General features: G+C 37.9%; 44 protein-coding genes (1 of these 44 running past the window's edge). 23 read left to right on the forward strand and 21 right to left on the reverse strand.

Features of this window, described 5'->3' with window-relative positions:
* Positions 1-340 precede the first annotated feature (340 nt).
* Complete coding sequence (locus QOX35_RS13260; protein WP_283687346.1) at positions 341-1486, reverse strand: acyltransferase family protein; 1146 nt, start codon at positions 1484-1486, stop codon at positions 341-343.
* A gap of 210 nt (positions 1487-1696) precedes the next feature.
* Between QOX35_RS13260 and QOX35_RS13265 the strand changes: the two genes are divergently transcribed.
* The 3 genes from QOX35_RS13265 (at position 1697) to QOX35_RS13275 (ending at position 7364) form a co-directional block, all read left to right on the forward strand.
* Positions 1697-3754, forward strand: coding sequence for an acetate--CoA ligase family protein (locus tag QOX35_RS13265; RefSeq protein WP_135106915.1), 2058 nt, complete (start codon positions 1697-1699; stop codon positions 3752-3754).
* A gap of 246 nt (positions 3755-4000) precedes the next feature.
* Positions 4001-5311: a solute carrier family 23 protein gene (locus QOX35_RS13270; RefSeq protein WP_283687347.1), complete on the forward strand. Its 1311-nt coding sequence runs from the start codon at positions 4001-4003 to the stop codon at positions 5309-5311.
* Positions 5312-5504: 193 nt separating this feature from the next.
* Positions 5505-7364, forward strand: coding sequence for a S9 family peptidase (locus QOX35_RS13275; RefSeq protein WP_283687445.1), 1860 nt, complete (start codon positions 5505-5507; stop codon positions 7362-7364).
* 260 nt (positions 7365-7624) lie between these two features.
* Here QOX35_RS13275 and QOX35_RS13280 read toward each other — a convergent pair whose 3' ends face one another.
* The 3 genes from QOX35_RS13280 to QOX35_RS13290 form a co-directional block, all read right to left on the reverse strand.
* A complete protein-coding gene (locus QOX35_RS13280; protein WP_283687348.1) occupies positions 7625-8491 on the reverse strand; it encodes a hypothetical protein in 867 nt (288 codons plus the stop codon).
* A 14-nt stretch (positions 8492-8505) separates the two neighbouring features.
* Positions 8506-9354, reverse strand: coding sequence for a hypothetical protein (locus QOX35_RS13285; RefSeq protein WP_283687349.1), 849 nt, complete (start codon positions 9352-9354; stop codon positions 8506-8508).
* Between the two features lie 90 nt (positions 9355-9444).
* Entirely contained in the window at positions 9445-15012 is a 5568-nt protein-coding gene (locus tag QOX35_RS13290; protein WP_283687350.1) for an alpha-2-macroglobulin family protein, read from the reverse strand.
* A 241-nt stretch (positions 15013-15253) separates the two neighbouring features.
* On the opposite strand from QOX35_RS13290, the gene QOX35_RS13295 reads away from it, so the two are divergent.
* Entirely contained in the window at positions 15254-15700 is a 447-nt protein-coding gene (locus tag QOX35_RS13295; protein ID WP_283687446.1) for a DUF3836 domain-containing protein, read from the forward strand.
* A 58-nt stretch (positions 15701-15758) separates the two neighbouring features.
* On the opposite strand, the gene zupT is transcribed toward QOX35_RS13295, so the two are convergent.
* A complete protein-coding gene (gene zupT / locus QOX35_RS13300; protein ID WP_135106991.1) occupies positions 15759-16556 on the reverse strand; it encodes a zinc transporter ZupT in 798 nt (265 codons plus the stop codon).
* 129 nt (positions 16557-16685) lie between these two features.
* Here zupT and QOX35_RS13305 point away from each other — a divergent pair, with 129 nt between their 5' ends.
* Both QOX35_RS13305 and QOX35_RS13310 read left to right on the forward strand, forming a co-directional pair.
* On the forward strand, positions 16686-17384 hold the full coding sequence (locus tag QOX35_RS13305) for a type 1 glutamine amidotransferase (RefSeq protein WP_283687351.1): 699 nt from the start codon (positions 16686-16688) through the stop codon (positions 17382-17384).
* Complete coding sequence (locus QOX35_RS13310; RefSeq protein ID WP_283687352.1) at positions 17381-18769, forward strand: MFS transporter; 1389 nt, start codon at positions 17381-17383, stop codon at positions 18767-18769. Before QOX35_RS13305 ends, QOX35_RS13310 begins: the two co-directional genes overlap by 4 nt.
* Before the next feature lie 4 nt (positions 18770-18773).
* Here the strand turns inward: QOX35_RS13310 and QOX35_RS13315 are convergent, their stop codons facing one another.
* The 3 genes from QOX35_RS13315 to QOX35_RS13325 are packed head-to-tail and all read right to left on the reverse strand — an operon-like array spanning position 18774 to position 22291.
* Positions 18774-19949, reverse strand: coding sequence for a transporter (locus tag QOX35_RS13315; protein ID WP_283687353.1), 1176 nt, complete (start codon positions 19947-19949; stop codon positions 18774-18776).
* On the reverse strand, positions 19946-20590 hold the full coding sequence (locus tag QOX35_RS13320) for an ATP-binding cassette domain-containing protein (RefSeq protein WP_283687354.1): 645 nt from the start codon (positions 20588-20590) through the stop codon (positions 19946-19948). The genes QOX35_RS13315 and QOX35_RS13320 overlap by 4 nt, the downstream gene beginning before the upstream one ends.
* Before the next feature lie 39 nt (positions 20591-20629).
* Entirely contained in the window at positions 20630-22291 is a 1662-nt protein-coding gene (locus tag QOX35_RS13325) for a DUF4836 family protein (protein WP_283687355.1), read from the reverse strand.
* A gap of 137 nt (positions 22292-22428) precedes the next feature.
* On the opposite strand from QOX35_RS13325, the gene QOX35_RS13330 reads away from it, so the two are divergent.
* From QOX35_RS13330 to QOX35_RS13345, 4 genes are all read left to right on the forward strand, one after another.
* Positions 22429-23712 (forward strand): Nramp family divalent metal transporter, encoded by a 1284-nt coding sequence (locus tag QOX35_RS13330; RefSeq protein WP_283687356.1) that lies wholly within the window; start codon positions 22429-22431, stop codon positions 23710-23712.
* Between the two features lie 147 nt (positions 23713-23859).
* The gene (locus QOX35_RS13335; RefSeq protein ID WP_283687357.1) at positions 23860-24318 is read left to right on the forward strand and encodes a hypothetical protein; all 459 of its coding nucleotides are present in this window, start codon (positions 23860-23862) and stop codon (positions 24316-24318) included.
* Positions 24319-24434: 116 nt separating this feature from the next.
* Positions 24435-24734 carry a Dabb family protein gene (locus tag QOX35_RS13340; RefSeq protein WP_283687358.1) on the forward strand — a complete coding sequence of 100 codons (300 nt, stop codon included), beginning with the start codon at positions 24435-24437 and terminating at the stop codon, positions 24732-24734.
* Positions 24735-25400: a DNA alkylation repair protein gene (locus QOX35_RS13345; RefSeq protein WP_283687359.1), complete on the forward strand. Its 666-nt coding sequence runs from the start codon at positions 24735-24737 to the stop codon at positions 25398-25400. It abuts the gene before it with no gap.
* 358 nt (positions 25401-25758) lie between these two features.
* On the opposite strand, the gene QOX35_RS13350 is transcribed toward QOX35_RS13345, so the two are convergent.
* The 3 genes from QOX35_RS13350 to QOX35_RS13360 all read right to left on the reverse strand — a co-directional run bounded on the left by QOX35_RS13350 (position 25759) and on the right by QOX35_RS13360 (position 31448).
* Positions 25759-27969 (reverse strand): TonB-dependent receptor, encoded by a 2211-nt coding sequence (locus QOX35_RS13350; RefSeq protein ID WP_283687360.1) that lies wholly within the window; start codon positions 27967-27969, stop codon positions 25759-25761.
* A 90-nt stretch (positions 27970-28059) separates the two neighbouring features.
* Positions 28060-28527, reverse strand: a complete 468-nt coding sequence (locus QOX35_RS13355; RefSeq protein WP_283687361.1) for a hypothetical protein — start codon at positions 28525-28527, stop codon at positions 28060-28062.
* Positions 28528-28622: 95 nt separating this feature from the next.
* Complete coding sequence (locus tag QOX35_RS13360) at positions 28623-31448, reverse strand: FAD-binding and (Fe-S)-binding domain-containing protein (RefSeq protein ID WP_283687362.1); 2826 nt, start codon at positions 31446-31448, stop codon at positions 28623-28625.
* A 341-nt stretch (positions 31449-31789) separates the two neighbouring features.
* Here QOX35_RS13360 and eno point away from each other — a divergent pair, with 341 nt between their 5' ends.
* The 3 genes from eno (at position 31790) to pepE (ending at position 35161) form a co-directional block, all read left to right on the forward strand.
* Positions 31790-33079, forward strand: coding sequence for a phosphopyruvate hydratase (eno, locus tag QOX35_RS13365; protein WP_006842055.1), 1290 nt, complete (start codon positions 31790-31792; stop codon positions 33077-33079).
* 203 nt (positions 33080-33282) lie between these two features.
* Complete coding sequence (locus QOX35_RS13370; RefSeq protein ID WP_283687363.1) at positions 33283-34314, forward strand: N-acetylmuramoyl-L-alanine amidase family protein; 1032 nt, start codon at positions 33283-33285, stop codon at positions 34312-34314.
* 136 nt (positions 34315-34450) lie between these two features.
* On the forward strand, positions 34451-35161 hold the full coding sequence (gene pepE, locus QOX35_RS13375; RefSeq protein ID WP_283687364.1) for a dipeptidase PepE: 711 nt from the start codon (positions 34451-34453) through the stop codon (positions 35159-35161).
* On the opposite strand, the gene QOX35_RS13380 is transcribed toward pepE, so the two are convergent.
* The gene (locus QOX35_RS13380) at positions 35162-36004 is read right to left on the reverse strand and encodes a patatin-like phospholipase family protein (protein ID WP_283687365.1); all 843 of its coding nucleotides are present in this window, start codon (positions 36002-36004) and stop codon (positions 35162-35164) included.
* A 112-nt stretch (positions 36005-36116) separates the two neighbouring features.
* Complete coding sequence (locus QOX35_RS13385; RefSeq protein WP_283687367.1) at positions 36117-36566, reverse strand: DUF3836 domain-containing protein; 450 nt, start codon at positions 36564-36566, stop codon at positions 36117-36119.
* A 349-nt stretch (positions 36567-36915) separates the two neighbouring features.
* On the opposite strand from QOX35_RS13385, the gene QOX35_RS13390 reads away from it, so the two are divergent.
* Positions 36916-37404, forward strand: coding sequence for a DinB family protein (locus tag QOX35_RS13390; protein ID WP_283687368.1), 489 nt, complete (start codon positions 36916-36918; stop codon positions 37402-37404).
* Positions 37405-37479: 75 nt separating this feature from the next.
* Here QOX35_RS13390 and proS read toward each other — a convergent pair whose 3' ends face one another.
* The 3 genes from proS to QOX35_RS13405 form a co-directional block, all read right to left on the reverse strand.
* The gene (gene proS / locus QOX35_RS13395) at positions 37480-38961 is read right to left on the reverse strand and encodes a proline--tRNA ligase (RefSeq protein ID WP_135106954.1); all 1482 of its coding nucleotides are present in this window, start codon (positions 38959-38961) and stop codon (positions 37480-37482) included.
* A gap of 78 nt (positions 38962-39039) precedes the next feature.
* Entirely contained in the window at positions 39040-39429 is a 390-nt protein-coding gene (locus QOX35_RS13400; protein ID WP_283687369.1) for a pyridoxamine 5'-phosphate oxidase family protein, read from the reverse strand.
* Between the two features lie 76 nt (positions 39430-39505).
* Positions 39506-40078, reverse strand: a complete 573-nt coding sequence (locus tag QOX35_RS13405; RefSeq protein ID WP_283687370.1) for a Crp/Fnr family transcriptional regulator — start codon at positions 40076-40078, stop codon at positions 39506-39508.
* Between the two features lie 99 nt (positions 40079-40177).
* Between QOX35_RS13405 and QOX35_RS13410 the strand changes: the two genes are divergently transcribed.
* A complete protein-coding gene (locus QOX35_RS13410) occupies positions 40178-40876 on the forward strand; it encodes a YjjG family noncanonical pyrimidine nucleotidase (protein WP_283687371.1) in 699 nt (232 codons plus the stop codon).
* Between the two features lie 69 nt (positions 40877-40945).
* Here QOX35_RS13410 and QOX35_RS13415 read toward each other — a convergent pair whose 3' ends face one another.
* Positions 40946-41440, reverse strand: a complete 495-nt coding sequence (locus tag QOX35_RS13415; RefSeq protein ID WP_006842069.1) for a flavodoxin — start codon at positions 41438-41440, stop codon at positions 40946-40948.
* Positions 41441-41473: 33 nt separating this feature from the next.
* A complete protein-coding gene (locus QOX35_RS13420) occupies positions 41474-42769 on the reverse strand; it encodes an MATE family efflux transporter (protein WP_283687372.1) in 1296 nt (431 codons plus the stop codon).
* Between the two features lie 360 nt (positions 42770-43129).
* Between QOX35_RS13420 and ung the strand changes: the two genes are divergently transcribed.
* The gene (gene ung / locus QOX35_RS13425; protein ID WP_283687373.1) at positions 43130-43792 is read left to right on the forward strand and encodes a uracil-DNA glycosylase; all 663 of its coding nucleotides are present in this window, start codon (positions 43130-43132) and stop codon (positions 43790-43792) included.
* Between the two features lie 91 nt (positions 43793-43883).
* Here the strand turns inward: ung and QOX35_RS13430 are convergent, their stop codons facing one another.
* The 3 genes from QOX35_RS13430 to QOX35_RS13440 form a co-directional block, all read right to left on the reverse strand.
* On the reverse strand, positions 43884-44912 hold the full coding sequence (locus QOX35_RS13430; protein ID WP_135106942.1) for a peptidoglycan DD-metalloendopeptidase family protein: 1029 nt from the start codon (positions 44910-44912) through the stop codon (positions 43884-43886).
* Positions 44913-44921: 9 nt separating this feature from the next.
* Complete coding sequence (gene ndk, locus QOX35_RS13435) at positions 44922-45383, reverse strand: nucleoside-diphosphate kinase (protein WP_135106940.1); 462 nt, start codon at positions 45381-45383, stop codon at positions 44922-44924.
* A 244-nt stretch (positions 45384-45627) separates the two neighbouring features.
* The gene (locus tag QOX35_RS13440; protein WP_135106938.1) at positions 45628-46002 is read right to left on the reverse strand and encodes a DMT family protein; all 375 of its coding nucleotides are present in this window, start codon (positions 46000-46002) and stop codon (positions 45628-45630) included.
* A gap of 114 nt (positions 46003-46116) precedes the next feature.
* On the opposite strand from QOX35_RS13440, the gene fbp reads away from it, so the two are divergent.
* From fbp to QOX35_RS13475, 7 genes are all read left to right on the forward strand, one after another.
* Entirely contained in the window at positions 46117-47148 is a 1032-nt protein-coding gene (fbp, locus tag QOX35_RS13445; protein ID WP_135106936.1) for a class 1 fructose-bisphosphatase, read from the forward strand.
* 64 nt (positions 47149-47212) lie between these two features.
* On the forward strand, positions 47213-47761 hold the full coding sequence (locus QOX35_RS13450; RefSeq protein WP_283687374.1) for a YcxB family protein: 549 nt from the start codon (positions 47213-47215) through the stop codon (positions 47759-47761).
* A 144-nt stretch (positions 47762-47905) separates the two neighbouring features.
* Positions 47906-48916 (forward strand): phosphate acetyltransferase, encoded by a 1011-nt coding sequence (pta, locus tag QOX35_RS13455; RefSeq protein ID WP_283687375.1) that lies wholly within the window; start codon positions 47906-47908, stop codon positions 48914-48916.
* Positions 48917-49025: 109 nt separating this feature from the next.
* A complete protein-coding gene (locus QOX35_RS13460) occupies positions 49026-49991 on the forward strand; it encodes a 3-hydroxyacyl-CoA dehydrogenase family protein (RefSeq protein ID WP_135106931.1) in 966 nt (321 codons plus the stop codon).
* 4 nt (positions 49992-49995) lie between these two features.
* Entirely contained in the window at positions 49996-51195 is a 1200-nt protein-coding gene (locus tag QOX35_RS13465) for an acetate kinase (RefSeq protein ID WP_283687376.1), read from the forward strand.
* A gap of 444 nt (positions 51196-51639) precedes the next feature.
* On the forward strand, positions 51640-52920 hold the full coding sequence (locus QOX35_RS13470) for a tyrosine-type recombinase/integrase (RefSeq protein ID WP_283687377.1): 1281 nt from the start codon (positions 51640-51642) through the stop codon (positions 52918-52920).
* Positions 52921-53374: 454 nt separating this feature from the next.
* Positions 53375-57671, forward strand: the 5' portion of a protein-coding gene (locus QOX35_RS13475) for a DEAD/DEAH box helicase (protein WP_283687378.1). It continues 599 nt past the right edge of the window; only the first 4297 of its 4896 coding nucleotides appear in the window; the start codon lies at positions 53375-53377; its stop codon lies off the right edge, out of view.

The following is a 57671-nucleotide window of genomic DNA, read 5'->3' on the forward strand; positions in this document are numbered from 1 at the left end:
AAACTCGCTCTCGAAAACCCGCCGGCTCTATCGGTAAAGCGGGTGCAAAAGTAATAACCTTTTCATTACACTCCAAATCTTTTACCAATTAATTTTAAAATATTTTTCGGCAGAACTACAAAAATAACACCTATATCCCTTATATGCAAACTGTTGTTAAACATGTTTTTTTAAAACCTTTTTTTGAAATTTGAGGGGGAAATGACACAAGAACTCAATCTGAGTCGACCAATCAAGCAAATAGAAAAAAAGTGAAACGATGAGAAAAGTACCCGCTAAAGAAAAAACAAACTACAGAAATTCTACTTTGCCGATAGAGATAACAAGAACAAATAAAGATTTAGACATTGCTTTTTTGTTTTAGAAATCGATTTGCTAAATATTTCCGAACCGGCGTATCGTAAAATTTCAAACAGATATAAGCTAAAGCAATACTTCCGACAAGAACTCCGGCTGCACCGGGTAATGATTCCTGGAATGTGAGATTCTCATTCTTCACCCAAGCATAATATAAATATATAAAAGGGTAATGAACCATATATAAGGGATAAGAAATATCTCCTAAGAATCGGCATACGCAAATTGTGTATTTATCGGTCGTTTGCCCCGAAGCTCCTAAATAAACAAGTAGCGGAAAAAATACAACGCAACACATGGTATCATATATTCCATTCATCCATAAATGTTCGGCTCCACCAATACGTGGCACAGCTAAAAGGACAACGATAGCAAAACTACATATCCAAAAAGCACCTTTTATATTCTTGGCTGGTTTAAAAATACGAGAAAGCAGCAAGCCTGCAGAGAAAGAAAACAACAATCTGAACGATCCTCCGGCAAACTCTGTTCCGGTTAATGAATATCCGACACATATATCTCCTAAAGGACCTAATATTGCAAATACCGCCAAGCAACACCCGGTAATAAAAACAAGTAGAGTAAGAACCTTAGTCGAAAACTTGCGAATAAATAAAACATAAAGAACATTACCTATATATTCAAAGAATAAAGACCAACTGGGCCCATTGAGAGGAAACATTTCTCCCAATCCTCGAACCTCGGTTGCAGTAGTAGCAGGAATCAATAGTGCATTTAATAATGTAGCGATAAACAAAGCCACAATAGTCACGTTGGATACATCCCATACAGAACAGCCTTGAAAGTAGAACATGATCGCTCCAATAATAGCTCCCATCACAACCATTGGATGCAATCGTATAATTCGGCGTTTAATAAAATCTTTTGCTTTCATTGTTCCCCAGCGACCATCATAAGCATAGCCTATAACAAATCCTGACAGTATAAAGAAAAAATCGACAGCTAAATATCCGTGATTGATACGTTGATCTAAATGACTGGTGGCAAAAGCTTCAAATATATGAAAACATACAACCATAATAGCGGCGACCCCGCGCAGCCCATCCAGTATATTGTAATGTGGTTTTGTGTCTGCAAATGCAGCCATAAAAATTTGCGTTTTCAGCATAACTTAAAATTCTTATATTTCGGTGTATTCTGGTATTTCAAAAAATAAAACTTACAAAGTAAGCACTTTTTACAGATACTTTAATAATCGACTTATTACCAGGAATAATATTTTCGGATAATAAAACATGTTTTATATTATAAAAATAGATTCCTCTGCTATCATATTATTTGATTATTTTTGTGCAAAATAACACTCAAAACCTGTTTTATGTCTTACAATCAATTAATAAACCCCAAAAGCATTGTCATAGTTGGAGCTTCTGATAACATTTTGAAACCGGGAGGGAGTGTTTTGCATAATATTATAAACGGAACATTCGAAAAAGAGCTATATATTGTAAATTCGAAGGGAGGTATCATACAAGGTATTAAAGCCTATACCAAGGTTGAAGATATACCTCAAGCAGATCTTGCCATTATATCTATACCTGCCAACCAATGTATAGAGACTGTAGACTATCTGGCGAATAAAAAGGGAGTAAAAGCTTTTATTGTATTTTCTGCCGGATTTAGCGAAGAGTCTGAAGAGGGTGCTATAAGAGAAAAACAACTTGTAGAAATTGTAAATAAGGCGGGAGCGATTATGATCGGCCCTAATTGTTCTGGATTTTTCAACACAAATCATCAAAGTATTTTCACTCGTCCTATACCGAGCCTCGATACGAATGGAGTAGATATAATTTCCAGTTCGGGAGGAACAATTACTTATATCATAGAATCAGCCATGCGTATTGGACTGAGATTTAACTCAGCGTGGTCAATCGGAAATGCTGCTCAGATAGGAATTGAAGATATATTGGAATATTTAGATAAAGAATTTGATCCGGAAACCAGTCCGAAAATAAAACTTCTCTATTTAGAAAAAATTAGCAACCCGGATAGATTTCTTCTTCATTCATCTTCCCTCATCAACAAAGGTTGTAAAATAGCTGCCATAAAATCGGGCAGTTCCACATCCGGCAGTCGCGCAGCATCTTCTCACACGGGAGCAATAGCGAGTTCCGACTCAGCCGTTGAAGCCCTGTTCAGAAAAGCAGGAATTATACGTTGCTACTCGCGCGAAGAACTTGCGAACGTTGCAGCAGTATTGACATTAAAGAAAATAAACGGACGAAACTTGGCTATAATTACCCAAGCAGGGGGGCCTGCCGTAATATTAACAGACGCTCTATCAAAAGGGAATATCGATGTTCCTGAATTGGATAAAGACTTGGCAGCCGAACTAAAGAAGCACCTCCTTCCGGGAGCCGCAGTATCTAATCCTATAGATATTATAGGAACAGGAACAGGCGAACACATGGCTACATGTATCGATTTTTGCGAAACATACTTTAAAGAAATAAATGGTATAGCCGTTATATACGGAAACCCCGGAGTGAGCAATGTAGCCGAAGCCTATAATATGCTGGATAAAAAAATAAAGACCAGCAAACTACCGATATACCCGATATTACCATCGGTGATAGCTGCGTCGGAAGAAATGGAAACCTTTGTAAAGAAAGGACATGTCAATTTTACAGATGAATATGCTTTAGCAAATGCTCTCTCTAAAGTTGTTTCCTGGACTCCTCCATCGGTAGGCAAAATAGAAGATATATCTGTTGACATACCCCGTATAAGAACTATTATCAGCAACTCTGCTGACGGATATATAGATAGTGAAACGGTTAGGCAATTGTTTGATGCCGCAGGTATTCCACAGGTGCAAGAATTGGTAACAGCCAATAGGGACGAAGCTATCGCTTTTGCCGACAAAATCGGATACCCAATTGTAGCAAAGTGTGTAGGCCCTATTCACAAATCAGATGTGGGAGGGGTTGTATTAAATATACATTCGGCAAACCATTTATCAATCGAATTTGACCGCTTGATGAAAATAGCCGATGCCACAGCCGTCATGGTACAGCCGATGCTATCGGGGCAAGAACTATTTATCGGTGCAAAATATGAACCTACATACGGTCACATTGTTTTATGCGGACTGGGTGGGATTTTTGTAGAAATACTGAAAGACGTAGCATCGGGACTTGCACCTTTGAGTTTTGACGAAGCTTCTTCGATGGTACAATCACTAAAAGCATATAAAATAATAAAGGGTACACGTGGACAAAAAGGCTTAAACGAAAAGTTGTTTGTAGAAATCATTGTACGCTTATCGGTTATGCTCAGGTTTGCACCGGAAATAAAAGAGATGGATATTAATCCGCTTCTGGCTAACGAAGAAAGAGTTATAGCCGTGGATGCAAGAATCAGAATAGAAAAATAGCATTGATTATATATAGCGAAGAAGCAGTATCGGCAAAAGTATATCTTGGCTGGTATTGCTTTTTTTTGAAAAATCTTTTTATGAAGTACTTTATTATATTTCAGAAATATACTACCTTTATTGCCGACAAAATCTATAGGTATGAAAACGAAGAATTTTGAATAAATAGTAAATATAAAATATAAAGCCGGATATTTCGTTCTCGGCTTTTTTTATGTGCAACAGACAAATATCAAACGCTCAAAAATGAAAGAAGAAAAGAAAATTGTTTTAGGTATTTCAGAAAAGCCTAAACCCGCCCAATGGCTATTATTGAGTATTCAACATCTATTTGCCATGTTCGGAGCAACCGTACTTGTTCCTGCACTCACCGGAATGAGCCCTGCTGTAGCTCTTATCTCGAGTGGTATCGGTACATTGGTATTTATAGCCATCACAAAAGGCAAAGTCCCTTCTTATCTGGGATCATCATTTGCTTTTATCAATCCCATCATAGCTGTAAAAGCTTTGGAACTCGATCCTTCGTCGGGTGTAGGTATGGGAAGTTTCCTTGTAGGTAGTTTCCTTGTGGGGGTTACCTATTCAGTAGTTGCACTTATTATAAACAGAGCCGGAACAAAGTGGTTGATGAAGTTGCTTCCTCCGGTAGTAGTAGGACCTGTGATTATGGTTATCGGGCTTGGACTTGCCGCTACAGCCGTTAACATGGCTACTAACAATCCTGCAGGAGATTATGACCTTACGTATGTGCTCATCGGTTTAGTAACTCTTACCATAACAATTCTTACAGCCATTTTTACTCGCGGATTTCTTAGTGTTATTCCTGTATTGGTAGGTATAATTGGCGGGTATGTATTTTCTATTATCTTAGGGGTTGTAGATGTGCAACACGTAGTTGAAGCAAACTGGATCGAAATGCCTTCTTTCTCTATCCCATTTGTTCATTATACACCTTCTTTCACATGGAGAGTATTCTTAATGATGGTTCCTGTTGCTATCGTTCCTATCGCTGAGCATATCGGACATCAGCTTGTTTTGAGTAAAGTAGTTAGCAAAGACCTGATCAAAGATCCGGGACTAGATCGCTCTATGCTGGGCGACGGGGTAGCCACTATGATAGCTGCTACATTAGGAGGACCACCGAATACTACTTATGGTGAAAATATCGGTGTATTAGCTATAACTCGCGCTTTCAGTATTTATCTGTTTGTAGGAGCTGCAATCTTTGCTATTATGTTTGGTTTTTGCGGTAAGATATCAGCTTTATTATCTACCATCCCTACTCCGGTAATGGGTGGCGTTTCTATCCTCTTGTTTGGTATAATAGCCTCCAGCGGGCTACGCATGCTTGTGGAAAACAAAGTAGACTTTAGCCGTAAGCGCAATCTTATTATATCTTCTGTGATACTTGTTATTGGTATCGGAGGCGCAGCAATACATATCGGCAAAGTATTTTCTTTAGAAGGAATGGCTCTGGCTTCTATAATCGGGGTTGTACTTAACCAAGTATTACCGGGCAAGCAGGTTGTAGATTTTGATGAGATGTTTAAAGATTAAATAATTACATATTTTTTGAGGGGTAGTTGGATTTATTCAGCTACCCTTTTTTATTTAAATATTTTTGAGTTCATTCGTATGTTTGGATACTTTATGTGATTATTTTCACCTTATTACGACTAATATATAACAAGAGTTTAAAATTTAATAGATTATGAAAAGGAAATCATTTATCTCAAACATCCTTATGTTGATGTTTTTATTTGCTTCGATGAGCGTTTTTAGTCAAGCTCCCAACATCCCTTTAGAAGATTTTTTCAGAAACCCTGAAAAGTCATCTTATCAGATATCGCCGGATGGAAAATATTTTTCTTTTACAGCGCCTTATGAAGGACGTATGAATATTTTTGTACAAAAAGTAGGTGACAATACTCCTGTAAGATTAACTTCTGAAACAGAAAGAGATATTGCCGGTTACTTTTGGGGAAATAATAATCGCATCTTGTTTCTCAAAGATACAGGAGGCGATGAAAATTTTCAGTTATATGGTGTAAACGCTGATGGAAGTAACCTGCTTACTCTTACCGCTTTTGAGAAGGTACGTACTACTATTATTGACGATCTGCCTGAGATAGAGAGCGAAGTTATTATTGGTCTCAATAAAAGAAATCCACAGGTGTTTGATCCATACAGGCTAAATATCGAGACCGGAGAGCTGACAATGTTAGCTGAGAATCCCGGAAATATTCAGGGCTGGATGACAGACCACGATGGGAAATTGCGTATAGCAATCGCACTTGATGGTGTAAATCAAAGTTTATTGTATCGCGATAAAGAAAGTGATCCATTCAGAACACTTATAACTACAAGTTTTAAAGAAAGCATAAGCCCTTATTACTTTACTCCAGATAATCAGAAGTTGTATGCTACTTCTAACATTGGCAGAGATAAAGAAGCTGTCGTAATATTTGATCCGCAAACGGCTAAAGAAGTCGAAGTTTTGTACGAAAATGATACTTATGATCTGTCAGGGATTTCATATTCTCGAAAATATAAGAAATTACAGGCTGCATCTTATCAGGCTCATGAAGGAGCAAAGCGTCATTTCTTCGATAATGATTTGAAAGCTATTTTCGATAAAGTAACAGCAAAAGTATCAGGAAAACCTATTAGCGTTAGCAGCCAAAATAAAGATGAAGATATGCTGATTGTTCGTACATATAACGATAAAACCCCCGGAGGATATTATCTCTATGATGTAAAGAAAGATGAACTGACTCATATAGCAGATATTTATCCTTGGATCGATGAAAACAATATGGCCGAAATGAATTGTGTGAAATATACTACACGTGATGGTTTAACGATAGAAGGTTACCTGACTCTACCGAAAGGATATACTTTGGAGACAGCAAAAAATCTGCCTGTAGTTGTTAATCCGCATGGTGGCCCGTGGGCACGTGATAGTTGGGGCTTTAATCCGGAGGTACAATTCTTAGCCAATAAAGGATATGCTGTATTCCAAATGAATTTCCGTGGATCTACCGGATTTGGTAAAAATTTCTGGGAAATATCCTTCAAACAGTGGGGGAAAACAATGCAGGATGATATAACCGATGGTGTGGAATGGCTGAAAAAGAAAGGGATAGCAGATCCTGCTAAAATTGCCATCTACGGAGGTAGTTATGGTGGATATGCAACACTTGCTGGACTAACATTTACTCCTGATCTTTACGCTTGTGGAATTGACTATGTTGGTGTATCTAATCTATTTACTTTCCTGAAAACGATTCCTCCATACTGGAAACCAATGTTGGATATGATGCATGAAATGGTTGGAGATCCTGTTGCCGATAAAGAATTACTGGAAAGCGCTTCACCTGTATTCCACGTAGATAAGATTAAAGCACCATTGTTTGTAGCTCAAGGTGCAAATGACCCACGTGTAAATAAAGACGAATCGGATCAGATGGTTGAGGCATTGAAGAAAAGAGGTGTTGAAACCCAATATATGGTAAAAGACAATGAAGGTCACGGTTTCCACAATGAAGAGAATCGTTTCGATTTCTACCGTGCAATGGAAAGCTTCTTGTCAGCGCATATTGGTAAGTAATATTTAATTATATATAGAACTGTTTGGACTGTATAGCTATGTCATTCTGAGTGTAACGAAGAATCTCTTTTTATAATCGAGATATTTCACTTCGTTCAACATGATAAAGAGACGAGGATAATACACTCCAAACAGTTCTTTTATATTTTCTCAACAAAACTCTTTTTGTGACTAATGAGGATATTCCTATAAAAACTTAATAATAATGTAAAATTTAGATTATTTTTGTTTAAGTAGGTAAAGTCTTTTGTTCATAAAGGTTAGATCCTAAATAAATCCTTGAAAAAGTATTTAAACTTCCACCACATTTCGTATAGTTTTCGCAATTGAAAACGGCGATTGTAATGACGCATACTTTTGTAGTAAACATCTCGGCGAGCTTGTATCGGATACTTATCTATGATAGACCAATCCATTACCCCTCCCAAAGGAATCAGTTCGTTTGTTGAGACTGCTTCTATTTTATATTTTTTTGCTAGCATTGAATATATGCTTTGGTCGTGACGGTTCTCTTGAAATCCTTTTAAGTTAGGACTTCTCGAAGGAGCATCTGTAATAAGACTGAAATCATCATCAATAACTTTCACCCATTCGTTGACAAAGGCAGTTGACACAGGTCCCTTTTTAATAAATATGATCCCTGCCTCATATTGGGTTGTTTGCGTTACTTCTGTATTGTCCCTGACGCCAAAGTAATCAAAAATGTCCCCTTTAGTCCATTCATATTCAAATCGTAGACCTTCCGGCATACCGTTATAGTTTTTCTCAAAACTTCTGAAGCCTAACATTCCTGAAGGGCTTTTTTCTACTATTTCATAATATTCGGCTAGTCGTTCCTTCCCATTGTGGTTAAGGTAGCATCCTACATCTGTATAGAGTAAAATGTCTCCATCATTCATCATGTCGAGAGTCTTCTTTATCAAAGGTGGTTTCCAGCACCAGTAGCCATATCCTTTTGAATAAGGATACATATATCGTCCCCATTTTTTACGAAACTCTTTACTTAGATCTTTTTCGGTATATGTATATATTTCGTCGAATACTCCCATCGCTTCGGCATTTTGTACAAACTGAGGAAATCCCGGAGCTAATAATGTATTACCAAATGTACATAATACTTTTTTCATGCAAGGATGTCTAATTATAGTTTATCTTTGAACCAATATTTTACTCTCCACCATCTGCGATAAAGCTTTCTTAACTTAAAGCGATGTTTGTAGTGATATCTGCTTGGGTAATATTTATCTCTGCGAGCTTGTATGGGATATTTTTCGAGAAGATTCCAGTCTCGTTGAAATATTTCGTTTGTGGAAATTTCTGCTATCCCATACTTTTTGGCAAGGATAGAATAAATACTTTGATCGTGCCTGTTTTCTTTAAATCCGGGTAAGTTAGGGATTCGTGACGGTGAATCTGTTGCAAGACTATAATCATCGAGATATGCCTGATACCAGTCTCTGACAAACTGCATCACAACAGGGCTTTTTTTGAAAAAAATAATAGTGGATTCGAATTGAGGAGTATGTGTATAAGCCTTATCGTTATATACACCATAATATTCAAACACATCGCCCTTTGTCCATTCATATTCATAATAAAGAGTTTCGGGCATGCCGTTGTAGCTGACCTCTTGGCTCTTTACTCCAAGTATTCCAGTTGGAGTTTTCTCTACAATATTATAATACTCTAAGAGTCGTTCTTTGCCTTTGGGATTAAAATAACAGCCAATGTCTGAATAGAGAAGTATATCCCCGTCCTCCATTTTCTCTAATATTTTTAGGATGAAATAGGGTTTCCAACACCAATATCCAAAACCTCTGGAGTATGGGATCAGGTATCGTCCCCATTTTTTGTAAAAGTTTGCATCTAAATCTTTTTCACAGACAGTATATATATCATCAAAGATATCCATACTTTCAGCCATGCTTCTGAAGCGGGGAAAGCCTTCTGTTAAGTAATAGCTACCAAATGTACAGATTGCTTTTTTCATTAAGTTTTGCGTTAATAATTGATACAAAAATAGGGCATTTTTCGAATAAAACACCCTATCTTATTTTGATTGTTAGTTAATTACATTACTTTATTGCTTTACTTCTACCCATTGTCCGGTAGTACGTCCATTTATATCAGGGCTATACATAGCCGAACTAGCTACAGCCGGAAGATAGAACTTACCACAATACGCAGCTTGCAATCTGACCTTAAATGATATCGAATATCCTGTACCCAGATTGAAGTAAGTATACACTCTGTCATCTCTGATGTCTTGATAGTTATATGCACCGGCTGTTCTTGTATTGGCTTCGTTGAACAAGCGATTGTTGAATATCTCCCATCCTGAGGCAAATATCTGATCGAGTGTCATATCTGTAAGATATTGTCCCGAAATATTTTGAACAATCACATTTGCATAGAATTCTGTTCCTTGTCGTAGAGAAGAAACATCCAGCTCTTTGCCGTTTTCGTCTATATATTTTACATATAGTTTTACTCCATTCGCTTCGGCAGGATTCTTGTCTGTCAGAGGTTGTGTTTTACCTAACAGACGAACAAATATATCACCCTGTCCCTTATTCTTAATCGATATGTTTACCTTATCGTGAGGTTTTATATTTACTTCTTGGAATACATCGCCCGAGTTATTTACTTTTTGAGGAACTCCATTCAATGACCATTCGTATGAGATAACACCTTTGCCCATTTTTTCAGCCAGTCGAGACATAGCGATCAAACCATAAGCTGCAGTTTGGGTAGTTATATAACTTCCGCTCAGGTATTCAGATACCTTGAATGAGAGTTTTAGCGCTTTTTGTGTCTGTCCTAGCAAGAGGTATGTCTCCATTATCATAGCCATATCACGCTGAGAACTACCAAATGTGTTGTTACTGAATGCATAATGTTCTACCTGATCGCTGGCATTGTTTGTCAGTTGCAGTGCTGCATCTTTCTTACCTGCTAAGGCGTAGGCAGCAGCCAACCTCCAACGAGCCTGTACTGATAAGCCTTGCATTTCTTTCAATCGGTTCATCGCTCCCAGTTCTGGGTCTCCGGCAAGAGCCAAAGTATATAAGCGGTATGCTTGCTGCAAGTCACTCATCGAGTAAGTATAATAAGAACTGTAAAGGTTACTCTTATTCCATGTTTGAGCAGCTTTTTTCTGGAACTGTTTCCACTTGTTGATTACTGATGTTGGAACTTCCCATCCTGCTTTCTGTGCTTCCAGTAAGAAGTGTCCGGCGTAACTGCTTACCCATTCATCCGGATAACGATTGCCCGGCCAGTAAACAATACCACCGTCGCCAAGCTGGCGTGAAACGATTGTCTGAATAGCCCCTTTTACGTTGTCTGTTACAATAACTTCTTTCTCTTTTTCGGTAAGAGGTCTGAATTTCCCTAAGAATAGTAACGGGAACCCTTTAGATGTTACTTGCTCGGTACATCCGTGAGGATAGTAGCGCAAATAAGTTAATGTGTTATTTAGGTTCACTCCCGGCATACGTGATACTTCGAGTTTTGCCCAATCCTCAGCTTTGATATCTTCGAATGATATGGCTAAATGTGCCGTATCGTTTGGCGAAACAAGAGCGTGAGAATTTAACAGAACATTCGGATTTGGATTGCGAATCTCAATATCAATTGTTTCTGTAGCAGATTCTCCTCCTCCTGTCGCTTTAATCACTACTTTCTCATAGCCTGTTTTCTTGCCGACTTTCACTTTAAAGTAAACCATCTTATCGCCTACATTCGTAAATGATACAGATTTAGAAGTTCCTTCTGTAAACTGGAATATACCTTTAGATTCTACTGTCAGATTTACAGTTTTTACTTTCTTGTCCATTGCAAATACATTTATAGGAAGCAAGAACTCTTCCTCAGGACCCGCCACACGTGGTAATGTCGATAATATCATCAGCGGATTTCTTACAGGAACAGTTTTCTCTCCACTTCCGTAAGCACCTTTTTTATTTCCGGCAACAACCATTACACGTACAGAGCCGAAATAAGATGGAAGTTTAATTTTGTGTGTATCCGTTTTACCTCCGCTTATTGTAAATGGACCCATATATTTTACTACAGGTTTAAATCGGCTCATAACATTGTTGGCTGGTTTCAAAGCTTCGTCACCCCCAATACTCAATAGAGGACCAAGCTTGCCCGTTTGTGCACCTACTACCATGTCGAACATATCCCATGTGCGTACACCCAGAGCCTGACGTGCATAAAAATCAGCCCAGGCATTTGGTGTTTTGAATGATGTGAGGTCTAACAACCCTTCATCTACAATAGCGAGGGTATAAGTCATCTCTTTTTTGTTCTTTTCGGATATGGAAACACTGAATTCTTTTTCCGGACGGAGTTCATCCGGCATCGTGATGACAGGATTCAGTTCCGTTTCCTTATTTTCCACATTGATATTCAATATACCATACATACGGATAGGCAGGTCATTGTCTGTTTGCGCATGCGGCTGTAACTGGCTGGCGGCAATGTAGAAGTTAGGTGTCATTTCTTCTGTTACCTTGAAGGTGTGTTTGGTATCTTCTGTCGCACTTGTTTTTACCCATTCGCGCGAAATGATACGTGAGCCATCCTCTATGGTAATCAAGGTGCGACCCTTTGAACTTTTTGGCAAAATTACGGTAACAGTTTCTCCAACTTTGTAAGACTGCTTATCTGTAGAGAACGAAAGCATTGTTAATCCGCTTGGGTCATCTTTTTCCGAGCGTCCTCTCCACGATGGCCAATCCACATAGAATACTCTACCTGTGATATGTCCGCTCTGTTCATCTTTTACCATGATGAGATAACGTCCCCAATCCGGATAGTTCACACGGAACTTGGCTTTCGCTTTTCCTGCCGAAGTTGAAATGTTTTCATTTAAGAGTACTTCGGTAGATGTATTATTCACATAAGAAGCCAAATTATCATTGGTATTCCACCACCAAGACCATTTCAACTTATAAATTTTCACATTTACATTCGAGCGGTTAATCGGTTTTCCTTCGGGGCTAAGAGTAACAATATCAAACATATTGTCCTTGTCTGTCTCCAACCAGCCGTAATCGCTACTTGTTGGCACTTTAACTCCTACATATGCCGAGTATGGAGAGTAAGCTGCAGTTTGAGTATATATACTGGCATCTCCCCCCGACTCAAATACTCGGGAAACGATATTCGCTCGCAACATTCCCGGTGCGCTAGATGCCTGAGGCAGGCTTGTTCTCACCGTTGCATTCCCTTGTGCATCAAGTTTCCCATCAAAAACAGTATAGGTATCGGACGCAAAGTTCGACGTTGGGTTGTTGAATGTATAAGTTTCATATCCTTTGAAAGGATTGGATGCTTTACTTAAAGTCATTTCTACTTTTGCAGCCAGATTTGCTGCAGGAGCACCATGTAGCCACTGCGAAGACAACGGGGCGGAAAATGTGCCGCTGCCTGCATTTATCATTTCACCTGCATCAAGCCGTACTTTTAAACGGTTCGGCTTAACGGTTTCTATTTTCAATGTCTTTGAGAATGTTACTCCTCCCACCTTTACACGTGCCCTCCAGTTGCCTGTGATAGCATTCGGGTCGGTAGCCATACGGAAAGCATAGAATCCATCTTTACCTGTGGTTGATACATAACGTTGAGCCATTTGCCCGCGTGGAGTATATAGTTCGAGCGAAACAGGATGATCTTTTGGTAATGTCTGATGTCTATCTTCGAGAATAAAGGTGACAAATATAGAATCGCCCGGACGCCACACGCCTCGTTCTCCATAGATATACCCTTTCAATCCTTTTTGTATCTCTTGTCCGCTAACATCAAAGTTGCTAAGCGATAAAGAAAGATTTGAAGTAACCTTCAGATATCCTTTTTCTTTACCATGCGACGCAATAACTGCAAACGGAACACCTCCCTTGTATTCTATTTCTGTAAACCCGTCTCCATCTGTTTTGCCTGTACCAATGCGCTGCATCTGATAGTTGTAAATATCAACCGTTGCACCCGAAATAGGGTTTGTAGTTAATATATCTGTAAGGGCTACTGTCATTTTCTTTTCGGAGCCCATCTTTGCAGTGATACCAATGTTGGATGCTAATACAACAACCTCTGATGTTTTGTTCATGTAATATGTCGGGTCGCAAGGATTATTTCTTTCTTGCCAGTTATATTCATCCCAATCCCATTCGTCGGAGTAGTAATAATATCCGGGATTATCCCATTGCTTTTCGTCTTCTTCGTCCATTTCATTCTCGAAACGCTGTAATGCAGCGTCTTTCGGTATCTGAGGAATTATACCGTCGCAAGGATAAAGAGAGTATTCTTTTTTCATGGTGAATTCTACCTTGTATACTGCTCCCGGATCTTGCTTTATCAATTTTGCCATATCCAGAGAGAATGTATTCCATTCATCCAGTTTCATCGTAGGGTCTTCATCCAGTCGGATACGTTTTTTTAGAATCAGACGACCGAAACGTTTTAGCTCGTTGCTTCCTCCAAAATCATTCGACTGTAGATAACCCAATATATTGTTTTCGTATATCTTAATAACTTTCACATCCACCGCCCAAAGGTTGACAGCTTTGAATGGAATGATAAGATTGTCCGAATTGGGTAGTATATTACCCGCATTAGGTACTTCTATTTCGGGTTTGTTCTTTTCAAAATTTACACTGAACGTATAATCTTTCTCAAGAGTCTTGTTTTGTGAGTTTCTCAGCTCTTTGAATATTTTCAGATCGGTACTTGTCCCTCTTGTCGTTTTATCAAGATAGAGTTTCATTATATTTTTCTGAATATCGAAAGAGAAACTTTCTATAATACCCGGTTTTATCAGCCCCTGTATATTTTGATTGAGAGATAGAGGATCACTGAATGTAATGCGAACGCATTCTTGCGGAGAATATTCCATTGATACGTCCAATACCTTAAAATCGGAGATTGCAGGGATAATGATTTTTTGCTCATCATCTCTTTTTGCATTTATGGCACTCCCCTTTATACTCAATGTATATTCTATTTCTTTTGTACCTCTGTAAAGACTGTCTATTGTTAGATTGTATCTACCTTTTATTTCGCTTGGAGTAATCTTTATTTTAGCATCTTTAGATTTATCTCCGCCCGATAAAGAGAACATACTTTTTACATCGTCTGTGTTGGCCTCATCCGCTAAAAGAACTTCGCCTTGTACAGTATTCCATACAAGGTCATTATCTTTCATTTGAGTATAAGGGCGTAGGTTTACATTGAAGTTTTGTTCAGGCACACGGAAAAAAAAGTAGAACTCTTTGAAGTTGCTATCTACTTTCAAAACCTTGTCGAGTTTGAACCAAGCATCATATTCTGTCCCTTGTTTCAACTCTCCGGGCTCAGGTACAAATTTGATAGTACGTGTGCTGGTCCAGTAGGCTTTACCTTTTATCGATGGAGAAAATTCAAATAGCTCCTGCTCAATTTCTTTATTAAGCTCGGCTGTCGGAATATCTTGTGTAAGTTCGATCTGTATTTCCGAAGAGGAAGATATTTTACCATAGGTAAAGGCGGCAATATATTTTGCAAACTCGGAGTTGATCTCTTTACTACCACTTTTTCTACATGAATTTAGACTAAAAAGACATGCTATGACGATCAGGCTAAGGGTGAATAGGTATTTTTTCATAAATTGTGCTATTGATGCAAGTTAGTATAAGTACAAATATATGAGAATATTTTCGATAAAGAGTTTGATTGTATTTACTTTTTATAAAACACATATAAATTGTTCTCTCTGTAAAGATTCTGTTTTCTAGCGCTTTATGTATTTGTTTCAAAAAAAACAGGAAAAAGTTGTAACTATATTCTCCGGATTATCGTCTTATGTATAGAAGCGCTTTTCAAATAATTTGTAAAAAGATTAAGAAATATTTAAAGTAAATACAGTCATGAGAACAACAATATTAACATCACTTTTAGTCGTATTATTATCTGTAGCAAATGTATATGCAGGGAGTCCTAAAACCAGAGTTTATAGCAATAATGACGACAAAACGAAAGAGTACGTAACGGTAGATAAAGAAACCTCGAAGGCGTTGGACAAAACAGTATATAAATATAGTACTGACGGTTCTTTACAAGAAAGAGTACTTTACAAATGGGTAGATAAAGAAGGTTGGGTAGGAGTTCAGAAGTACAGTTATGAATATAACAATAAAGGACAAGTTGTAGATATTGCTTACACAACATGGGATCAGGGTATATCTACATGGTCGTTACAGTCTCAACACTTGCAACACATATATGATGCACAGGGTGAACTGTTGGCAGTAGTGCAGGTGAATGCAAAAGATAATCTGACAGCAATAAAATAGAACTTATATTTATCAACACGGTATTGTGATCCTGCTTCCCGAAAAGAGGCAGGATTTTTTATATAAACAGATATAAGCTGAATGCCATGACCAGCATTCCGGCTACGAGTCCCATGATGGAAATATGATGTTTTCCGTATTTCTCGGCACTAGGTAAAAGTTCGTCTAACGAGATGAACACCATGATGCCCGATACCGCAGCTAGTATAAGCCCATTTATAGCAGGAGTCCAAAACTGTAAAAGGAAAAAATAGGCAATCAGAGCACCGAACGGCTCAGCCAGACCGGATGCAAACGAAAGCCAGAAAGCCTTTTGTCGGCTGCCTGTTGCATGATATATGGGTACAGCTACAGCAATTCCTTCGGGGATATTATGTATTGCTATCGCTATCGTAATCGGTATTGCAACGTCTAAAGACCCGAGAGCCGATGTAAACGTGGCTATCCCTTCGGGGAAATTATGAATTGCTATAGACATGGCCACTACGATACCGGTGCGTTTCAATGCACGTTTTTTTATACCCATGTCTTCTACTCCTTGTATTTCATGAGGGTTTAGAGACTCGGGGATAAGAAAGTCTATGAGGTTGATGAATGCAATTCCTATAAAAAATGCCAGAATAAGATATAGTGTACCCAGTTTTTCTCCATAAGCAGCTATCAGTTCTATTTTTCCTTCGGGTATCATTTCCATAAAAGAAACGTATAACATGATTCCTGCCGAAAATCCGAGAGAAGCACAAAGGAAATTCGTATTTGTATGTCTTGCCAATAACGCAATCAGGCTGCCTATTCCGGTAGATAGACCGGCTATAGCAGTAAGTATAAAAGCTAGTAATATATTATAATCAGACATCCTTAGTCGCGTGTTATGAATGTAAAGGTATGATATAGTTTTCATTTTGAAAACTATATTTTTTATAGATTGTTTTTGATATGAACATTTTTGGTACATTTAAAGTTTAAATCACACAAAAATATAATTATGTCTACATATAAGGTTCATTACATTCAACATGTCCCATACGAAGGCTTGGGATATATCGAAAAATGGGTAAAGGATAACGGTTATAGTCTAACGGTAACCAAAATTTTTGAGGATTATAAGTTTCCTCATCAGGATGACTTTGATATGCTCGTAATTATGGGAGGCCCTATGGGGACTTATGAAGAAGACAGTTATCCTTGGTTGAAAGATGAAAAGCTGTTTGTCCGAAAAGCAATTGATTCAGACAAAGCAGTGCTGGGTATCTGCTTGGGTTCGCAGATAATAGCCAATGCATTGGGAGCCGCAATATATCCAAATAAGGAAAAAGAAATAGGCTGGTTGCCCATATCGTTTATTGACAAAGCATCTCAGGACTTATTCGGAAGTGAAACCGTGTCTCCTATTGTTTTCCAATGGCACGGCGATACATTTGATTTGCCCGCAGGAACCAAACTGCTCGCTTCGAGTGAGGCATGTGTTAATCAGGCTTTTTCGTATAAAGAAAAGGTTATCGGCTTACAGTTCCATTTTGAAGCCACTGAAAAAAGTTGCGCCGATATACTCAACAATAGTGATGAAGAACTTGTTGGAGGAAAATATATTCAATCGGAAGATTATATAAGAAAAAGCACTCAATATATTCCGTCATGCAATAAGATGATAGAAACAATCTTGAATAAACTGATCAGACTATGACGCATCCTGAGAAAAAAGCAAACACAGGAGCTTTGTTATTTATCCTGTGTCTGGCTTCTTCGCTTGTGCCTTTTATAAGCTCGGCTCTAAACCTTGCGCTGCCGTATATCAACAAAGATTTATCGCTCAATGCTGTTATGTCGGGATGGGTGCCGACTTCTTATATGCTATCTACAGCCATTTTGCAAATACCTTGTGCCCGTATGGCAGACATGATAGGACGCAAAAAGGTGTTTATATGGGGGGTAGTTATACTGACTATATTTTCTGTATTGAGTGGATTGGCAACAACAGGGGTTATGCTTATCATTTATCGCTTCCTTGCGGGAATCGGTAGCGCCATGATGTTTGGTACCAGTACCGCTATTCTTACCTCTTCTGTCCCTGCCGAAAAACGGGGGAAAGCTATGGGAGTAGTTGCTGCAACTGTGTACTCTTCATTGGCTGCCGGACCTTTTGTGGGTGGTTTGCTTACTCAATATTTCAATTGGCATAGTATCTTTTTTGTTTCTGCGGCTATTTGCTTTATCGTTGCCGTAGGTGGATATTATATCATTAAAGAAGACTGGAAAGAAGAGGCTAAAAGTAAATTTGATACGATAGGCTCTATCTTGTTTGCTATTGGGCTGTTTGCTCTGATTTATGGCTTTGCGGAATTACCTCATATTCAGGGTTTCATTTTTATTGTAATAGGTGTAATCGTATTATTCTTATTTGCTTTGTATGAAAAGAAACAAGAGTTTCCGGTGTTTAATATCCGTGTTTTTATAGGCAATAAAATGTTTCGGATGTCTTCGTTGTCTGCTCTGATAAATTATTCGGCGACATTTGCCATTTCCTTTATGTTGAGCTTGTATCTTCAATATGTGCGGGGATTATCTCCTCGCGATGCGGGACTAATACTTATCATACAATCTGTTATACAGGCTATCGCCGCTTTGAGGTCAGGTAGTCTGTCCGACAAAATGTCTCCTACATTTTTGGCAACCATAGGCATGTCTATCATTGCAGTCGGGTTGGGTGGATTGTGCTTTATTACCGAGACTACAAGCTATTACTTTATTGGTATCATGATGGTTCTTTTGGGGTTAGGATTTGGTATATTCTCTTCTCCAAATACAAATATTATCATGAGTTCGGTAGAAAGAAAACATTATGGACTGGCATCTGCAACGATGGGTACGATGAGGCTTACAGGGCAGTCTCTTAGTATGGGGATTGCTATAATGGCGATGTCGATAATGATAGGCAATATCGATTTGTCTTTAGCACCGCACCCTCAGTTTATAGGGAGTATGCGTATAACATTCATTACCTTCTTTGTGCTTTGTCTCTTTGGAGTATATGCTTCCTCTGTGAGGGAAAAGAAGAAATCGAAAGAATAAATTTCTATTTTACTTTTCTTCTTATTATCACAATATTCAGCGAGGATAAAAGTAAGAATATACATACTCCGGCAATCAGAGTGATCATAATATCCGAACCTTCGAATTCACTCCATACATTGCGTACAATATCGCTGTACTTGATGCGTATCACCAAGACCGAGGCAATTGCAAGTGTGAGTATCGCAAAATTCATCCCGATAGCCATTAATTCGTAAGGACGGACTACCACGCTTTTTGCATAACCTATCAGACGAAGATTCCGTAGTTTTTCCATATTCTTTTCCAATAGCAGATAGATGCTAAGCGTAAGCACAAAAAAGGCTAGTGCACAGATTATTATTCCTATTGCAATAACAATGCCTACCATTATCTTGAGGAAGTACGACATTTTACTCACTGCCGAGCTTTCGCCTTCTACTTCATAGTTATTCTTTTTGAGGAAGCTCGCAATATTGGGGTCGGCAGTATTATTTACTTCTACCATCAGTCGGCTGGGATTGGAGACGGCTTGTTCGCCGTAGTTTTCGTTTGCCCATTTCATAAAAGATTCGGGAACAAGGATTGTGTTTATCCTATTCGAAAAACCGGCTATTTGCCCCTTAAACTCCTTATGTTGCCATTTGCCTGATATGGTGATGTTGAAATTCACCATCCCGATTACACTCTGCGAAAGCTTCGGCATAGAGCGAGCTTCGGCAAAGCCAAAATTGTAGAGGTCAAGGTAGTTTTTAGGAAGGATAATAGGAACGAATTCATTATCGGGACTAAACTTCCATCTGTCGGTCTTCACATCTATGAAATCATCAGGAACCGATTCGAAAAACATTTCGGTGTTGAAACCTCCCTGATTAGTATTTATTCCTCCAAAAACCTTATATCTCGAAGCAGTAAATGCTCCTACCTGCGTTGCAAAACTGGTGTTTTCTATATTCTTAATTTCTTCGGCCGAAAAACCTGATGCTTGAGGGTTCAGTGTATTATAGATGCCGACTTGTTTTGTTAGTACCAGAAAATCCCTCTTCATGATAGTATCCTTTTCCGAAAACAAGGGATTGATATCCAGGTAAAACTGGAGGCCAAGCAGAACAATTGTTAATCCGATAAGATTGGCAATGAAGAATCCGGCAAACTGTCCTTTGCTTATATTTTGTTTCAAGAGCTTCCAAACCAGATTCATAGCGATAATATTTGAGAGTAATCCATTGGTAAATCTTTGCCTATCGAGGTGACTATCAATCCCGCATGCTGTGCTGTTACCTCTTCGAGGATAAGCTCAGTAATGATTTTGGCATTGTTGTCATCAAGATGGCTAATGGGTTCGTCGAGGATAAGAAAGTCGAAAGGTTGGCAAAGCGAGCGGATAATTGCGACACGTTGCTGCTGCCCCCAAGACATTTTTCCTATTGGTTGGTCTTTCTTGTCACTGATGCCCAACCTGTCGAACATCGAATCGATTTCCGATTCGGTTTTGTGGTGAGTGAGATTGTTTTTTAGCCGGATGTTTTCCTGTGCTGTCAATTCGGGAAAAAGACGCAGTTCTTGAAATAGGAGGCTCAAATGTTTTGATCTGATATTATCCCATTTTTTTCTCTTTATATTTTTGACTTCTGCTTCGTCAAAAAAGATATTTCCCGAAAAATCGGCTCTGTAGCCATAGATATAGCTACAGAGCGAACTTTTTCCTAAGCCTGATTCTGCTTTTATCAGGTATGTTTTTCCCTTCTCAAAAGTGAGGTCTTTTCTCCAGATATCTGATTTTATATCTCTTACTTCCGAGAAGACATCAGGAAGGGCGTTTTTTAATTGTATCGTATTCATCCATACTTAGCTGTTAGCTTATCGCTATCAGCTTTTTATTTAATATTCTTGAGCGATATGTGTAACTACACTGTCTACAAATTTACAAATTACAGCAAGGCTATTGCCACTTGTATCTGTAATAACGATTTTACCATTACCTCTCATGTCCTGAGTTGTTATATAATTATAATCACCAAGCAAGTCAAAGCCTTTTGTGGCAAGCTCCTTAGCTTTATCATTACCTCCTATTTCTGACAATAATAATGGTTTTAGAGGATTGAAAGTTCCACATATAAATGTAGTCTTATCTTTAGCCTGATCCGACAGATCACTCTTTAGTCCTGTTGCTGATATGTTTTTGAATACACTTTCGCTATTTGTAAAGAAGAACATATTGTTGTTGATTCCAAAGTAAGCATTCGTATTCTCATCCATTTTTAGCGAATATGTATTTGGATTCAGTTCAGTGAAAACGGCAGCTTCGCCATTAAGTTCTTTTATTTTTCCTTTTGCAATATTCCATATAGAGTTTGCGTCTTTGAGGTCTGCAAAAAATGAAAGCTCAGGAGATGAGTCTGTATATTCAAAATCGTAGTAATCAGATTTCTTTGTTACAATTTTTACATTATTCACGGCAAAAGTAATGTCTCCATCCATATTGGAGATAAAAGATTTCAGGTCGATGCCTAACTCCGATAAGTTAGAACCTGCACTTTCTTCTATCAGAGAAATGAAGCCTAATTCGTTCAGATAATTATAAATACCTTCTCCTTTCATGTTAGCCGAGATGGAAAAGATAGGTTTATCTGTAAAGTATTTAAGCTGATCACCTTTTAGTTTACCTGTCATCTGCGACGCCAGTTCGTTAAATTTCTTCTCTGCTTCCGGGGTATCATAGTACATTTTATTGCTAAATGCTATTTCCCCTTTTTCGAACGAAATAAAAGCAGCTGTATTTATATCTTTTAATTGGTCATATAATTCTGTTAGCATTTTATTTACAGCATTCCCGTCATGTCCTTGCATTGCCAATGCCGGAGGTAACAAAGAAGACCACATTCCTTTTATATTACTGTATGAAGAGAAGATCGAAATATCCTTTTTGTTCGAAATAAATTCTGCGAATGATTTTTTAGAGTTGATGCTCTCTTTAGCTGTTTGCGTTAGTTGTTTTGTAACCAATGTTTTCAGATCAGGCAAGGCACTATGGTCGCGATAATATACAGTTCCCATATATGTAAGCAATAAAAGCTTGTCCTTAGTCCAGCCTATAACAAAGTTTTGTTGTGCACTTACTGTAGTCACCCCATCTTTTTCTTCCAACATTTGTTCCGGTAGCTCGAAGGTCTTGATAAGTAATTCCTTCAATTTCTTTTGATCGTCCATTTTCAGAACAATACCCATTGTCGTACTGTCCATATACATGTAACAATCGCTAAGAAAGTCGATGCCTGTCGAATTTGGGTTTTTAAGGAAACTCTCAAGCTGTTCAATAGCTTTTGTCGCGTTACCGCCGGACTTAGCCTTGTCAAGGGCTTCTTTTATAACTTTATTCTCCAGTGGCTTATAGTCGGCTTTTGTCAATAGAGATTTTGTATCGATATGTATAACAGTAGCGGCACTCGCCGGTATCGAGTTGGTCAAGTCTGCCGAATCTTTACATGAGTAAAAAAAAGCTACAAATAATGCAACTATGAGAGTAATACCCGTTTGTTTCATAATTTCGTGTTTAAAAATATTAATTCTGCGAATATAAGAAAAAGAAAGGTGTTGAGCTTTGGAATGATTAATTCTTTTCACATTTTATGAAGATTGTTTTGCGAAAAAGATAATTTTGTATCCAAATATAGAACGTAATGAATCTTTTTGAAAATTTAAAGAAAGCATATACACGCATTCACCCCAAACCAAAGTATGGTGCTTTGGAGCTATTAAAATATATAGGTCCCGGACTGTTGGTAACTGTGGGATTTATTGACCCGGGTAACTGGGCTTCGAATTTTGCAGCCGGATCGGAGTTTGGATATGCTCTGTTATGGGTGGTAACGCTGTCTACCGTTATGTTGATTATCCTTCAACACAATGTAGCTCACTTGGGTATTGTGACAGGGCTTTGTCTTTCCGAAGCCGCTAATAAATATTTACCCCGTATGGGTTCGCGAACTATATTGTGGTCGGCAATGGGAGCTTCTGTATCCACATCTTTGGCCGAAATATTGGGTGGAGCTATTGCATTGAATATGCTTTTTGATATTCCTATCAAAGTGGGAGCCGTATTGGTTGCAGTTTTCGTTTTCGCGATGATGTTTTCCAATTCGTATAAAAAGATAGAGCGTTATATTATTGCTTTTGTCTCCCTTATCGGACTATCTTTTATCTACGAGCTTTTTCTTGTTGATATAGAGTGGGGAGAGGCAGCACAAGCATGGGTAGTGCCTTCTATCCCGGAAGGGAGTATGTTGATTATAATGAGTGTGCTGGGTGCAGTGGTGATGCCGCACAATCTTTTTCTGCATTCGGAAGTGATACAAAGCCGTCAATGGAATTTGCAAGATGAGGCTGTGATTGAAAAGCAATTGAAATACGAGTTTTTCGATACATTTTTCTCTATGTTTATCGGGTGGGCAATAAATAGTGCGATGATCTTATTGGCTGCTTCAACTTTTTTTAGAGAAAATATCGTCGTAAATGATCTTCAACAAGCCCATTCTCTGCTCGAACCATTGCTGGGAAGTAATGCGGTTGTGATATTTGCATTGGCGTTGCTGTTGGCGGGAGTTTCGTCTTCTATGACTTCGGGCATTGCGGCAGGCTCTATATTTGCAGGTATGTACGATGAACCTTATAATATAAAAGATATTCATTCGCGTACAGGTGTTATTATCTCACTCGGGATAGCATTGCTAATCATATTTATGATAGGCGACCCTTTTAAGGGGCTTATTATCTCTCAAGCTATTTTGAGTGTGCAACTTCCAATAACTGTGTTTTTGCAGGTAAGGCTTACTTCATCTAAAGAGGTAATGGGCAAGTACGCTAATACTCTTTTTACGAAAATACTTTTGTATGGCATAGCCATAGTTGTTACGCTTCTTAATATATTGTTGTTGGTTAGTTTCTTTGTAGATGTTAAGATATAAATGATATTGCTCGAATAAAGAACCGTTTTTAGGTCTGTTTTTCTCTCTTATAAATACGTTGCGAGCTAAAATATAACATAAGAGAGATCAGATTCTTTTTTGAATACGTATCTTTATCACTTGATTATTAATAAAAACCGGATAGTTATGAAAAAGTATATTGTTTTTGCTCTTATCTGTTCGATTGCATTCGCTACGTTTACTGGGTGTAACTCAAAATCGAAAACGGATAATACAACAGATGAAAAAACTGTAAAAACAGAAGTAAAAGGAGAAGCACCGAAGAAGAAATATATTAAGCTGGCCGAAAAAGCGAATGCTTCGATGCCAATGGTATTACCCGGTAATATACGCATGGATCGAGCTGAGGCTGTTTCTGCTACAGAATATAAGTATTACTACACTTTTACTCAAGAGCCTATCGTATCTGTTGACGAATTTGTTCGGAGTGCAAAGCCTGCTATCACTATGGGGATGCGTGAGAATAAAGGCGAAGATCTCGATATGTTTCGTAAAGATAAGATGACGGTAATATTCGCTTATTATAAATTGGATGGTACGCTTTTTGCAGAGATAAAAGTGTCACCAAATGAGTATGCAGAATAATTTCTGCACGTTTTTATCTATTAATAGAATGATTTAAAGGAAAAAGGTGACGATATAAATATATAAAAAAGTGTCACTTTTGTCACCTTTTAATAAAACCCAAAATATAACTGAATATGATTAAACACATCGTAATGTGGAAGCTGAAGGATGAAGCTCACGGAAATAATAAAGTTACAAATGCAAAACTGATAAAAGAAAAACTGGAAGCTTTGTCGGGTAAAATTGATGGATTACTCAAGATAGAAGTAGGTATAGACTTTTTAGGAGGTGGCAACTTTGATGTTGCTCTTTATTCAGAATTGAGTAAGAAAGAAGATTTAGAAATATATCAGAATCATCCGTTACATCAGGCTGTTCTTCCTTTTATCAGAGAGGCTGTAATAGATAGAAAAGCCGTAGACTTTGAGGTATAAATGCAAGAAGATATAATAAAAGACATTCGTAAGAGATGCCGTATGGCTATGAACGGCATTGTTTCAACAAACATGCGTCAGCGTGGTTTGGATTACAAGCTAAACTTTGGCTTGTCTGTTCAGCAGATCAAAGATTTAGCGAAGCGTTATCAACCTGATTCTGAACTCGCGGAAACGCTTTGGGCAGACAATACCCGCGAGTTGAAAATATTGGCAACCCTACTTTACCCAACCGATTCTTTTACAAAAGAAAAGGCACACGAGTGGGGTGTATCTATCCCCAATCAGGAGATAAGAGAACAGGTTTGTGCAAACTTGCTTCAGAATGTGACATTTGCCAGAGAGATAGCATTGGAGTGGGCAAATTCAGCTGTTACAGATATCAGAACTACAGGGTACTGGTTGTTGGCGCGTCTGTTCATTGCTAAGAAGACAGAACCTGTAGCTGTAGAATTAGTGTCAACTATTTGGGATGATGTGATATCCGAGGATATTTTTCTGCGGAATGCTGCATTGTTAACTCTAAAACATATTGGTCGTCAATCTAAAGATATTGCAGATCGCATTCTTCAAAAATTATCTGTATATAAGGAAGATAAAGATCTGATAAAGCAAGAGGCGTTTAATAGCATGGCTTTCGAGTTTAATTATTTCTTTGAGGGGTAAGAGTAATGTTTGGATTAGACTTCTCCCTCATATTATTCTTCGTTATTCTTGTACCGGCTTATGTATTGATAAAGCACTTTAAGGGTAGAAGAGAGCCTTTGGCATTATTGGTAATGTCTGTCCTTTCTATTCTTTGTTGGCTGCTGATAGGAGTTGTACTTTACTTTCTGGATATAGATATGCAAGAAACGGCATTGTTAGTCAATGTCTTGATTTTTTTACCTATTTTCCTTTCCTCTCTCATCTTATTGATAAAGCTAATTCTTTTTGTAAGACATAAATATAAAAAGCGAGGTGAAATATCTCATTAATTAAGATACTTCACCCCGCTTAATATTTTAGATTATAAATGATTTAACTATTTTCCAATAGCATATCGTAATCCCACGTAGAATTTACGACCCTGAGTTGGTCCCCACACCATTGTGGCATCAAAGTCATCACCAAATGGATTTTCTGCCGAGACGATCGGATTCTTTTGTTTGAAATCCGTAATATTTTCTGCACCTACATAGATACTCCAATTACGGAAGTTCTTAGTGATCTGTGCATTCAGTATTGTAAACGAATCGAATGTAGTTTTCCACAAAGGATTCACCACATCAGGGGTTGGCATACGTCCGCCTCCGTTAAATTGGGCGGTAAGGTCGAATACCCATTTCTTTAGGCGGGTTTCGTAAGAGCCTGTTAAAAGCGCTTTGTAATCACTTATCAGAGGTTTTTTCATTAGTTTGTCTCCGTAAGTTGTTTTTGCATTTGTCCAACGATACGCTCCCAATATATTAAACCCTTTGAATAAGGGGTATGACGCTTCTATCTGATAACTATCGGCATACGATTTGCCCGACAGGTTATAGAACTTTACAGCATGAGGGTCGCTGTCTACATCGGTTACCACCTGATTGTCAAAGTCGGTTCTGTACCACTCTCCCGATATGGTTAGCTCTTCTCCTCTGATTGGTATATGAAAAGAGATGCTTGTACCATAGTTCCATGCCGATTCTTGTTGCAGATTATCTGCTATTTCTATCTTGCGGCTGCTTGCCAAGAAGTAGCTGTTTTCAGGCATAACAAATACTGTACGATAGCCTTTCCCCGCAGATGCTCTAAGGTTTAGCCATTCTACAGGCATATACTTTAAGTGGAGGCGTGGCGTAACGAATGCTTTTTTGTGCAGGGTGCTGTAGTCTGTCCGTAATCCGGCAAGGGCAATGAACTTATCATCCTTGTTAAAGGTATATTGCAGGTATCCTCCTGTTACAGTTTCTTCATCGGGCTGATTTGTGATTGACTGAGTCAGATAAATTGATTGATTGTATTTGTCCCAGTTCATACTTAAACCTGCACTTAGTTGATGCATCTTGCCAAACGCTGTTTCATACATCAGCGATGCATATAGATTGTTTTCATATACATTGTATTTGTCTGCTGCATACTTTGATTTCTGATCGTGATATGAGCCTGTGAATATCAGAGCAATATTTCCGTTACGTTCTTCGTCTACAATGTATGAGTTCTTTGTATAAAATTCACCTCTGTTTGTCTTTACAGATATTTCGTACGGATCAGTATTGATGGAGGCGGAATTTAAGGTATGCATTGTTTGCCCACTGGTACGGTAATCCTGTAAGAAACGAACGCCGAATTGTGAAGCATATCTGCCTGACATATAATTCCACCTGTTCATCATATTAAACTGGTGTTTCTTCGGCATGTCTAAGAAACTGTCATCGTTGTCGTCATGTGATGCAGATTCATTCGAATAGTGCAGGAATACTCCTGTGCTTAATTTATCATTCAAGATAAATGCTGCATCGGCATTGCCTTCATATCTTCCGGCATCACTCGAAAATAGATTTAAGCTGAGAGGATCAGCGCTATTTGGCTTTTTGTATTCCACATTCATTTGTCCTGTAATCGACTCATAGCCGTTTTTTACCGAAGCCGCGCCTTTAGATATCTGTATGCTTTCCATCCATGGTCCGGGTATGTAATCCAGTCCGTATACTGAGGCTGCACCTCTAAAGTTAGGATTGTTTTCTGTCAATGTTTGTACGTAAGTTCCGGCTAGCCCGAGCAGTTGTATTTGTTTAGCTCCTGTTACCGCATCGCTAAATGATACATCTACCGAAGGATTTGTTTCGAAGCTTTCGGAAAGGTTGCAACATGCAGCACGGTGCAATTCTTTGGTTGTTATTTTTTCGGTATTCAATAGGCTTGTCCGGGATTTGATTGTTCCCGGTACTGTTCTTTCTACAACGACTTCGCCTAATTCGGCATTTTCTTCCAACACAACGTTTTGTGTGTCTGCAAAATCATGTATGTGGATAACTTTATCTTCAAATCCGACATACGATATGGCGAGCATGTGATCTTTGTGTGGCGTACCCGATATTTCAAAGTAACCATGTTCGTCAGTCATTACTCCCGCCTTTGCATTCTCCCATCGTACAGATGCACCGATTAAGGGCTGTTTTTGGCTGTCGAATACATACCCTTTCAATATGTCTTTGCTAAAGGCGAAAATGGGGATGAGGAGAAGTAGAATAAATATTTTAAATGTTTTCATTTGAATTCTTATTATTCGATTTGTAAAATACAATAGAAACTTTGTTGCATACCCGATCGGTACACAATAAGTAGATGTGTATTACAAAAATCAAATAATAAGTACACGAATGAGTGACAGGTATTCACGAGGTGGAATATCCGGTGGAGATTCGAATATAGAATTATCCTGAGTATATAAAGAATTATCTGTAAGGATACTCAAAGGAATAGTTGGTGAAACATCCGATATCCAAACGAATGGCACAGATACTATCGGCCTGAATGAAGAGGCATCAATATCTATAGATAAACGAGAAGTGGTGCAAGATATATCCTGAGTGAAAGAAGTGTCTCCGCACGATTCATCGTGTAATACATCTTTGTGCATCGAACAGCAATCACCTTTCTGCTCTACTTTCTGATGTTCTAGAGAACAACATGTATGTTGCTCGGTCATGAAAAGGGTTTGCTCACTACATGAATTGCAGCAGTAGTTTATAATTGTAACCCCCGCACCGGTAAAAAACACCGTTGCGGCAGCAATTATAAGAATTGTATTTTGTGCAAATCTTTTCATATCAAATACAAAGATATGAGAAAATTATAGACACATATAGGTTTTAAGTTTTTTTTAATTTAGAGTGATTCTATTTAGTCTTTTCTCTATTCTCTCTATTTGGTTACTTCATCAATCAGATAAAATATAGATTTGAAGTTTATATCGCTGTATTCGCTCATCCCGATTTCGCAAGTACGGCTCGTAGAGTATCCGTCTTTACATCCGGCAGGGATTTGTTCGTTGAGGTGCCTTTGCCCGTGAGCATTCAACTCTGGATATGTGAATCCTCTGTCGCCGGCAAAACCGCAACAATTCGTATCAACAAAGGCAACTTCTTTAGAACATAATTTAGTCAGTTGCAATAGCTTTTGTTCCATGCCAATCTTTTTCACTGAGCATACAGGGAAAACAGTCACTATATTACGAGGGTGTTTGATTTCGAGCTTAGGCATCACAAAGTCGAGCATAAACTCTATTGGGTCATATATCTTTAAATTTTTATTCTCGTATGCCTCATGGAAAGTATAGAAGCATGGACTCATATCAAATAGAATAAGATACTTCCCATTTTCGGAAGCTTTCAATAATGCATTTTCCAGCTCTTTTGATTTGCGGGCACCTTCTTCTTTCAGACCTTTACTGCTAAACGCCATCCCACAACAAAGGCTATTGATACCCTCGGGATAAATAATCGTAAATCCTGCACGTTGTAGAAGTTCCTGTGTCTTTTTTGTCAATTCTACGTCACCCTTTTCATAGCCGTTTGATTTGCCCATCGAACGGTTTATACACGAAGGAAAGTAAACAACTTTATTTACCTGTCCTTCATTTATTACCATATCCTTTATCTTGTTCGCTCCCTTAGGCATATCCTTATTCCATTTCGGAATCGTTTTTAGAGATAAGGTTCTCATCGTAGAAGCGATTCCACCCATCAGTGTATCGCCTAATATAGAATGGACGAAGTGAACAAAATTAAGTCCTCCTCTTGCTGCCGAGGTAGTCCCGGCCATGCGGTTGCCGATATAAGATGCTACTTTTTTTGCAGTGTCCGATGCTTCTTCATGTCGGACATGCTTGATAAATTTTCCTGTATCTATTTTTACAGGACAAACCAAGCCACACAGTCCATCTGTAGCACACGTCTCGTCTGAATAATACTTCGCGTCATTCAGCATTTGTTTCAACCGTGAAGGATCTTCACCTAATGCTTTTAGTCTTGATATCTCTCGAGCAATCACGATCCGTTGGCGTGGCGATAAGGTTAGCCCCTCTGCAACACAGTTTGGTTCGCAAAAGCCACATTCCATACATTTATCTATTATCTCATTTGCTGCAGGAAGAGGTTTCAGATTCTCAAGATGTATCTTGGGATTCTCGTTGATGATTACACCCGGATTTATAAGTTTATGAGGATCAAAAATATCTTTAATCTTGAGCATGATCTTATAAGCCGCTTCTCCCCATTCTTTTTCTACAAAAGGAGCCATGTTGCGCCCTGTTCCATGCTCAGCTTTTAATGAACCATCAAACTTATTGACAACAATGTCGGCCAGTTCGTCCATCATATCCGCATACTTCTGTACCTCGCTTGGACTGTTGAAGTCCTGAGAGAATACGATATGGAAGTTTCCGTCAAGAGCATGTCCGTATAACACGGCATCAGCATATCCTAAACGCTTGAATAAATCTTTTAAAGCCACACATGCATCTCCCAGTCTATCTATTGGAAACGCAACGTCTTCTATCAGACATGTTGTTCCTGTTTTTCGCAGGCCTCCAATGGAGGACAGAAGTCCTTTGCGAGCTTTCCAGTTAAAATTATATTCTTTAGGATCAGATGTAAATTTATATGGTTGTATTGTGGAATATGGTTCAATTGCCTTGCGAATGATAGCCTCTTTTTCATTCATTTCGAGTTGTTCGTTGGCTTGTATTTCTACCAGCAGCAAACAGGCTGTTTCGGGTAATGTCCGAAAATATGAAGGAGCTTCCGGATCGTCTTCGATAGATCGTATAGAATCTCTATCGAGTAATTCTACTGCAGACACAGGTGTCTTTTTGAGCATAGGAACTACTTCACAGGCTTTCTCTATGGTTTCGAAGATCATTAGAGTACAAGCTTTATATTTCTCGTCAACAACCGTATGGTAGGTTATGTCGGAGGTGAAAGCAAGTGTCCCCTCCGAGCCAATCATCAGGTGCTTAATGATATCGAAAGGATCTTCATAGTCTACTAATGCATTTATGCTATATCCTGTCGTGTTCTTTATTTTGTATTTCTGTTTAATGCGCTCTGTAAGCGTGTTGTCTGCTTTTATTTTATCTCTAAGTTTTTCTATTTCACGGATAATTTCAGCGTGTTTTTCTGTGAAGTCCAATTTGCTTTTTTCATCCGAAGTATCAAGAATAGTACCGTCATAGAGGACGATGCGAATATCTGCTATTGTTTTGTATGAGTTCTGATCTGTACCACAGCACATTCCGCTCGCATTGTTCGCGGCTATACCCCCGATCATTGCAGCATTGATAGATGCCGGGTCGGGACCTATCTTGCGCCCAAAAGGTTGTAGGTGAATATTTGCTCTGGCTCCTGTTATTCCCGGCTGTAGTTTTATCTTTAAAGCTTCATCATCAAGAATCGTATATTTCCGCCATTCGTGTGTTGCTACCATCAGTACCGAGTCGGTTATCGCTTGCCCCGAAAGGCTTGTGCCTGCTGCCCGATATGTAACCGGAATATTGAGTTTTCCTGTCTGACGTATTACTTCTACAGCCTCTTCTTCTGTATGTACTTGTACTACTATTTTAGGAATCAGACGATAAAAACTTGCATCAGTACCGTATGCTAATAGTTGTAGAGGATTGGTAATAATTCGTTTCGACGGAATTGTTTTAGATAATTCTTTTTTCAGTTGCTGATAATTATCAGGTAACATAGTATTTAGCTTTTTAGTGATCAGTATAGGTAAACGGTTTCGGAAAACCAATGCAATTTATAAAACATATTTGAAATAGGAGTACGTTTTAGACTTATTTCAATGGTGAGTAGATGTGATAAAAACCTAAAAGGTCAACGAATTATTTAGAGGTCTGAGGTTTATTTTGTATATTTATTATTCTTTTTAGTTTTGGAGATATGAGTTGCTAAAAAGCATAAATTGATGTATTTTTCCTCTGCTATAATTTATTAAATACAAGAAAAAAGACTAATTTTGCTACTCAAATTTTAACAAACAAAAAACGAAATACATTATTCATTTTTAAACAAATAAAAACAATGAGAATCGAGAAAATTTTCGCACGTGAAATCTTGGATTCAAGAGGTAATCCTACAATTGAAGTTGATGTAACTTTGGAATGTGGCGTGGTTGGTCGTGCTGCAGTACCATCTGGTGCTTCAACTGGTGAAAACGAAGCTTTGGAACTTCGCGACGGTGACAAAAAACGCTACCTTGGTAAAGGTGTAGTGAAAGCTGTTGACAACGTAAACAAAGTTATCGCTCCGGCTCTTTTAGGTGAATCTGCTCTTGATCAAAGAGGTATCGATTTGAAAATGATTGCCCTTGACGGAACAAAGACTAAATCTAATTTAGGAGCTAATGCTATTCTTGGTGTTTCTCTTGCTGTAGCTAAAGCTGCTGCTAACTACCTTGAACTTCCATTGTATCGCTATATTGGCGGTACTAACACTTATACTCTTCCTGTACCGATGATGAACATCATCAACGGTGGATCTCACTCTGATGCTCCTATCGCATTCCAAGAGTTTATGATTCGTCCGGTAGGTGCTCCTTCTTTCAAAGAAGGTTTGCGCTGTGGAGCTGAAGTATTCCACGCTTTGAAGAAAGAATTCCACGACAGAGGTCTTAGTACAGCTGTAGGTGACGAAGGTGGTTTTGCTCCAACATTGAATGGTACAGAAGATGCTCTTGAATCAATCCTTAAAGCTATTAAAGCTGCAGGATATGAGCCGGGAAAAGATGTTACAATCGCTTTAGACTGTGCTGCTTCTGAATTCTTCAAAGGTGGTGTTTATGACTATTCTAAATTTGAAGGTCCTAACGGAGCTAAACGTACATCTGCAGAACAAGTTGAATTCCTTGCAAGCCTAGTAGCTAAATACCCTATCGATTCTATCGAAGATGGTATGGGCGAAAATGACTGGGACGGATGGAAATTGCTTACAGACAAACTTGGAGATAAAGTTCAGTTGGTAGGTGATGACTTGTTTGTAACTAACGTTGAGTTCTTGAAAAAAGGTATAGAAACAGGTTGTGCTAACTCAATCCTTATCAAAGTAAACCAAATTGGTTCACTTACTGAAACTTTGGATGCTATCGAAATGGCTCACCGTGCAGGTTACACTAGTGTAACTTCTCACCGTTCGGGAGAAACTGAAGATGCTACAATTGCTGATATCGCAGTTGCAACTAACTCAGGACAAATTAAAACAGGTTCATTGAGCCGTTCAGACCGTATGGCTAAATACAACCAATTACTTCGTATCGAAGAAGAACTTGGAGACAAAGCTGTTTACGGATGGCAACGTGTACAACGTAAAAAATAAGAAGGAAACTTCTTGATATAATAAAGGCTGTTCCGATAGGGACAGCCTTTGTTTCTTTTGGATCTATATATTTTAGTTTTCTCCCCTTGATAGAGACTATCGCCTACAACAAAATCCCCATTCGACCCAATCTTTGGCGAAATCTTAGTATCTTTACCAACTCCAAAATTTCTTACTGCCGTTCCGGCTAAGTTTAGTGACATATGAAATATATTCGACTTATAATCTTTTCAATACTTATAATATCAAGTGTCTCTGTTTATTCTCAAAGTGAAAAAGATACACCTCGTAATGGTGAAGGTATACACGCTTTTCTGAGAAGAAACAAACGCACAGGGACAGATAATCTTAATAAGTTTCTGGAGTTGAATAAAGGAAAGTTCGGTAAAGAAAATTCTCTATTGAAGGATGTTTCGTATCTATTACCTGACACGGATAAGGATAATACGAATAAAACAGAGAGCGAAGTTTTGGTTTCTGGTCAAACGGGTAAAAAAACGGAGAATAAGCTTTTTGGAGAAAAATATGCAGAATATACGATTAAATCAGATAAGCTAAAAGGTGCGTGTTTCTTCTTATCCAGTGGGCACGGAGGACCCGACCCCGGAGCAATGGCAGAGGTAGACGGGTATGAACTTTGCGAAGATGAGTACGCTTATGATATAACGCTTAGGCTTGCACGCAACTTGATGGAAGAAGGAGCTACAGTATATATGATTATTCAAGATGCAGAGGATGGTATAAGGGATGACCGTTATTTATCGAACAGTAAGCGTGAAACATGTATGGGGGCTACTATCCCTTTGAACCAGATTGCCCGGTTGAAACAACGAACAGATAAAATAAACAGCTTGAGTAAGCGTTCGAAAGCAAAATATAAAAGATCTGTTTTTATCCATTTGGATAGCAGAAGTCAGAAACAACAACTAGATGTATTTTTCTATTACTCAAAGAATAGTACTGCGGGTAAAAAACTCGCGAATACAATGCGTGAGACTTTTAGTGATCATTATGACAAGCATCAGCCGGATAGAGGCTTTACCGGAACAGTAAGTACACGAACATTATACGTTCTTGATAAAACTCTGCCTGTGGGTATTTATGCAGAGCTTGGCAATATTCAGAATAGTTTCGACCAGCGTCGCTTTTTACAATCAGATAACAGGCAGGCTTTGGCTAATTGGATGTGTAGGGGTTTCATCAAAGACTATGAAAACTGGAAAAAGGGAAAGTAAAGAATAGATATTCTAATACTTTTTAGCTCTTATCCTTTTGAATATTGATAGCTCTACGATACAACAGGTGAAGAAAACCTCCATTGTCAGTTATCATAAAAACTAATATATTTGTATAAATACAAAAAAGTGCATTATGAGATTATTACTTATCAGCAATTCAACAAATCCGGGAGAGGCGTATTTAGACTATCCGAAGTATAACATTAAAGAGTTTTTAGGAGAAAAACCTGTAAAAGCATTATTTATTCCTTATGCTGCGGTTACTTTTTCCTACGATGAATATGAGAAGAAAGTCAACGATCGTTTCAAAGAAATAGGGCATAGTGTTGTTAGCATTCATCACTACGACGATCCTGTAAAGGCAGTTGAAGAAGCAGAGGCTATTGTAGTAGGAGGTGGTAATACATGGAAGCTTGTTCGCATGCTGCGTGATAATAAGATTATAGAGCTTATCGGTAAAAGAGTAAAACAAGGAGTTCCATATATAGGATGGAGTGCGGGTTCAAATGTGGCTTGTCCTACATTGCGAACAACAAACGATATGCCAATTATCGATCCTAAAGGGTTTGATGTGGCGAACCTTGTTCCTTTTCAAATAAACCCACATTATCTGGATACACATCCCGAAAATCATGGGGGTGAAACTCGTGAAGATCGTATCAGGGAATTTATTACAGAAAACCAGGACATATATGTTGTCGGACTGCGAGAAGGCTCTATGCTGAATCTTGAAGGCGATGAGTTGAAACTTATCGGAAAAAAGACAGCACGTATATTCAAATATGGAGAAGAACCAAGAGAATTGAAAACAGGTGATGATTTCAGTTTTCTACTAAAGAAGTGATTAAAGGTTCATCTTCTCAATAGACATACCACACTCATAGCCCTCTTCGTAGAGTGCTGTGAGTTTGTTTATATCTTTTTCTATACGATCTACAATGATCGGTTTTTGGGGTCTGATAACAAATACAGATCCTTCCTCCTCAAGCTTTTCTATCAAATCCAATTGAGAATTATAAAGACTATTTCTGTTACTTAAAGCCTCACGCATAGCCGGATATTTCCGGTAAATGAAAGATGGTATTTTTATATCCTTGCTTTCTTTCCTATATCCTTTGTTGCGTGTAAGAATTACTATGTTTTTTTTATAACCCTGATTTATTGCCCTGTTTACAGGTATTGAGTCGCAGATGCCTCCATCAAGCATAGGGATATCATCTACATACGCTATAGGGCACATAATAGGTAAACTGCTGGATGCTTTTACAATATCTATAACCCTCTCCTTATTCGATTTCTCTTCTAAGTACTCTGCTTGCCCTGTAAGGCAATTGGACGTTACCATTTCGAACCGTGATGGAGAGGAGAAGTAAGTCTGATAATCGTAGGGTATAATATTTTCAGGAAACTCATGGAACAGTAAATCGAAATCCATGATATTTCGTTTTTTTATATAATGCTTAAGCCCTATATATTTATATTTAGCCAGAAGGTCTACATTGCTATATTTAGCTCTTCCTTGTTGCTTAGAGATAAAAGAAAGTCCATTACACGCTCCGGCAGATACACCAATTGCATAAGGAAATTCTATATTTCGACTCATGAAATAATCCAAAACTCCACAGGTGAAAACTCCGCGCATACCTCCTCCTTCAAGTACCAATCCTATCTCTGATGTATTAATCATCTTCGTTTTTATACTTATTGGGGGCTAAAGATAGCAATTTTTGCAATAAAAAAAGTTCTGCTCTTTATCGCAAGGAACAGAACTCGAAAAGTAGTAATTCTAAGTATGTGGCTTATTTATTAGCAATAAGACCACTGGAATTATTGTTTACTTGAACTTGCTTAACTGTTAATAGTTTTCCGCTCGCATCATCATATACGTGTATTAGATGCTGCGATTTGGTAGACCATGTTGCCATATTTTTATCCCACTTGGTGAAGATAAGATTGGCCACTTTGCTTCCATCCGAATTGTATTCATATACATATTTATAAGTTCCAACCCATCCTTGAGAACTCCATTTGTAATATGTTTTTTCCTTCAGATTGTTTTTTGTATCGTAGACAAACACAGCTTTTTTCAAAGCTTCTAATGAAGTGCCGTCTACTGTTGTATATTCTTTTGTGCAAGCGTATTTAGTGGTTTCGATATTGCTATATACTTTGTCTTTTGAATTTCCTGCATATATATTAGAGAATGAAAATAGCGTTGCCAAAACTGTTGTTAAAAATATTGCTTTCATGTCGGTATCTTTTAAATTGTTACCTTGTTAATAGATCGAAATTTTGTTTTTAAAAGCGCTTTCTATATATATGACGTTGTCTACTATCGAATAGTTACAAAAAAGTTAGTCTATTTTTAGTACTATGTTATGCATAGAAGTGTGTTTTATGTATATATGTTTGTAAATTAGTCGTTTATTACTGGTGTTAATTAAGGTTAATGATTGAAAGACTGTTCTTTTTTAGCCATATTTTTTATGATATAATTAATAAAATGCTTTTCAGTAAGGTGAAAGAACTTATCTTTACATCGTTTTCTGCTTACAGATAATATAGAATATTATTTATTATCCTTAATGAATTAAAGAAATGGAAAAAATTAATTTTTATCAGGTTATAGATGGTGTTAAGCAAGTCATTAATACCGAAGAGCAATTTCTACTATCATTGTCAGAAGAACAGATAACCACGAAACTAAATAAGCAGAACAGAAATATAAAACAGACACTTGGACACTTAATAGATTCAGCATCTAATAATATACATCGTATTATTCATTTGCAAAACCAGCCTAGTCCATTGATTTTCCCTGATTATGCTAACTTGGGAAATAATGACAGATGGATCGCTATTCAGGATTATCAGACAGAGAATTGGGAGGACTTGGTTCAATTGTGGAAATATTCAAATCTCCACATAATACATGTTATCAAACATGTAGACACTGATAAGCTCGGTAATGAATGGATTACAGCGCTAGGTGATAGAGTCTCTCTAAAAGAGATGATTATAAATTATCTCCCTCACTTGCACTTGCATATACATGAGATTCATGAGCTGCATATCAGTAATGCTTAAGACATACTCTTCAAAATAAAGAGAGGATTTGGAAACCCCAAATCCTCTTCTATTATAAATAGTTATTATCCTCAATTAATAAGCTCTGGCGAATATTACTCGTTGAGCAGATGGCTTTCCTGTAACCATACATTTGCCCGGAGTTTTATCTCCTTCAAGAGGGATACAACGTATTGTTGCTTTTGTCTCAGCTTTCACTTTTTCTTCAGTTTCGGCCGTGCCATCCCAGTGAGCAAGAATAAATACACCTTCCTCTATCTTCTCTTTAAACTCTTCGTATGTCTCTACAGTGATCGTCTGCTTAGCTCTGAAATCGAACGCCTTCTTGTAGATGTTGGCCTGAATATCATCCAATAGATTCTTGATATACATATCCAGTCCATCACATGATACAGTCTCTTTAGTCAGCGTGTCGCGGCGAGCAACTTCTACTGTGTTATTTTCCATATCGCGAGCACCCATAGCCAAACGTACAGGAACTCCTTTCAATTCATATTCGGAGAATTTCCATCCCGGTTTTTTGTTGTCTGCATTGTCATATTTAACACTGATGCCAAGAGCTTTCAATGATTTTACAATGCCATCCACCTTTTGGTTGATTAAGGCTAATTGTTCTTCACCTTTATATATAGGAACAATAACAACTTGGAATGGAGCTAGCTTTGGAGGAAGCACAAGTCCGTTATCATCCGAGTGTGCCATTATCAGAGCTCCGATAAGGCGAGTAGATACTCCCCATGAAGTAGCCCATACGTAATCCATCTTACCCTCTTTATCCGCAAATTTCACATCAAATGCTTTTGCAAAATTCTGTCCAAGGAAGTGAGATGTTCCCGATTGAAGGGCTTTCCCATCCTGCATCATGGCTTCGATTGTATATGTATCTACAGCACCGGCAAACCGTTCAGATGCTGATTTCACACCTTTAATTACAGGCACGGCCATATACTCCTCGGCAAACTGAGCATACACGTTCAACATTTTTTCCGCTTCCTCTACCGCTTCTTCTTTTGTGGCATGAGCTGTATGCCCTTCTTGCCACAAGAATTCTGCGGTACGCAGGAATAAACGGGTACGCATCTCCCAACGTACGACATTTGCCCATTGATTTACCAAGATAGGTAGATCTCTATATGATTGTATCCAATTACGGTACGTGTTCCAGATAATCGTTTCGGAAGTTGGACGAACAATAAGTTCCTCTTCTAATTTTGCATCAGGGTCAACTATTACTCCCTTTCCGTCAGGATCATTTTTTAGACGGTAGTGAGTTACAACAGCACATTCTTTAGCAAAACCTTCAACATGGTCAGCCTCTTTACTCAAAAATGACTTGGGGATGAAAAGCGGGAAATAAGCATTCATGTGTCCTGTTTCTTTGAACATGTCGTCTAATTGACGTTGCATTTTTTCCCAAATCGCATAGCCGTATGGCTTTATCACCATACATCCGCGTACAGCAGAGTTTTCTGCTAAATCTGCTTTTAATACCAAATCGAGATACCACTGACTGTAATCTTGACTTCGAGGTGTCAGTTCTTTAAGTTCTTTTGCCATATTATTGAATTCTGTTTTTCCAAAATTGCTACAAAGTTAGTAAAAGCCCTTAATTAAATGATATTTGATTTGTATTTCTTACAGGGTTTGTTTTATAGAAGTCACTGTAACTTCCAATACCCTGCTCAGAAATGAGTATTTTGCTTTCATATAGTCATATTCCTCTCCCGAAGTAATATATTTCGCCGTTCCTTCTATATAAAAGCCTGTTCCCTGATAATCTTTATAGCCTAAAACATTTCTACTGCCCAATGTAAGTTTTACTTTGTTATTTACTTCTACATTTTTTTGTGTTTTACGCAAGCCATAGGCTGGGATGAGAATGCGTTCATCTTCTGTAATTTCCAGATATGAGTTCCATGTGTTAGCTATATGTGGTTCTTCTTTTCCCCATGATACGATTGATACTACGCCTTCATTTTCGATTACTTTATGAAATTTCTCTGTAAGTTTCTTTGATTCATTCATTGTTTTTGTAATTTTATTCAGGCATAAAATTACAATTCATCGGATGGGTAAATCTTAAGCTGGTTTAAGAAATACCTTAAGGGTTCTTTTTTCTAATCTCGCTCAGGTATTCCGGGGTAAGTCCTAGGAACGAAGCAAGCATATATTGAGGAACACGTTGAACAAACTCGGGAAAAGATGTCTTAAAGTGTTTATATATTTCTTCTTTCGAAAGTTCATAGAGCAGCTTCATTCTAAACTGTGAAGCAGCAAGTGCTCTTTCGGTGACTAACCTGAAATATCGCTCTAAAGAGGGCAACTCTAAAATCATTTTTTGAAAATCGTGAAAACCAATAGCCAGCACTCTCGAATTTTCTATCGCTTGTATATAATAGTCGGACGGTTTTTGGTTAGAAAGGCTCATATAATCCGTCATCCACCAACTCTCCAACGCAAACTGAATCGTTTGCTCCGTTCCTTTGTCGTTGTGGAAGAACATGCGCATGCAGCCTGTTTCAATGAAGTAGTAGGCTTTGCAGACTTGTCCTTCTTCCAATACAAATTGTTTGCTTTTTAGATCAAGGAGGGTTATATATTGAGATAATATTTCAATATCTGAGTCCTCGAAATGAATATAATTGCGAATATGGCTGATCAGTTTACTATACATCGCTTGTTATTTAATAAAGGCTCTAAAGTAATATAAAAAAGACAGAGTTTGTCCTTATTGATATTTTGTATCTTTGCCATCTACTAATATAAGATAATTATGAAATCAAAATATACAGATATTCTTCTCGACTTGGATGATACGCTTATAGATACTATAGAGAATACCCGGCAGACTTTAGTAGAGCTATATGATGATTATAACTTTGGAAACTATTTTCCGTCTTTTGATGATTTTTATACAATATATTATGCCAATGTCAGTCAGCTCTGGGAGATGTATGGGCAAGGTAAAATATCGAAAGCCACTTTGCAAAGAGAACGTTTTATTGCCCCTCTTTCTTTGGTAGAAGATATATCGGAAGAAAAGGCTCTTGCTATTAATGATGATTATATAGAGCGGATCATGCAAAAAAAGGTCCTTATCGATGGTGCAGTCGATTTACTCGAGTATCTGAAATCGAAATACAAGATACATATCCTATCCAATGGCTTTACCGAGATGCAATATATCAAAATGGATAATGCCGGACTAACAGGCTATTTCGACAAGGTGATACTTTCCGATGCTGTAGGGGTGAATAAGCCTCATCCGCATTTGTTCGATTATGCTCTGAAAGAAGCAGGGGCGGAGAGAGACACTACAATCATGATAGGGGATAATCTATTCACAGATATCGGCGGCGCATACAATAGTGATATCGATCAGATTTGGTATAACCCCGGAGGTAAGCCTGTCGGAGATTTTCAGCCGACTTATATTGTTGATAAGTTATTAGCAATAAAGAATATACTTTAGGAAAAGTAAAGAGCCGGTTGGGGATACAGACCGGCTCTTTATATACATCACTAAATAAAGATATATTTATTAAAAATACTTTTTTAAATCTTCTAGCCAGTCTGCTACACGCTTTTCTGTCTCATTGTATTCATTATCTTCATCCAAAGCCAGACCAACGAATTGCCCGTTTACAACAGCATCAGACTCGTCGAATGTATATCCGTCTGTTGGAACGAAGCCTACGATTTCTACTTTTCCTTTCAGAGCCTTGTACATCGTATACATACCTCCGGCAAAGCTGGTAGAGAAAGATGCGCTGTCGCCTAATCCAAAGATGGCTACTTTCTTATTTGTAAAGTCCATTTTCTCAAATTTCGGCAAAAAAGCTTCCCAGTCATCCTGTAAGTCACCAATACCTGTTGTAGATGCACCTAAAATAAAAAAATCATATGATTGCAAGTCGTCGACACTAACACCATCGGCATTAAAAAGTGTAGCATCGCCGAGTGCTGCCTGTATTTTTTCCGCTACCGCTTCTGTGGCTCCGGTAGACGAGCCATAAACTATTGCAATTTTACTCATAACTAGTTAAGATATTTATTAATTGATTATCAATTATCTGGAATCATTCAAAATAGAGGGTGCCATAAAGCTTTGGATGATACCCCTAAGTCCCAGATACACTATAAACGCCAGCCATAGGATATTGTTCGCAGAAGCCTCGGAAAACATAAAATATATAAGGAAAAAAGCACCTACCGCTATCAGCATAGAATTTCTCATTTGGTGTGATGCTGTAGCCCCAACAAAGACCCCATCCCACAGAAAAGCAGAGAATCCTGCAATAGGGATCAGCAAAACCCAAGACTGATAGCTTTTACTTAACTCTAATATATTTTTTTTATCAGTGATCAATGCCAGTATATAATCCATGCCGGTGGCATAAATGAGCGTAAACAGTAGAGCTATAATAGTACCCCATACGAAGAGACGCTTCACCAACCGTTTTAATAAAAACCGATTGTTTTCTCCGATATACTTCCCCGTCAAGGCTTCGGCTGCATACGCAAAACCATCCATCATATACGAGAAGAGGATAAACATTTGCATCAACAAGGCATTAACAGCAAGGATGTCTTTTCCCGATTTGGACGATGCAGACATAAAAAATGTTGTTACTGCAATCAGCGCCATTGTGCGAATGAAGATATCACTATTCACTTTAAAGAAGGGAACATATGCGTGTAAGTTTTTGAGAACAGAAAAGTCGATGTGTTTTTTCAACCAACCGTATTTCATATTCCAGACGAATATAAATGATAAGAATCCTGTATACTGTGCACATGCGGAGGCTAGGGCTACGCCTTCTATCTTCATTCCCAATCCGTATACAAAGGCAAAGCTTAAAACTATATTTACAATGTTTACCGTGATAGCTATAAACATCGGTGTTTTGGCATCCTGCATACCTATAAACCAACCGTTGAATGTGTACATGCCCAACACAGCCGGTGCAGCCCAGATGTATATATAGAAATATTGGTGAGCAAAAACCTTAACGGTAGGGTCAGCATTGAGTAGAAAGAATCCGGCAAGAGCAATAAAGTATTGTAGCAGAACGATTGCAATGCCAGCACTCATCGCAACCGAGAGAGACCTCAGCAGAGTATTGGCTTGTTCTTTATAGTCTTTTGCACCATAGGCCTGTGCTGTGAAGCCGCTTGTCCCCATGCGAAGAAATGAAAAGCTCCAATAAATAAAATTGAATAGCATTGTACCCAAAGCAATGGCTCCGATATAATCTTCCGAATCGAGATGTCCCACAATATACATATCTACCAATCCGAGCAAGGGAACGGTGATGTTGGAAATAATGTTGGGTATCGCTAATTGTAATATGCTTCTATTCATTGTCACTTTCCTAATATATTTGTCACTTTTTTTATTTAATTATTTGCTATGTATCTTCCTGTAATATAGGATTTTATAATCTTTTCGAGAATGCAAAAGGTGACAAAAGTGACACTTTTTCATCATGTCACTTTTTCTAGCTTTTCAGCATTCAATGGTCTTCAGGTAATCTGGCAAAACCATCTATAATAAGATAAATCTGCGAGCAAAACATATTGAACTTTAAAGGTGTACAAAGGTACTGCTCTTATAAAGAACGTACAAATGTTAAATAAATACATCTCGTATCTTCAAAATGTTGTATCTTTATGCATCTCCAATCTTGAATATTTATAATTATAAAGACCGTTTTAAGTACCTATGGATGTAAAAATAGAACAAAGTTGGAAAGACCAGTTGAAAGATGAGTTTGAAAAAGATTATTTCGTAAAGCTTACCGACTTTGTAAGAGTAGAATATAAAACCAAACAAATCTTTCCTCCGGCGAGGCTTATCTTTAATGCTTTTGAGCATACTCCGTTTGATAAAGTAAAAGTTGTTATTTTGGGACAAGATCCATACCATAACGATGGTCAGGCTCATGGGTTGTCTTTTTCCGTACCCGATGGAATACCTGCTCCGCCTTCGCTTGTGAATATATTTAAGGAGATAAATCGAGACTTGGGTATTCCTGTACCCCGATCGGGAAATCTGACCCGTTGGGCAAATCAGGGTGTATTGCTGCTCAACGCTACACTGACTGTTCAGGCACATATGGCAGGCTCGCATCAGAAAAAAGGATGGGAAGCATTTACCGATGCAGCCATACATCACTTAGCCGAAAAAAGAGAGAATTTAGTCTTTATCCTTTGGGGAGCATACGCTCAAAAGAAGGCTTCATTTATAGATCCTAACAAGCACTTGGTGCTAAGGTCAGTACATCCTTCACCTCTTTCGGCTTATAATGGATTTTTTGGTAATAGTCATTTCAGTACGGCTAATAAATATTTGCAATCAAAAGGCATTGCGCCAATCGAATGGTAGAGTATAACAGATATTGATATAAAAAGATCAAATAAAAATGGCGACAATAATTACATTGCCGCCATTTTTTATATATGCTTGATTTATTTGCTTATGAAACTCTTAATGATTTTCCGGCTCTCAATGTAGCCCTTGATGTGATATTATTCAGCTTACAAAGTTTACTGATTGTTGTACCATGCATCCTTGCAATTTTGCCGAGTGTGTCACCTTTTGATATTCGGTGATATTTCACAGAACCCGTCGCATATTTATTTTTTACATCGTTGCTTGATCTTGTAGTAGATGATGAGGCAAGGTTTCTTATGTCTACACCTTTGCTGCTTTTTCTATAGCTGTTTGGTGTTACTGTATAAGTGTCTTTGTGGCAAACCTTGTTATCAAAATCAACAATGTATATAGGGTTTATTGGGTTGCCTAAAAAGCGGATTTCGAAATGCAAGTGAGAACCTGTCGAACGTCCTGTGTTTCCTCCTAAAGCGATCGGGTCTCCCGATTTTACAACTTGGTCTTCTTCTACTAAGAATCTGGACAAGTGTCCGTAAACAGTTTCCAATCCATTTGGATGGCGCAAGGCTAAGTAATAACCATATCCACGTCTTTCGTATTGTTTTACACGTACTTTTCCGTCGAAAGCTGCGTAAATCGTATCACCCACCTGTACTTTAAGGTCTATTCCGTAATGCATACGGCGGCGGCGAGGTCCGAAATTAGAGGTAACATATCCCATGGTCGGCATTGTGAAATTGGCCAGGCTCACTTTGAATGTATCTGGAATATTCTCTATAGAACGGTATGCGTTCACATAACGATTATTCCATATACCTCCGTAAAGATCTTCTGCTGGGATTTCATTCTCTCCAAGGATGCGTTCTTCTTGAATTTCTTTAAGTATAGAAAGGTCTCTTTTTATTTTAATTCCATCCGCATATAGATTGGAATTTGGGGTCTGTCTGCTGTGTCGTTGCTTGTACTTTAGCTCTACTCTGTCGGGTGAGGCTTCTTCTGTTATTTTCTTCTGGGCGAAACCGGTCATTGGGATGAAAAATACTGCCACTAGAGGCAATAATCTGATTCGCTTGAAGCCTTTTGTTAAAATGTTACTGCTTATTCCTGTCATAAATATAAATTAAATCTCGTCACCCGCATATAAATTAGCTAGCGTGGATTGTTTATAATCAAAAATCTCGTTGTCGTTAAAAAAGCGTTTTAGTTCAATTTTTGCAGATTCGGACGAATCTGATGCATGCACAATATTCTCCTGAGAACTAACCGAAAAATCTCCTCTAATAGTTCCCGGAGTAGCTTCTCTGCCATTGGTTACTCCAATCAGGGAGCGTACAACTTTAGTTGCATTCTTCCCTTCCCAACATTGAAGTATAACCGGACATACCTGCATGGAATCTTTTACACGTTGGAAAAATGGCCTGTCTTTTAAGTGTGAATAATGCTCACTGAGGATAGCATCAGTCAACTGTACCATTTTCATTCCTGCTAGACGTAAACCCTTCTTTTCGAAACGAGAGATAACCTCTCCTATCAGTGCTCTTTGAACACAAGAAGGCTTTAGAATAACGAGGGTTTTTTCCATGTGTGTACTTAAAAATAAATAGAATTTATAAGATATAGAGGCCAAATATAAAACATATTTCAATTTGTAACAACCCCGTAACCTGCGAAAAGGTAGATTTTAACAGTATTTACGCTATGTTTAAGAACATATTTTGTTTGGAATCTCTCTAAACAAAAGCGGTGTTACGCCCTATGGGAGGTGTAGTGCGTTTAACTAAATATAACTAATTTGTAAAGTGTTCCTCAAAGGAGGTGTATTGTCTCTATTTCTTAAATATCAGATATACAGCAGCAATAAGAAAGACAAAAGCCAATAAGTGGTTCCATTTGAAAGTTTCAGTCTTGAATGCCAGTGTGCTGAACAATACAAAGACAGTGAGGGTGATAACCTCTTGGATGATTTTTAGCTGCATCAGAGTAAAAGGTCCTCCATTACCCTGAAATCCAATCCTGTTTGCAGGTACTTGAAAGCAATATTCAAAAAAGGCAATACCCCAGCTGAAAAGTATAACACCAAACAATGGAAGTGATTCGAACCACGAATATTCTTTCATTTTTAGATGTCCATACCAAGCAAAAGTCATGAATATATTAGAAAAGACCAATAATATTATTGTATATACACCGGATAAGTTCATTCTCTGTAGATTAAAAATTTCGCAGCAAAAGTAATTATTTTTTGGAACTTTTGTTTTGATTTAATTCTTACCTTTGAAATATCCATAAAAAACAACACAATAATAATTAGCACTATGAAAAATATTGCAAGAAAAACACTTGATGAATTCATCATCGAGAGACAAGAAGATTTCAAATATTCGAGAGGAGAGCTTTCCCGCCTCTTAAACTCAATCCTTCTCGCCGCCAGGGTCGTTAGTTACAAAGTAAATAAAGCCGGTCTGGTAGATATCTTGGGAGCAGTAGGCACTACGAATGTACAAGGTGAGGATCAGAAAAAATTGGATGTGTATGCCAATGATGTCTTCATACAAACACTTATCAATAGGGAGATAGTATGTGGTATTGCTTCGGAAGAAAATGATAACTTTATTACAATTGAAGGTCTTGACGAGGGTCATAACAATAAATATGTAGTGTTGATGGATCCGCTTGACGGATCGTCCAATATCGAAGTAAATGTATCCGTAGGAACTATTTTCTCTATATACCGTCGCATTTCTCCGATAGGTTCACCCGTTACGATGGAGGATTTCTTACAACCGGGAGTTAATCAGGTGGCAGCAGGGTATATTATATATGGTACATCGACTATGATCGTTTATACGACAGGCAGAGGGGTAAATGGTTTTACGCTGAATCCTGCGATCGGAAGTTTTTATCTGTCACACCCAAATATGAGATGTCCTAAAAATGCGAATATATATTCTGTAAACGAAGGCAACTACGTCCATTTTCCGCAAGGCGTGAAAGATTATATAAAATACTGTCAGGAAGAAAAAGAAGACCGTCCTTATACTGCCCGATATATAGGGAGCTTGGTTTCGGATTGCCATCGCAACCTGATTACCGGCGGTATCTATTTCTATCCGTCTACACACAAAGCGCCTAAGGGCAAGCTACGGTTGTTGTACGAATGTAATCCGATGGCATTTATTACAGAACAAGCCGGCGGAGCTGCTATAGATGGACATAATCGAATATTGGAGATTCAGCCGCAGGAGTTACATCAGCGAGTGCCGTTTTATTGTGGAAGCTTGAATATGGTGAAAAAACTAAAAGACTTTATAGAAAGAGCTGAAGAAAAAGAAAAAAAAGATAAATAAAATAAAAGCTCTCATGGTTAACGCTATGAGAGCCTTTGTTTTTAACTAACTTTGTCTCTCGAATATGGAGCTTAGTTATACATTGTCTACAAATGACTATTTAGAGTTGCAACTTTATAATTTGTCTCACAACAACGGTTATAAAAAGCAGCGGAAATGGGATCGTTATCGGTTGCCGGGGTTATCGCTTTTGTTTGGTGCTATCCTGTTGTTTGATGGGATGAACGATATTCTGGCTTATGTCTTTATCGCATCATCACTTTTGTTTTTTATCTTTTATCAACGCTGGTCGGCGTGGATGTATAAGCGTATGAGTAAGCGAAAGGTTATAGACAGTATGAAAGGAGAATCTCTCTACGAAATAAAACTTTTGCTGGGGAATGATGTTATAGAAGTCGACAGTAAGCGAGGTCATAATTTTTTTAATGTGCATGATATAAAATCCATCATCGAAATAGAGCGATATTTTTTTCTGATGATGAATCAATATGTTTATATCATTATTCCCAAAGATCAGATTGTTAACAAGGAACAACTGGCAGAAGTTTTCGAAGGATATAGGAATGCTAAAAGTATTCCACTTATAGCCGAATTGGAGTGGGAATGGAAGTAAATATTTTTTAGCTTATTTCACATTAGACGAGATGTTTCTTGCCTGAAGTGTAAAGTAGAGATTGCAAATTTTATTATATTTGCTCGATTTTATAAAAAGGGTTCGTCCTGACTTCGTATTGTATAAAAACAATCATTATATATTATGGATTTAATTAAAGAGATAGTAGAAAGAGCAAAAGCGAACAAACAGCGTATCGTATTGCCGGAAGGAACTGAAGAAAGGACTATAAAAGCAGCAGATCAGTTGCTTGGTGATGGTGTTGCCGACATTATCCTTATAGGGAATGTAAAAGAAGTAAAAGAACTGGCAGCCGGTCTTAATCTGAAAAATATAGATAAAGCAACCATTCTTGATCCGAAAGATTATGAGAAGAAAGAGGTTTATACGAATCTTCTTTTTGAGTTGAGAAAATCGAAAGGCTTGACTATCGAACAGGCAGCAAAACTTGCTGAAAATCCGCTATATATTGGTTGCCTTATGATCAAAAACGGAGATGCCGACGGCGAAATTGCCGGAGCCGAGAATACAACAGGAGATGTGCTTCGCCCTGCATTGCAAATTATAAAAACAGCACCCGGAATCAGTGTGGTATCAGGTGCTTTTTTAATGTTTACTACTCAGAAACAATATGGTAAAGACGGGCTGTTGCTTTTTGCGGATTGCGCCGTTACTCCCGATCCTACAGCGTCTCAGTTGGCCGAAATAGCTGTTGCTACAGGTCAAACGGCACGTGCTTTGGTTGGAGAAGAACCACAGGTGGCAATTCTAAGTTTTTCGACAAAAGGAAGTGCTAAAAGCCCGTTAGTAGATAAGGTGATTGAAGCTACTCAATTGGCTCAAAAAATAGATCCTACAATGAAAATCGATGGCGAATTGCAAGCCGATGCGGCTCTTGTGCCTGCAGTAGGTAAGCAAAAAGCTCCCGAAAGTGCAGTTGCAGGACAAGCAAATGTGTTAGTGTTCCCTTCATTAGAAGTTGGAAATATTGCTTACAAACTTGTGCAACGTTTGGGGAATGCCGAGGCTGTAGGTCCTATCCTGCAAGGAATGGCTGCACCGGTAAATGATTTGTCGCGAGGTTGCTCGGTAAGTGATATATATAATATGGTGGCTATTGCCGCTAATCAGGCTATTGCCGCAAAGAAAAAGTAAAATAGTTATAAATAGCTTTGAGAAATAGACGGTTGGTACGAACAATCATCCGATTCGCTTTTCCGACCTGCTCATAGTTTATAACTCTAAATTTATAATTAAAATATTTATGGCAGAAATCATAGAACCTATTGAGGAGTATGGGTTAAGCTCAAAAAATAAGAAGAGGTCTCTTTTCTCTAAGATCGGGGTTGTTGGCTGCGGTCGTGATGGACGACATATTGTAAGCCTTACAGCACTATCGGGTATTGAGGTTACTTTTGTTGAAGTGTCGGAAGATAGGATACAGCTGGCCTTGAAAGATATAGAGCACGGATTGGATACAAAGATAGAAAACTGGGGGTTGACTCAGGGCGAAAAACGCTCTACCATGGGACGTATCAAAGGAACCCTTGATTATCAGGATCTGCAAGATTGCGATTTTGTGATCGAATGTATTCGTTACGATGTGGATGGCGGACGTAGCACTGATCTGAGGAAAGAAGTTTTCCGCAATCTGGAACAAGTTTTGTCGCCGGATGCTATTATCGCTACAAATGCAACTACAGTTATCATCAGTGAACTGGCTGCTGATCTCAAATACAAAGCACGTTGTATCAGTCTGCATTTTCCTGTCTCACATACAGACGCTCGTTTGTTAGAGATCGTAAGAGGAACATTTACGTCCGAAGAAGCAGTACACAAGGTGTATCACTTTGCTCACATGATCAAGCATACGGCTATACAGGTGCACGAAAGTAGCGGGCTTGTAAGTTTTCGTATGATGATAACAATGCTGAATGAAGCATGTCAGATATGGATGGAGAATGTAGCTTCTATAGAAGATATAGATAAAGAGTTTACAATCATATTCGGACAACGGTTTGGTATTTTCCAATTGGCAGACATCCTAGGTATCGAAAAGCTGGTAATGCTTATGGAGGATATGTTCGATGAGTATGGCGATAAAAAATATAAGGCTAGTCCGGTATTGTGGAAGTTGTTCAGATCAAAACAACTTGGCGTATCTACCAAACGCGGTTTTTATATTTACGACGATGCAGGGAAAATAATAGGACCAAACGATTTAATTTAAAGACATGAAGATATTAGTATTGAACTGTGGAAGTTCTTCTATAAAATATAAGCTTTTCGATATGGAAAGCAAGGCTGTGATTGCACAGGGAGGAGTCGAAAAAATCGGTTTGAAAGGTTCTTTCCTTAAGTTTCCGCTACCTAATGGAGATAAAGTAGTTCTTGAAGGTGAAATTCTAGAGCATCAGGCCGGGATAGAATATATATTGGGTGTTTTAACAAGCTCTAAGTATGGCGTGTTAGGCTCTTTGGACGAGATAGACGCTGTTGGTCATCGTGTGGTTCACGGTGGTGAAGAGTTTAATAGTAGTGTATTTATTACCGATGAGGTGATAAAGAAAATGGAAGAATGCATAGAGCTTGCTCCATTGCACAATCCACCTAATCTTGCAGGTATTTATGCCGTGAAAGAATTGATGGGAAATATCCCGCAGGTGGGAGTTTTTGATACTGCTTACCATCAGACAATGCCGGCAAAATCATATATGTATGGGTTACCATATTCATTATATGAGAAATACGGTATCAGACGTTATGGTTTTCACGGAACAAGTCACAGATATGTTTCACGTAAAGGGTGTGATTTGCTTGGTGTTCCCTACGAAGAACAACGTATCATCACAGCTCATATAGGTAATGGCGGCTCTTTGGCTGCTATCTATGGAGGAAAGTCGGTAGATACATCAATGGGTATGACTCCTGTTGAAGGTCTGTTGATGGGTACTCGCTCGGGAGATGTAGATGCCGGTATTATATCTTTCATTATGGAGAAAGAGAACATCGGCACACAAGCTATTTCTACTCTCGTAAATAAGCACAGTGGGCTGTTAGGTGTATCGGGTGTATCGTCTGATATGCGTGAGTTGCGTGCCGCAATGGATGAGGGTAACGAAAGAGCGATATTGGCTTTCGATATGTTTGTACACCGTATAAAGAAATATGTGGGTGCTTATGCAGCCGTTTTGGGTGGTGTAGATATTCTTATGTTTACGGGCGGTATAGGCGAAAATGCTATTGCTGTTCGTGAGCAAGTATGTAAGGATATGGAATATATGGGAATAAAACTTGACGTAGAGAAGAATGCCAAGATACAAGGAGAAGAGGCTGTTGTTAGTGCTCCCGACTCTAAAGTAATCGTTATGGTTGTTCCTACCGATGAAGAATATATGATCGCCTCCGATACAATGGAGATCGTTAATAAATAAGCTTCTATAGTATATTTAGATATGTGAAAAACGGCACAATATTGTGCCGTTTTTTGTTTCTTTATAATACACAAGATTCTTTAACAAATTCATTAACAATTTGTAGTTCACAGTTAAACAAAATTAAACACGGGAAAAATCATAGTCTATTATTTGGAAGATTCCTCAGGGGGATTTACCTTTGTAATGTGTTTTTCATAGTATTAGATTTAAGGTTAACAATGAAGATTGGTTGTCGGGACGACAACCTTTTCTTTTTTATATAGGTTTGAGAATGTTTTGTAAATGATTGATAACTAAAGAATAGTGTAAATTGATACAGAAAGTTTAAAACCTATCAAAAAAAGAAAAAGTGTCAAAAAAGCTACTTTTGTACATGTTTTTGTATACGTTTTTGAATGTAATGCACTACCTTTGCATAAAGGCTTTAAAAGCCAATTAAAGATGAGTTACAGTGTGAAAATCGTAGCTGAAGCATCGAAAAAAGCTACAAAAACGACTGCAAACTTGAAACTGGTTATCTACAAGACTGGTTATAAAAGAGAACCAAAATCCCTCCGGTACTCTGTTGAATTAAAAGATTGGGATAAGAATAAAGAACGATTAAAGAGTTCGAGTACACAAGCAGATGTGCTTAATCTTTATCTGAATGCTACAGAAAAGAAACTCTATGATCAGATTTATTTATGGGAGATCAATAATGTTGATTGGTGTCCTAAACAACTAGTATCTATACTAGATCGAAAATCTGAAAAACCTCAGCAAACTAAAGCTGATAAGGTTGTTGTCTTTATTGATAGACAAATAGACTATTACAAATCAAAAGAAAGGATTAAAAATGGAGAGAAAACAACAGGCTCTTCTAATTGGGAAAACTACCAATGGTTAAAGAATTCACTTTTCGAATTTACAAAGGTGAAGTACAAAAAAGATTTTAACTCTTATTGCTTTAAAGATATAAGCGAGAGTTTTATGCACTCTTACAGTATTTATATTCAAGAGAAAGGTTTGAAAAATGGAAATAAGGGAGGGTTAAGGCATAAACTCAAAAATCTGAAAGCTGTATTTAATCTTGCTCAAAAAGAAAAGGTGTCAGATGTTGATGTTTGTGTATTTGATGTAGTGAAAGAACACCTGAAGGCATCTAAAACAACACCCAGAGTTTTGTCAGATGCGGATTTTATTAGAATACGAGATTTTGATAGGACGAAGTTATCTAAGAAAGAATGTTTTCACCTCGATTTATTCTTATTCAGCTATTATAGTGGAGGGATGGCAAATGTAGATGTATGCTATTTAAATAAATCTTGTATCAAAGATGATTATATTGAGTATGTGAGACGTAAATGCGATAAAGTAGCTAATCCTATATTTTTACCTAAGATACTTGAGATTATAGATCGATACAAAGAAAAATCTTATGGTAATTATGTTCTGCCTATATTCAATGGAAAACAGCAGACAGAAATACAAAAACATGATAAGGTAGAAAGGATAACTTTAAGCGTGAATAAGACTTTAGCTAAAATATCGTCTCATTTAGGTATAGCTAAAAAAGTAACGTGGTATTATGCCAGAGGGACTTATATAACAAAAGCTATAAATGAGGGACTCAATGCTTATGAAGTAGCAGATCAAGCTGGGAATAGTGTTAAGATTATAGAGAAGCATTATTATAGGGCTGATAGAAGTGAAATACAAAGAAGAATGATTTCTGCTTTGTAATTTTTAAACTTTTTGTTTAAAAAGGATTATTCTTAATTAATAGAAAGGAATCAATCTCACCTTCTTGACATAGAGATTAAAAGGATAGAATTAGAAAGATGAATTAAACCGTTCATTGAGTATGTCTATCTCGATCCTTTCGAAGCACGCTTTCAGAGTACTAAGGTTATGTACGACTTCAAAGGGGGTATGAAAGCCTTGCTAATTAACTCTTATTCTTTGTATAGAATATGGGGAGGGGGTTGTTAAGTAAAGTATTTAAAAAATACTTTACAGCTACACCTCAAAAGACCAAACTATGTCAAATTAAAAATAAAGCATCTTGTCTATATATTTTAAGTATATGGATAAGATGCTTTTTAGTTTGTATATGGATAAAAGAAATAGATTATGGAGAATGATATTGGTTGTTTTTTAAATATCTTTGTTAAAATATCACGACCAACTATATATTATGAGCATTGAGACCTTCAAGTCAGTATTAGATAAATTCAGAAAAGAAGCACTATCAGAACGAGATAAAGGATTTAAGTTTGAGAAATTAATACAGTACTATCTTAAAACTACTTCTTTATATACCAACCTATTTAAAGAGGTCTGGATGTGGAACGAATTTCCATCACGTGCTGAATTTGGAAAAAACGATGTAGGGATAGATTTGGTTGCCCTTACCCATGATGATGAGTTTTGGGCAATACAATGTAAATGTTATCAGGCGAATACATATATAGATAAAAAAGAGGTAGATAGCTTTTTATCCACTTCGGGAAAATATTTCACCAATCCAGAAACGTCTGAACAAATAAACTTTTCTAACAGACTTTGGGTTTCGACAACAAACAATTGGAGCGATAATGCCGAAAAAGCATTGCATAACCAGAATCCACCTGTATCACGCTTGTCATTGACTGATCTTGAAAGTGATGAAGTGGATTGGCTTAAATTAGAAAAAGGAATCTTTGGAGACAGTGCTCGTGTTGAACCCAAGAAACCTTTTGATCATCAAATAGAAGCTCTGAAAAAATCACACGAATATTTACAAACTCGTGACAGAGGGAAGCTTATTATGGCTTGTGGAACAGGTAAAACATTTACCTCATTAAAATTAGCAGAACAAGAAACCAATAATAAAGGCTTAGTCTTATTTTTAGTGCCTTCCATTGCTCTTTTAGGTCAGACACTAAGGGAATGGTCAGCACAGGCAAGCGAACCAATAAATGCCATCTGTATTTGTAGTGATGCAAAAGTCTCACAAAAAGTAAATCAAAATGATGATGAAACTTTCAGTGTTGTTAATCTTGCATTACCTGCTTCTACTGATGTGCATAGTATTTGCAAGCAATTACAGCATTCTTTAGCAAAGAATGGTATGACAGTTGTTTTCTCCACATACCAATCTATTGATGTTATTTCACAAGCTCAGCAATATTATTTAAATAATTTCATCAAAGAAGGAGAGGTTTTTGAAAATGAAGCGGAGAACACCAAAGGAATATTTGACCTGATAATCTGTGACGAAGCTCACCGAACTACAGGTGTTACTATAAGCGGACATGATGAAAGTGCGTTTGTAAAAGTGCATGATAATAACTTTATCAAAGCTCGTAAACGTATTTATATGACAGCCACGCCACGACTATACAGTGACGAAACCAAAACCAAAGCCGACCAAAACGATGCCATCCTGTGTTCGATGGATGACGAAGCCATCTATGGACCTGAAATATACAGAATTGGATTTGGGGAAGCAGTCGACCGCAATTTGCTATCAGATTATAAAGTTCTTGTATTAACTGTTGGCGATAAGGATATATCACCATCATTACAACGAATAATTTCAGGAGAAGATGGTATTATAAATGCTGATGATGCCTCTAAAATGGTTGGTTGCATTAATGCTTTATCTAAAAAAATGCTGGGTGATGCAGCTATTATCAAAGATACCGATCCTGATCCGATGCGTAAAGCAGTAGCCTTTTGTCAGAATATCAAAGTATCGAAAGCAACTACGCAAATATTTAATGAATGCGAACCGGCATACTTCGAAGATAAGACAGAGGAAGAAAAGGCAAGTATGGTATATGTGCAATCCAAGCATATTGATGGTAGTATGTCAGCGCCACAGCGTGATGAATTACTTTCGTGGCTGAAATCGAATCCTGAGGACGATAAGGAGTGCCGAATGCTTACTAATGTGCGTTGTTTGAGTGAAGGGGTTGATGTTCCTTCATTGGATGCAGTGCTATTCTTATCGGCTCGCAATTCGCAGGTAGATGTAGTGCAGTCGGTAGGACGTGTGATGCGTAAGGCTGAAGGTAAAAAGTATGGATATATCATTATCCCTGTGGTTGTACCCGAAGGGGTAGATGCAAGCGAGGCATTAGACCGCAATCCACGTTTCAATGTTGTATGGACAGTCTTGAATGCTCTTCGTGCTCATGATGACCGCTTCAATGCAACTGTAAACAAAATAGAACTGAATAAGAATAAACCTGCTCAAATTCTGATTGGTGGAATAGATAATGGAAAAGGTGAAGGTGGAGAGGGTGCAGAAGGAACAGACCCGAATGGAAGTTCTGCCTTAGCTGCACAATTAGCTTTTCAGTTCGAGGAACTACAAAGTACCTTTTATGCCAAGATGGTGCAAAAAGTAGGTAACAAACGTTATTGGGAGCAATGGGCGAAAGATATTGCTCACATTGCAGAAGAACATATTATCCGAATCCAAAACCTTATAAAAGAAGAAGGTAAACACAAAAAGGCTTTTGATGAATTTATCAAAGGACTTCGCAAAAACATCAATCCATCAGTTAGCGAACAGGAAGCGATTGAAATGCTTTCTCAGCACATGATTACCAAGCCTGTATTTGAAGCACTCTTCGAAAACTATTCGTTTGTTCAAAACAATCCAATATCACAATCTATGCAAAAAGTCATGGAGTTGTTGGATGATGAGATTACAGATGACGAAAATGATAAACTACAGAAGTTCTACGATTCGGTTCGTAGACGTGTAGAAGGTATCGACAATGCAGAAGGCAAGCAAAAGGTAATTGTAGAGCTATATGACAAGTTCTTCAAATCGGCATTCCCTAAGGTAGTTGAGAAATTGGGTATTGTATATACTCCTGTCGAAGTAGTAGACTTTATTGTCCATTCGGTTGGATATATCCTCAAAAAAGAATTTGACAGAAGCATCTCAGACGAAAATGTACATATACTTGACCCTTTTACAGGAACAGGTACTTTCATTGCCCGATTGTTACAAAGCGGATTGATTAGCAAAGAAGATTTGGAACGTAAGTACACCAAGGAGCTTCATGCTAACGAGATAGTATTATTAGCTTATTACATAGCTTCTATCAATATCGAAAACATATACCACGACCTATCTAACGATGGCGACAGCTATCGTGCTTTTGATGGTATTTGTTTGACTGATACCTTCCAATTGGGAGAAGATGAACACCACGATAGAACAGATAGCGATGTGTTCCCTCAAAACTCCAAACGGGTAAAAGAACAAAAGAAAACGCCACTGCGTGTAATTATTGGTAATCCACCTTATTCTAAGGGGCAGAAATCGGCTAACGATAATGCTCAAAATCAAAAGTATGAAATATTAGATAGTCGGATTGAACAAACCTATGTAAAGGAAACTGATGCAACAAATAAAAATGCTATTTACGATAGTTATATTAAGGCATTTAGGTGGGCTTCTGACCGATTAGATAAGAAAAATGGCGGAGTAATTGCATTTGTGTCTAATAGTGGATGGTTAGATGGTAGCGGAATGGATGGCTTCCGTAAATGTATTGAAAGAGAATTTACATCCATCTATGTATTTAATCTGAGGGGTAATCAACGAACAACTGGTGAGTTATCAAGAAAAGAAGGGGGTAAAATATTCGGTTCGGGTTCACGTACGCCAATTGCCATTACTTTATTGGTGAAGAATCCACAATTGTCCAACAATAAAGCAACTATCCATTATCACGATATTGGTGATTACCTAAGCAGAGAAGAAAAGTTAAGCAAAATAAAGGATTTTAAGAGTATTGATGCACCTTCTATGCAATGGGGAATTATTCATCCCAATGAACATGGGGATTGGATAAGTTTGAGAAATGATATTTTCAAAACTTTTTTACCAATAGAATCTCTGAAAAAGTTTGACACAAAAACAAAATCATTCTACACAACATACTCATTAGGCATTGCAACAGCTCGTGATGCTTGGGTTTATAATTTCTCAAAAGAAGAAGTTGAAAATAATATGAAAAACTGTATTAATTTTTATAATGAAATACGGGAAGAATACACAATAAGCAAAGATGAAAAATCAATAGAATACGATTCAAAAAAAATAAGTTGGAATGACTCTTTAAAAGACGCTTGTAAAAAAAATAAGTTGATAGAATATTCAAAAGATGTTATAATCGAAAGTTTATATAGACCTTATTGCAAAACAAATTTGTATTTTGAGCGGAATTTTATACAACGTCCATATCAGCAGACAAAGCTTTTCCCAACACCATTACATAATAATTTAATAATCTGCGTTTCAGGCTTAGGCGGAACAAAGTCAAATACAGCAATTATAACAAACTGTATTCCTGATTTAAATACTCTTGATGCAGGTACTCAATGCTTCCCTCTATATTGGTACGAAGAAAATGCACAAGATTTGTTAGACCTGTTTAAAGACACCACTACCGACCGCTATATTCGCAGGGATGGTGTTTCAGATT

The organism is Dysgonomonas sp. Marseille-Q5470, assembly GCF_951230145.1.
GTDB lineage: Bacteria > Bacteroidota > Bacteroidia > Bacteroidales > Dysgonomonadaceae > Dysgonomonas.

Excerpts from the sequence above, each read along its gene's own strand:
- QOX35_RS13420 (WP_283687372.1), bottom strand. The coding sequence starts at position 42,769 with ATGAATAGAAGCATATTACAATTAGCGATACCCAACATTATTTCCAAC.
- QOX35_RS13280 (WP_283687348.1), bottom strand. The coding sequence starts at position 8,491 with ATGAAAAAAGTATTATGTACATTTGGTAATACATTATTAGCTCCGGGA.
- QOX35_RS13385 (WP_283687367.1), bottom strand. The coding sequence starts at position 36,566 with ATGAAAGCAATATTTTTAACAACAGTTTTGGCAACGCTATTTTCATTC.
- QOX35_RS13370 (WP_283687363.1), top strand. The coding sequence starts at position 33,283 with ATGAAATATATTCGACTTATAATCTTTTCAATACTTATAATATCAAGT.
- ung (WP_283687373.1), top strand. The coding sequence starts at position 43,130 with ATGGATGTAAAAATAGAACAAAGTTGGAAAGACCAGTTGAAAGATGAG.
- QOX35_RS13320 (WP_283687354.1), bottom strand. The coding sequence starts at position 20,590 with ATGAATACGATACAATTAAAAAACGCCCTTCCTGATGTCTTCTCGGAA.
- pta (WP_283687375.1), top strand. The coding sequence starts at position 47,906 with ATGGATTTAATTAAAGAGATAGTAGAAAGAGCAAAAGCGAACAAACAG.
- QOX35_RS13290 (WP_283687350.1), bottom strand. The coding sequence starts at position 15,012 with ATGAAAAAATACCTATTCACCCTTAGCCTGATCGTCATAGCATGTCTT.
- QOX35_RS13285 (WP_283687349.1), bottom strand. The coding sequence starts at position 9,354 with ATGAAAAAAGCAATCTGTACATTTGGTAGCTATTACTTAACAGAAGGC.
- QOX35_RS13360 (WP_283687362.1), bottom strand. The coding sequence starts at position 31,448 with ATGTTACCTGATAATTATCAGCAACTGAAAAAAGAATTATCTAAAACA.
- QOX35_RS13415 (WP_006842069.1), bottom strand. The coding sequence starts at position 41,440 with ATGAGTAAAATTGCAATAGTTTATGGCTCGTCTACCGGAGCCACAGAA.
- QOX35_RS13470 (WP_283687377.1), top strand. The coding sequence starts at position 51,640 with ATGAGTTACAGTGTGAAAATCGTAGCTGAAGCATCGAAAAAAGCTACA.
- QOX35_RS13260 (WP_283687346.1), bottom strand. The coding sequence starts at position 1,486 with ATGCTGAAAACGCAAATTTTTATGGCTGCATTTGCAGACACAAAACCA.
- QOX35_RS13340 (WP_283687358.1), top strand. The coding sequence starts at position 24,435 with ATGATTAAACACATCGTAATGTGGAAGCTGAAGGATGAAGCTCACGGA.
- QOX35_RS13315 (WP_283687353.1), bottom strand. The coding sequence starts at position 19,949 with ATGAATCTGGTTTGGAAGCTCTTGAAACAAAATATAAGCAAAGGACAG.
- QOX35_RS13330 (WP_283687356.1), top strand. The coding sequence starts at position 22,429 with ATGAATCTTTTTGAAAATTTAAAGAAAGCATATACACGCATTCACCCC.
- fbp (WP_135106936.1), top strand. The coding sequence starts at position 46,117 with ATGAAAAATATTGCAAGAAAAACACTTGATGAATTCATCATCGAGAGA.
- QOX35_RS13270 (WP_283687347.1), top strand. The coding sequence starts at position 4,001 with ATGAAAGAAGAAAAGAAAATTGTTTTAGGTATTTCAGAAAAGCCTAAA.
- QOX35_RS13310 (WP_283687352.1), top strand. The coding sequence starts at position 17,381 with ATGACGCATCCTGAGAAAAAAGCAAACACAGGAGCTTTGTTATTTATC.
- QOX35_RS13460 (WP_135106931.1), top strand. The coding sequence starts at position 49,026 with ATGGCAGAAATCATAGAACCTATTGAGGAGTATGGGTTAAGCTCAAAA.
- QOX35_RS13430 (WP_135106942.1), bottom strand. The coding sequence starts at position 44,912 with ATGACAGGAATAAGCAGTAACATTTTAACAAAAGGCTTCAAGCGAATC.
- QOX35_RS13335 (WP_283687357.1), top strand. The coding sequence starts at position 23,860 with ATGAAAAAGTATATTGTTTTTGCTCTTATCTGTTCGATTGCATTCGCT.
- QOX35_RS13400 (WP_283687369.1), bottom strand. The coding sequence starts at position 39,429 with ATGAATGAATCAAAGAAACTTACAGAGAAATTTCATAAAGTAATCGAA.
- QOX35_RS13465 (WP_283687376.1), top strand. The coding sequence starts at position 49,996 with ATGAAGATATTAGTATTGAACTGTGGAAGTTCTTCTATAAAATATAAG.
- QOX35_RS13355 (WP_283687361.1), bottom strand. The coding sequence starts at position 28,527 with ATGAAAAGATTTGCACAAAATACAATTCTTATAATTGCTGCCGCAACG.
- QOX35_RS13350 (WP_283687360.1), bottom strand. The coding sequence starts at position 27,969 with ATGAAAACATTTAAAATATTTATTCTACTTCTCCTCATCCCCATTTTC.
- QOX35_RS13325 (WP_283687355.1), bottom strand. The coding sequence starts at position 22,291 with ATGAAACAAACGGGTATTACTCTCATAGTTGCATTATTTGTAGCTTTT.
- QOX35_RS13305 (WP_283687351.1), top strand. The coding sequence starts at position 16,686 with ATGTCTACATATAAGGTTCATTACATTCAACATGTCCCATACGAAGGC.
- eno (WP_006842055.1), top strand. The coding sequence starts at position 31,790 with ATGAGAATCGAGAAAATTTTCGCACGTGAAATCTTGGATTCAAGAGGT.
- ndk (WP_135106940.1), bottom strand. The coding sequence starts at position 45,383 with ATGGAAAAAACCCTCGTTATTCTAAAGCCTTCTTGTGTTCAAAGAGCA.
- QOX35_RS13405 (WP_283687370.1), bottom strand. The coding sequence starts at position 40,078 with ATGTATAGTAAACTGATCAGCCATATTCGCAATTATATTCATTTCGAG.
- QOX35_RS13380 (WP_283687365.1), bottom strand. The coding sequence starts at position 36,004 with ATGATTAATACATCAGAGATAGGATTGGTACTTGAAGGAGGAGGTATG.
- QOX35_RS13450 (WP_283687374.1), top strand. The coding sequence starts at position 47,213 with ATGGAGCTTAGTTATACATTGTCTACAAATGACTATTTAGAGTTGCAA.
- pepE (WP_283687364.1), top strand. The coding sequence starts at position 34,451 with ATGAGATTATTACTTATCAGCAATTCAACAAATCCGGGAGAGGCGTAT.
- QOX35_RS13275 (WP_283687445.1), top strand. The coding sequence starts at position 5,505 with ATGTTTTTATTTGCTTCGATGAGCGTTTTTAGTCAAGCTCCCAACATC.
- QOX35_RS13345 (WP_283687359.1), top strand. The coding sequence starts at position 24,735 with ATGCAAGAAGATATAATAAAAGACATTCGTAAGAGATGCCGTATGGCT.
- QOX35_RS13390 (WP_283687368.1), top strand. The coding sequence starts at position 36,916 with ATGGAAAAAATTAATTTTTATCAGGTTATAGATGGTGTTAAGCAAGTC.
- zupT (WP_135106991.1), bottom strand. The coding sequence starts at position 16,556 with ATGTCTGATTATAATATATTACTAGCTTTTATACTTACTGCTATAGCC.
- QOX35_RS13410 (WP_283687371.1), top strand. The coding sequence starts at position 40,178 with ATGAAATCAAAATATACAGATATTCTTCTCGACTTGGATGATACGCTT.
- proS (WP_135106954.1), bottom strand. The coding sequence starts at position 38,961 with ATGGCAAAAGAACTTAAAGAACTGACACCTCGAAGTCAAGATTACAGT.
- QOX35_RS13440 (WP_135106938.1), bottom strand. The coding sequence starts at position 46,002 with ATGAACTTATCCGGTGTATATACAATAATATTATTGGTCTTTTCTAAT.
- QOX35_RS13265 (WP_135106915.1), top strand. The coding sequence starts at position 1,697 with ATGTCTTACAATCAATTAATAAACCCCAAAAGCATTGTCATAGTTGGA.